Below are 57,671 nucleotides of genomic sequence, written 5' to 3' on the forward strand. Positions count from 1 at the left end.
AACTGCTCGGGTAGCCCTCAGAATCGCTCGGGTCATGCGGAAAACTGCTCGGGTAGCCCTTAGAATCGCTCGGGTCATGCGGAAAACTGCTCGGGTAGCCCTCAGAATCGCTCGGGTCATGCGGAAAACTGCTCGGGTATACCTCAGAATCGCTCAGGTCAGGAGGAAACCTGCTCGTCAAGTAGGACAAAAAACCGCTCAGGTGCTTTTGGCAGGCATCTGAGCGGTAGAAAAAAGGTCGTTTACTCTATATATTTTGCTAAAAAGTTATTAATAGTTTCCCAATAAGAGTCACCAGCAACGCTTTCTGCACCGCCATGTCCAGCACCTTCAACTATTAATTTTTCCTTCGGTACATTAGCAGCCTCATATACTTCATTAAGCATATCAGAAGGAACAAATGTATCTTTACTTCCGTGAATGAACAGCATCGGCGTTTTCGATTTTGCTACTTGCTCGACGGCACTGGCTTCGCCAAGCGTATAGTCAGCTTTTAATTTCGTAACAGCCGAAGAAAAATGCATAATAGGGAAGGTGGGTAATTTAAAGATTGCTTTCAACTGATAGGAGAATTCATCCCAAACTGAGGAATAGCCGCAATCCTCAATAATAGCCTTAACATTGTCAGGTAAATCCTCTCCTGAGGCCATCATCACTGTAGCGCCTCCCATGGAAACACCATACAAAACAATTTCAGCGTTTTTATTAGAGCTGATAACATTATTAATCCATGAAACTACATCTAGTCGATCGTGCCAGCCCATACCAATATAGTCTCCTTCACTTTTACCATGACCTCTTGCATCTGGTATGAGAACATTAAAGCCCATATCATAATAATGCTTAGCATACTTTGACATTTGTGAGCCATCAGATGAATATCCATGGAAAACAATTGCCCATTTATTTGTTTCGTTTGTATTTTTAAGCGTATAGGCATGCAATTTCAAATCATCGAAAGACTGTATAAAAGAGTCCTCAAAATTCTCTTTAAACCACTTTTTACTTTCTTCTTTTTCTTTAGCATCCTCAGGGCTAATAGCAATAGAATTGTGCGGCGCATTAAGCGCGGCTGATTTATCTGTATTAGGATTTAAGGCGAGATTAAAGAAATAATTCCCTGCAAAAAATCCAGCCCCAACAAACAATACTAACAGAAGACTGACAATGGTAATAATCACTTTGTACTTTCTTTTCATATGCATCCCCCTAAAACTTCTATTATGAATTATACACAAGTGGCCTAAGAGGGAAAATAAAAAGGGAACGACTGAAATCGTTCCCTTTGCTTAGTGAATTATTTTAATGGACCGCCAAGTTTAGTGATAGCTTCAGAAACGTTTGAGAATTTCTTGAAGTTTTCGTTGAATAAACCAGCAAGTTCAGCAGCTTTTTTATCATAAGCAACTTTGTCTGCCCATGCATCACGAGGATTAAGTACTTCTGTTGGTACACCTTCAATAGCAGTTGGAATGTTTAAACCAAATACTGAATCTTGAATTGTTTCAACATTAGCTAATTTGCCATCAATTGCAGCACGTACCATTGAACGAGTGTAAGAAAGCTTCATACGGCTACCAGTACCATATTCGCCACCAGTCCAACCAGTGTTTACTAAGTATACTTGTGCACCGTGCTCGTCAATTTTTTGACCTAACATTTCAGCATAAACTGTTGCTGGAAGTGGAAGGAATGGAGAACCGAAGCAAGTTGAGAATACTGGTTCTGGCTCTGTTACACCACGTTCTGTACCAGCAAGTTTAGATGTGAAACCGCTAAGGAAGTGGTACATTGCTTGCTCTTTTGTTAATTTACTGATTGGAGGTAATACACCAAATGCATCAGCTGTTAAGAAGATGATTGTTTTTGGGTGACCTGCAACAGATGGATCTACAATATTTTCAATGTATTGGATTGGATAAGCTACACGTGTATTTTCTGTTAATGAACCATTATCATAGTCACAAACTCGAGTTTCTGGATCAACAGCTACGTTTTCTAGAACAGAACCGAAGCGGATTGCGTTGTAGATTTCTGGTTCTTTTTCAGCTGAAAGATTAATTGTTTTTGCATAGCAACCGCCCTCAATGTTGAACACACCATTATCAGACCAACCGTGTTCATCGTCACCGATAAGCTTACGGTCAGGATCAGCTGATAAAGTAGTTTTACCAGTACCAGATAAACCGAAGAATAATGCAACATCACCAGCTTCACCAACGTTTGCTGAGCAGTGCATTGAAAGGATACCTTGTTGCGGTAATAAGTAGTTCATAATACCGAAAATAGATTTTTTGATTTCTCCAGCATATTCAGTACCACCGATTAGGATGATTTTCTTTTCAAGTGATACAATGATGAATGTTTCAGAAGCTGTGCCATCGATAGCAGGGTCTGCTTTAAAGTTAGGAGCTGAGATCACTGTGAAGTCAGCAACATGAGAAGCTAATTCTTCTTCAGTTGGACGGATGAATAATTGATGAGAGAAAAGATTGTGCCAAGCGTATTCATTGATTACTTGGATGCTTAATTGTGAATCTTTGTCAGCACCAGCAAAGCCCTTGAATACGAATAATTCGTCACGTTCTTTCAAATATTTTACTACTTTTACATATAAGTTATCGAACACTTCAGAAGAAATTGGTTGATTTACTTTTCCCCAGTCAATTTTATCTTTTGTGCTTTCTTCTTCTACTGTATATTTATCTTTAGGTGAACGACCAGTATATTTTCCAGTTTCTGCACGAACAGCACCATCTACTGTTAACATAGCTTCACCACGAGATGTAGCCTTTTCAGCTAATTGAGCTACTGAAAGTTGAACATTAATGTTACCGCCGTTTAATAATTCCTTCAGTTCGTTTGCAATTTCTACTGAATTCATCGATTAAATACCATCCTTTTTTATAGTATTCCCATGAGTCTAAGGGAGATTTTCTTAATTTCAAAAATAGTATAACACAATTGCTTAAATAATCTATACTAATTCAGAAATTATTTTTGAGATTTTATTACTTTTCAAGAAAACGACAAAAAGTTAATTTATTCGTTTTAAGAATGCTTTTTACCCTATTTATAATCAAGTGATTACACAATCACTTCCGTCATAGCTAAATTGCATTTGGAAGATTTTTGCCAACATGAGGTTCGCACAGGATGTGAAGTTCTAAGCTGGTTTTTATCAGACGGAGCTTGTCACCGACTGAAAAGGGGCTACAACTATATTCATCCACCACATGTAGAGATGGCAATATTCCATAGCTAACGATCCACTTTCGCTACAAAAACAACATTGTAGCTGACAATTTGCTTTCGCTACAGAAAACATTTGCTGAATGAAGATTAAAGGGTCACACATATGTTAACACATGATGTGAGGTGGAGAGTAGGGATTATTTTGGACGCATCACCAAAAGATGGAGAATACAACAAAAATATTTGACAACGTTCGACCTTTTACGTATTATGATATATTGAACGGATACTCTTATCCCGAGCTGGTGGAGGGTCAGGCCCTATGAAACCCGGCAACCTGCATGAACTATTTCACGACATGCGTTGGTGCCAACCTGATGCAAGGGAAACCCCTTGAACGATAAGAGTGAAAGGTTACGAAGTCATTATTTCCTTTCCTCATGTTAAGTAAGCGTGAGAAAAGGATTTTTTTATTGTTAAAAACGAATGTAAAGGTAAGTATGTGTAATTCTTTCCTTATTATAATGACGGATCTTTCAAAAATCCTCGTGTTACAATCAGCAAATGTTTTCTGTGCGAAAGCGAAGCGACAGCAACAAAATGTTTTCTGTGCGAAAGCGAAGCGACAGCAACAACGGCTTGAGAGTTCGATCCTTAGGGGCAGACTTGACATGGGTAATGAGTACCGTTATTCGTAAATAATATTGTAAGCGTAATAGGAGGAAAACCAAATGACAAACCGTCGACTGTTTACATCAGAGAGTGTAACAGAAGGACATCCAGACAAAATTTGTGACCAAATTTCGGATGCCATTTTAGATGCTATTTTAGCAGAAGATCCAAATGCACGTGTTGCATGTGAAACAACTGTAACAACAGGCTTAGTATTAGTAGCAGGAGAAATTACTACTTCTACATATGTAGATATTAAAGGTATCGTCCGTGATACTGTAGCAGAAATCGGTTACACTCGTGGAAAATATGGTTTTGATGCTGAAAACTTAGCAGTACTTGTTGCTATTGGCGAACAATCACCTGATATTGCTCAAGGTGTAGACCAAGCTTTAGAGGCGCGTGAAGGTTCTATGACAGACGCTGACATTGAAGCAATTGGCGCAGGTGACCAAGGCTTAATGTTCGGCTATGCATGTAACGAAACACCAGAGCTTATGCCATTACCAATCAGTTTAGCGCATAAATTGGCTCGTCGTTTAACGGAAGCACGTAAATCTGGCGAACTTGCATATTTACGTCCAGACGGAAAAACGCAAGTAACGGTTGAATATGATGAAAACAATGTACCAGTACGCGTAGATACGATTGTCATTTCAACACAGCACGATGAAGAAGCAACGCTTGAACAAATTCAAGCCGACTTAAAAGAATTCGTTATTACTCCAGTTGTTCCAAGTGAATTACTAGATGCCAATACTAAATATTTCATCAACCCAACTGGTCGTTTCGTAATAGGTGGTCCAAAAGGTGATGCTGGTCTAACAGGACGTAAAATCATCGTTGATACATACGGTGGCTATGCACGTCATGGTGGAGGTGCTTTCTCTGGTAAAGACGCAACTAAGGTAGACCGTTCAGCGGCATATGCAGCACGCTATGTGGCAAAAAATATCGTAGCAGCAGGCTTAGCAGAACGTGCTGAAGTACAACTTGCTTATGCAATTGGTGTTGCTCAACCAGTATCTATTGCTGTGGATACATTTGGGACAGGGAAAGTTAAGGAAAATGAAATTGTAGAATGGGTGCGCGAGCTATTCGATTTACGCCCAGCAGGGATTATTAAAATGCTTAACCTTCGTCGCCCTATTTATAAGCAAACTGCAGCATATGGTCACTTCGGTCGTACGGACTTAAATGTACCTTGGGAACAAACAGACAAAGCTGCCGCATTACAAGAAAAAGCAGGGCTATAAATTATTTAGCTAAAATAATGCAATAGCTATAAAATTATTTTACAGTAAGGGGCTTGGTGTTCTAATAGCCCCTTTTACTGTTTTTTTGAAAAAATTAGCTCCTAATGACAACTATGTATAGCTTGGTTGTCCAAGAAAACGTGGAGTTGCTTCAATTTAGCTATTTATTTTTTGTTTGAAGAGATTTATAGTATTGACCTTTTTCTGCATATTCACGTACGATACGTTCCATATCTTCTTTATCTTCAGCATTTAATTCTCGTACAACCTTTGCTGGACGACCTAATGCTAAGCTGTTCGGAGGAATAACTTTGCCTGGAGGTACAAGACTACCCGCCCCAATGAATGCACCCTCTCCAATCTCCGCTCCGTCTAATACTAATGAGCCCATACCTATTAAGGCATTTTTACGAATCGTACAGCTATGTAAAGTTACTTGATGCCCGACTGTTACTTCATCTTCAATAATGAGTGGATATTTAGGGCTTTGATGCAAACAACAAAGGTCTTGAATACTAACTCTTTTTCCGATGATTGTTGGTGATACATCACCTCGAATAACTGTGTTAAACCAAATTGTTGTTTCAGCACCTATTGTAACGTCACCAGTAACGGTTGCATAATCGGCAATAAAAACAGATGGATCGATTTTGGGTGTTTTACCTTTAAATGGATAGATCATGAGAATCGCCTCTTTTCTTTCTATGATGTAATATTATCGTATCAAATACGCAACTTGATGGAAATATAAAATTAAAATGAGTGAGATATTTCGATATAATCATTGTGTAATTATTTTTTTAGGAGGACTATGTAAAATGTGGAAATGGGAAGCTGATGGACAAGCGAAGGCTGTGGTTGCTATTATTCATGGTGCATATGAAAATCACCGCTGGTATGCGTGGCTTATAGAAAAACTTAGATTGGAAGGCTTCCACATAGTCATGGGGGATTTACCAAATCATGGTTTAAATGTAGGGTTTTCGCGTGTTCATGATGAAGATTTTAAAGAGTACAACAAGTATACAAGGAATTTAATAGAGAATGCTTTTTCATATAATTTACCTGTCTTTTTTATAGGACATGGGCTTGGCGCAACATTGTTACTACATACCATGCATAAGCGAAAATATGAATGCGCAGGTATTATTTTAACTTCACCTTGGCTACTTTTAAAGTTATTGCCAGGTAAACTATCTAATGCTTTAACTAGCCTAAGTGCCCTGACAGCAAATGTGAAAATGACTCATGAAATTACATTAAATACATTAACGCGCAGTGTAGAAGGAAGAGATGAGATGAAGGATGAGGTTCCTTTTATGTCAGTCGTTTCCGTGAAATGGTATAGAGAGCTACAGCAAATGATGCGTAATCTAGTGTTATTGCCACAAGCTGAATTCCCTAATAGACCTATGTTAGTTATGACAGCTGAAAAAGATAGTATTACTGAAACGAAACAAACTCGAAATTGGCTTTATCAGCAGGAGTTTACAGAGTTTCAATTCAAAGAATGGGAAAATTGCTATCATAATCTATTTCATGAAGTAGAGCGAGAAGAGATTTTTATTTATTTACGTGATTTTATAAATAATGCTCTTCGAAGAATTGGATATATCATAGAGTAGTGAATTGCCTCTTCAATTAGCTAGAAGTGGCTCATCACCATTTTTCGTTCCAAAAAGGAGCCTTCCAGAGGGCGTCCGATGAGCCGCTTACAGCAACAAATGTTTTTTTCTGTGCGAAAGCGAAGCGACAGCAACAAATGTTTTATGTGCGAAAGCAAAGCGCCAGCAATTATACGATAATAGTAACGAAGGCATTATCACAGGACGTGATAATGCCTTCGTTTTTCTATTTGCTCGCCCAGAATCTCATCTGTGACGCTGATCCCCAAAGGTGTCGTCCAGCCTTCACTCCGATTAACTTCCATACACGATATACGTTTAAAAAATACCATACCCAACTTTTGGGAATTAATCTATCAATATAATATTGTAATTTTCTGAAAAGTGTAATACTATAATGACTTAAAGAAAAATTTTCAAAATGGAGGGGTAAGATGGAAGCAATCGTTGAGAAACTGAATGCCATTTTATGGGGACCGTGGTTTATTTATGGTATTTTATTGATTGGACTCTTTTTTTCAATCATTACACGATTCCTACAAGTAAGACACATTAAAGATATGTTTGTTTTAATGTTTAAAGGTGAAAAATCTGAAAAGGGGATTTCATCCTTTCAGGCGATGTCTATCGCACTATCTGGTCGAGTAGGTACAGGTAATATTGCCGGTACTGCTACAGCAATCGGGATGGGGGGACCTGGTGCTGTTTTTTGGATGTGGGCAATTGCCTTTATCGGTGCGGCGACTGCTTACGTTGAGTCGACGTTGGCTCAAATTTATAAAGAAGAGAAAGATACAGAATATCGTGGCGGACCCGCATATTACATAGAAAAGGGAATGGGGCAAAAGTGGTTTGCAGTTATTTTTGCTATTGCCGCATTAGCTGCAATGTTAATCTTGATGCCGGGTGTTCAATCGAATGCAATTGCGACAGCTGTTGAAAACGCTTTTAACATTGATACTTGGATTACAGGACTTATTATTGCCGTATTACTAGGTGCTATTATTATCGGAGGGGTTAAATGGATTGCCAATGCTGCACAGATTATAGTACCTTTCATGGCACTAGCTTATATTCTTATGGCTCTTATCATTATTGCAATGAATATTAAAGAAGTACCAGCTGTAATTGCATTAATTTTTTCTAGCGCATTTGGAGCGCAAGAAATCTTTGGTGGTATAATTGGATCTGCTATTGCATGGGGCGTTAAACGCGGAATTTATTCAAATGAGGCCGGTCAAGGGACAGGAGCGCATCCGGCTGCGGCAGCAGAAGTATCACACCCTGCTAAACAAGGAATCGTGCAAGCGGCTTCTGTATACATTGATACATTATTAATCTGTTCAGCTACAGCATTTATGATTTTATTTACTGGAATGTATAATGTGCAGGATGAAAAAGCTGCAGAAGGTACTGATTCATTTATTTATACTGGTGAATTCAATAAAGACGGATTAACTGGGGATGAACAAATAACATTTGCGAAAAGTATTAAAGAAGGTGCAGCATACACACAATATGCGGTTGACTCTTCACTACCAGGCTTTGGTGGCCCATTCGTAGCGATTGCATTATTCTTCTTTGCTTTTACGACAATAATGGCATATTACTATATTGCCGAAACAAATGTGGCTTATTTATTCTCAGGAGGTACAGAAAAAGTCGCCATTTGGATTGCGAAATTTGCTATTTTAATTGCTTCGTTCTACGGTACTATACGCACATCTGACCTTGCTTGGGCAATGGGGGATGTTGGACTTGGCCTCATGGTATGGATTAACGTTTTAGCCATTTTAATTATTATGAAACCTGCTATTGTTGCATTAAAAGATTATGAGAAACAGAAAAAAGAAGGAAAAGATCCTGTTTTTGATCCTCGTAAACTAGGAATTAAAGGTGCAGATTTCTGGGTAGATTATAATGAAAAACGTAAAAATAAATAGACAATAATGAGAAAGCTATCTAATAGATTTTAACATCTATTAGATAGCTTTCTATTTTATATCAGGTGTGTTGAGCGTCGAGCCGCTTCCTCCACTGGTGTTGTTGCTGCCGCTACGTTGCACTACGCTTTCGCACAGATAAAACATTATTGTTGCTGCCGCTACGTTGCACTACGCTTTCGCACAGATAAAACATTATTGTTGCTGCCGCTACGTTGCACTACGCTTTCGCACAGAAAAAATTCGCTCCGTGCAGGGTCTCGTCTGTCTCGCTTTCCCGTAGGAAGCTTCGCTCTGTGACAGGAGCACTCGAGTAGCTCTACACTACAATCAGTTAAAATGGAAATTTATTAGCAATGACGAAAAATCCTTTTATCGGGCTCATCACCAAAAGTTGTGGATGACATTTTTTAAAATATATGCGCTGTATTTTAGTTGATTGTAGTGGAGACTGGACGACTCCTTGGGGATTAGCGTCACAGATGAGACCCTGGAGCGAGCAACGCGAGTGAAGCGGCTCATCGGACGCCCCCAGGAAGCTCTGCTCTGTGCGAAAGCGAAGCGTCAGCTACAAAGCGCCCAGTCGGAACGGAAATCAACCACACGTTTTGGTGAAGAGCCTTTTATCGCTCAATAAACCTATTTTTTCCTAATTAACATACATGTGATTCGAAGGACTCATGATATGAATAACAAAGGAATGGGAACAATAATCAAAAAAAGCTTATCACCAAAAGTTGGAGATAACAATTGTTAAAACGTATGCAATATATAGGTTGCGGACGCTTCTGGTGGAAGGAAATCAACGCTACATTATGGTGATGAGCTAAAAAAAGACCCGAAATAGTATCTTATTTCGGGCTAGAAAGATTAGATTAAAGGATCATCTTTCATTTTTTCTAAAGCAATAACAAAGGGTGGATCACTTTGTTGATTTAGAAACTCGTATTTTAATACATGTACATATTTTTGGGGAAGTTGACTGACATACTCTATTACTGCATCTCGTTCTTCCTTGCCACCCGGATGACCGTGATAAATGACAAGGACAATAAGACCACCGATTTTGAGCAATTTTAACAAATCCTGAATTGCTTGTATCGTAGTATTTGGCTTTGTAATAATGTCATGATCACTACCAGGTAAATAACCAAGATTAAAAATTGCAGCAGCAACTTGCTTGTGTACATATTTGGCAATTTCTTCATGCCCTCTATGTAAAACAAGTGCACGATGCTCTAAGCCATTATCTAAAAGACGATGGAGTGTTGCATCGACTGCGCTCTTTTGAACATCAAAGGCGTATACTTGGCCTTCATCTCCGACAAGCTGGGCTAAAAATAAAGTGTCATGACCGTTTCCAGCAGTGGCATCCACCACAGTGTCGCCCTCTTCAACTGTATCTTTTATTAGCTGTTGAGCATATTGTAAAACGCGTTGTAGCTTCATTTGGCAACCTCGGATTTATAAAATTTTCCTTGCCAGCTTCCACGGCGTTCAAGCTCAGCATCAATTCCGTTTAATACTTCCCATTTATTAACACTCCACATCGGGCCAATCATTAAATCAATTGGTCCATCGCCTGTAATACGATGAATAACCATATCTGGTGGTAGAATTTCAAGTTGATCTGCTACTAGCTTTGTATAAACTTCCTGATCTAAAAATTCTAACATACCCTTTTCATATTGCTTCACCATTGGCGTACCTTTTAAAAGGTGCAGTAAATGTATTTTAATGCCTTGTACATCAAGCTTTGCGACTTCGCGAGCAGTTTCCATCATCATGTCATAGTCTTCAAGTGGAAGGCCATTAATAATGTGTGAGCATACACGAATCCCATGCTTTCGTAGCTTTTCAACACCTTCTACATATGTTGCATAATCGTGAGCGCGGTTTATGAGATTTGCTGTTTTTTCATGCACAGTTTGAAGTCCTAGCTCAATCCATAAATAGGTGCGTTCATTTAATTCAGCTAAATATTCGACTACATCATCTGGCAGACAGTCTGGGCGAGTTGCGATGGATAATCCAACAACACCTTCCTGGGCCAAAGCTGCTTCAAATTTTTCCTTTAATACTGGTAGCGGTGCATGTGTATTTGTGTACGCCTGGAAGTAGGCCATGTACTTGCCGTCCTTCCATTTTTGATGCATTTTGTCACGAATTTCAGCAAATTGCACCTCGATCGGATCAACTTTGTTGCCTGCAAAATCACCAGAACCTGCAGCACTACAAAACGTACAGCCTCCAAAGGCAACTGTACCATCACGATTTGGGCAGTCAAAGCCTGCATCCAGTGCTACTTTAAAAACTTTATGACCAAATTGCTCACGTAAATAGCGATTCCATGTATAGTATCTTTTTCCATCTGAAGGAAAAGGAAAGTTTGTTTCTGTCATTTATTTCACTCCTCTAACACTATATTTTATCATGTGTCAATGGTTCCGTCATGAGGTAAGAATTTAATAATTATGTGGGTGACTGGAGCAAACCGTGAGGGAGCCGAGCGAAAAGTACGTCGACCGGAGAAAAATCATGAGGAGGGCCGACCGAAACCTACACAAAAAGTATTCTTAAGCCCATGTAAAAAGGGTAAAATTATTTTTCTTGTACTTTTGTATTTTTCAACATAAACTAACTATTTAGAGTAGCGAAATAATGGAGGTCATTCTATGCCAAAAAGTGTTTGGTTTTTAATTATTGGAATGCTGGTGAACACGACGGGCAACTCTTTTTTATGGCCTTTAAACGCCATTTATTTGCATGATCATTTAGGGAAGTCGCTTGCAATGGCTGGCTTTGTTTTGATGTTGAATTCTGCTGCCGGCGTAATGGGAAATCTATTAGGTGGTTATTTATTTGATAGAATAGGGGGCTATAAATCAATAATGTTTGGCATTTTTTTGACGATTGCCTCATTAATTGGTTTAACGATTTGGCACGGCTGGCCACATTATGTATGGTTCTTAACGATACTCGGCTTTAGTGGAGGTATCGTATTTCCTGGAATGTTTGCTTTAGCTGGAACTGCGTGGCCTGAGGGCGGACGGAAGGCCTTTAACGCAATTTATTTAGCTCAAAATTTAGGAGTGGCAATTGGACCTGCACTTGCTGGGATTGTTGCTGATTATCAGTTTGACTATGTATTTAAGGTCAACTTAGTCATGTATATGTTGTTCTTTTTTATAGCGTTATTTACTTTTAAAAGATTTGAAGAGGGTAGCATTGCACCGAAAAATGTAGTAAGTGAAAGTAAACGAATTATTAATAAAGCACCGTTTTATGCATTATTAATTGTAAGTTCATCCTCTGTATTATGCTGGCTAGCTTATTCACAATGGAGTGCAACTATTTCTTCCTATACGCAAGATCTAGGATTAGGATTGAAACAGTACAGCTTACTTTGGACGATTAATGGCCTGCTTATCGTTTTAGGGCAACCGTTAATTGCACCACTAGTGAAGCGTTGGGAAAATAAATTGAAGCGGCAATTAGTATTTGGTATTGTCCTTATCGCATTATCTTTTGGAATTATTGCTTTTGCGAGTGATTTTAAAATGTTTGCTGCCGCCATGGTTGTGTTAACGTTTGGCGAAATGTTTTATACGCCCGTTTTACCTACCATCGCTAATCAGCTTGCACCAAAAGGACGTCAGGGCTTTTATCAAGGGATTATCAATAGTGCGGCAACAGCAGGTCGTATGATAGGTCCTTTATTTGGTGGTATTATGGTCGATCAATTTGGAATGATTGCACTTGTTTTGATTTTAGTAATCATTGTTTTGTTTGCGATTATTCCGTGTCTTATCTATGATTACCCTTTACGAAAGAATAAAATAGTGACAGACTGATAATGGTTGAATTTAACAAAAAGTGTTGTGAACGAGCTAAAATGTGCGAAAGCCACGTTTTTAGCTCGTTTTTTTATGTTGGATATTGAAAATTTACACGTATTAGCGTACAATCAATCATACATATTCAAATATTTGAATATGTAAAGATGAAGTTTCTTGGAGGGATATATGTGGAAGAGGGCTTACAGCAATTTAAGGCGGATTTTTTTAAAGCTTTAGCACATCCATTACGAATCAGAATATTGGAATTACTAGTAGATGGCAAAAAAAGTGTCAACGAAATTCAAAGCTGCTTAGAAAAAGAAGGATCTGCTGTCTCTCAGCAATTAAGTGTATTACGAGGGAAAAATATCGTGTATGGGACGAAAGAGGGTAAAAAAGTTTACTATTCTTTAAGTGATCCGATGATTGTTGAATTACTTAGTATAGCAAAAGATATTTTCAACAATCACTTAATAAATACTATTACAAGATTAGAAGAGATGACTATTAACGAAAATGAAGGGGATATGTAGCGTTTTTTATGAAACATTTACCTTTTTGAAGGGAAGATTTATAGATGAAGTCACTGTTTACAGGGAGATATGAAGGGTATTCTATTCATCACTTAAAGAAAGATTTAATATCAGGGACTATTGTCGGGATTGTGGCATTACCACTTGCGATGTCTTTTGCCATTGCGTCAGGCGTTAAGCCCGAGTATGGCATATATACAGCTGTTATTGCTGGTATACTTATTTCTATTTTTGGTGGGTCGAAATATCAAATTGGGGGACCTACAGGGGCGTTTGTGCCAATTCTGCTAGGGATTGTCATTTCGTATGGCTATGAAAACTTACTAATTGCTGGATTAATGGCCGGGATTATTTTGTGCTTAATGGGTATTTTTAAACTAGGTTCATTAATAAAATTTATCCCACGTCCCGTGACGATAGGTTTTACAGCTGGAATTGCTGTTACTATTTTCACAGGTCAAATTGCCAATTTCTTAGGTTTGAAAAATATTAAAAGCCATGAGTATTTTATTGACAATATAAAGGAAATTGTTACGCATATTAATACTACAAGTTTTTATAGTGTTTTAACGGCAATTATTAGTCTTGTCATTATATTAATAACACCGAAAGTTTTACCTAAAGTACCTGCGGCGTTAGCGGGCATTGTTGTTTCTACACTTGTAGCAACAATCTTTTTTTCTGGACAAGTTGCCACAATAGCAACAGCCTATGGAGTAATTCCAAATACATTACCGGATTTTGCAATTCCGGATATCACATTCGAGCGAATTCAGCTACTTATTGGCCCAGCATTTGTGATTGCCATGCTTGGTGGAATTGAATCCCTTTTATCAGCGGTAGTAGCGGATGGGATGACAAATACGAAACATAATAGTAACCGAGAACTTATTGGTCAAGGGATTGCTAATATCGTAACCCCTTTATTTGGGGGGATTCCTGCAACGGGTGCTATTGCCCGAACTGCGACGAATATTAAAACAGGTGCAGCATCACCAATGTCAGGTGTTATTCATGGCATATTTGTATTAGTCACTTTATTATTACTAGCACCAGTTGCTTCAAATATCCCATTGGCTAGTATGGCGCCAGTTTTAATGGTTGTAGCTTGGAATATGAGTGAGCAAAAACATTTTGCGCATATCCTTAAATTGAAATCAGGAGATTCCTTGGTTTTAATGATTACGTTTCTACTGACTGTTTTTACAAGCTTAACATTAGCTGTAGAGGTGGGGCTTGTGTTAGCGGTCGTATTATTTGCGAAGCGCATGAGTGAAAAGCTTGTAGTAACAAAGGTATTACCGGATCATACGAAAGAGAATGGGAAGGTGCAATCACATGCTGTTCATCAGAAGCGTGATTGTCCACAAATTAGTATTTATACAATTGAGGGTCCGCTTTTCTTTGGCGCAGCCCAAACTTTTGAGCAGGCTATAATAAGTTCTGTTCATCAACAACAAAAAGTTTTAATACTACGTATGAGTAAAGTGCCATTTTTGGATTCAACGGGTGAGGCAAATTTTGGTAATGTCATCCGGAATTTTAAAGCACAGGGTGGCACCATTTTAGTTACAGGTGTGCAAGATGAATTAAAAATAGCACTGCAGCGCAATGGTCTATACGATGCAATTGGTGAGAATAATTTCTATCCGCATACGGGAGAAGCAATAACTAAATCTTTAAGCTATTTAGATACAAATAAATGTATTGGGTGTAAGCATTTTGCCTTCCGTGAATGTCAGGAATTATCTCGCAATAAAGGGGCAGTAAATAATTTAACTGCTCCTAAGTGCCTGATTGGTGAAGACTAATAATCAGTGGGGATGAAGAATCCCCACTGATTAAAGTTTCACCCTTTATCCCGCAATAACGGGCAATAATTTGTCTGTACCGAGAAAGAAGCGTCAGGTCCAAAACTCCCACCTCGAAATTCAGCGAAGGCGAAGATTTAGGTGGGAGATGAACGGCCTGAGAGGTCATTATCATCAACCCTTAAATGAGGTGGGGGTCTTTAGATAATTCGTTCATTTTATCCATTTGTGAAAACGCTTTCGAAAATAGCGTAATTTAGAAAGGGATGTATCATAGCAGGAATCTTTTATGAATAATTATGGATGTATGGATACGATTAGGCTTCGAAGAATGTATGTGACAAAACTTATAGGGGAGGATTTAAGATGAAAAAAATTATGAATCAACCTGAAACACTCGTTATGGAAATGTGTAATGGGATGGTTATGGCTCATCCGGAACTTGAGTTGTTAAAAAAATATAAAGTAATTAAGAAAAAAGAAATGAATGAAAATAAGGTAACTTTAATTAGCGGTGGCGGTAGTGGACATGAACCGGCACATGCGGGGTTAGTAGGAAAAGGAATGCTAGATGCGGCGGTATGCGGTGACGTCTTTGCTTCTCCTTCGCAAATACAGGTATATCAAGCAATTAAAGCAACAGCCAGCAAAAAAGGTACACTGCTCATTATTAAAAATTACAGCGGAGATATTATGAATTTTAAAAATGGCGCTCACTTAGCTACAGAGGATGGCATTCAAGTAGAGTATGTCCGCGTAGATGATGATATAGCAGTAGAAGATAGCCTTTATACAGTAGGACGCCGCGGCGTAGCGGGAGTTGTGTTGGTACATAAAATTGCTGGTGCGGCAGCAGAAGAAGGTATGGATTTGATGCAAGTCAAAGCTGTAGCGGAAAAAGCAGCGGCAAATGTTCGAACAATTGGTCTAGCACTAACTTCCTGTACGGTTCCGGCTAGTGGATCACCAACTTTCAAATTGGGTGAAGATGAGATGGAATATGGTGTCGGTATTCACGGGGAGCCAGGTAGAAAACGGGAAAAAATGATGACTGCAGATGAATTAGCTTTACGTATGACAAATGACCTTATGAAAGATGTAGGGCTAGATGAAGATGTTGAAATTGCTGTTCTAGTAAATGGATTTGGCGGTACACCACTTCAAGAACTTTATCTGTTTAATAATGCAGTTGCTAGAGAGTTGAGTAAAAGAAATATACGAATCAATAGAACGTTTGTCGGCAATTACATGACAAGTATTGAAATGGCTGGGATTTCTCTAACAGTAATGAAACTAGATGATGAGCTGAAAACATTACTATCGAAAGAATGTAATACACCTGCATTTAAGGTAGATGGACCAGTTGAGAGTGTAGAATACGTAGATATTAATGATTACGTAGAAGAGAAACAAGTTTTCTTTGAGACGGAAACAGAGGAAGAACACGCGATCATCAAGAATGAGGTAATCACTTTAAATAATATGATTTATCTTGTAGATAAAATGAGCGAAATTATTATTAAGAACGAAGTACCTTTCTGCAAATTGGATACTCATGCAGGTGATGGCGATTTCGGAATGAGCGTCGCTAAAGGATTTAAGCAATTAAAACGAGGATGGAGCTCGATTTTAAATCAAGAACATTTAACTATGGGGACTTTCCTTGATGCGTGTTCCATGATCATTATGGAACATTGCGGAGGAGCTTCTGGTCCAATTTGGGGCGGAGCTTTCCGAGCTGCTAGTAAAGCAGTAGAGGGGAAAATGGAATTAACGGTCGGAGAATTTGCTGGAATGTTGCAAGCTACGCTGAAAGGTATTCAGTCTGTTGGTGAGCGCTCTTTCGGAAGAGGGGCAGAGGTAGGCGATAAAACGCTTGTAGATGCGCTTGTGCCTTGTGTAAATTCCTGGTCAGAAAGCGCTGCAACTGGTACGGACTTTAAAACAGCTTTTGAGAAAGGGGCAGAGGCTGCTGTTAAAGGAGCGGAATATACAAAGGAAATCGTTGCTCGAATGGGTCGCGCTGGAACAGTTGGTGAAAGAAGCCTAGGTTATCCGGATGCTGGTGCTTATGCGCTAGGAGTGATCTTTACGGAGCTTTCTTGTAGTTTAAAATAAAGCGAGCACTATGGATACAACTTATTTCGAATATTGTTACCTTCATAGGGATTTAATTTGTTCAAAAATGGTTAGTATGTAAACAAAGTCTTGTGCTTTTCAGTACTTTCCATTAGAATAAATGCAATACATGTAAGACAATGATGAGGAATAGTAAATTTGTGTTTCTTTTTAGAGAGCTAGCGGTTGGTGGGAGCTAGTAGGAAAGCAAATTGAACTCGCCTTCTGAGTCTGCCCGAGTGAAACAGCTCGTGCCGTTCCTTCCGCGTTAAGGAAGCTAAAGCCGAGTGTGATCACTAATGTGGGTGGTACCGCGGGAGATACGAATTCTCTCGTCCCTTTCTAACAAAGAAAGGGACGAGTTTTTTTATTTTTTAAATATTTTGTCAATTCTTAAGTTGAAGAGCATGACACATACAAAGGAGGAAAAATAATGAGTTTTAATCATCAACAAATCGAAAAAAAGTGGCAGCAATATTGGGCTGATAATAAAACGTTTAAAACTGAAAACGAAACAGAAAAACCAAAATTTTATGCGTTAGACATGTTCCCATACCCATCTGGTGCTGGTCTTCATGTAGGACATCCAGAGGGCTACACAGCGACAGACATCCTTTCACGCTTCAAGCGTATGCAAGGCTATAACGTCCTACATCCTATGGGCTGGGATGCATTCGGTTTACCTGCAGAGCAATATGCACTTGATACAGGAAATGACCCAGCAGAATTTACAGCGAAAAATATTGCGACATTTAAGCGTCAAATTCAAGAGCTAGGCTTTAGCTATGACTGGGATCGTGAAATTAACACGACAGACCCAGAATATTATAAATGGACACAATGGATCTTTATCCAACTTTATAAAAAAGGCTTAGCCTATGTAGATGAAGTAGCTGTAAACTGGTGTCCAGCACTTGGAACAGTACTTGCAAACGAAGAAGTTATTGATGGAAAGTCAGAGCGTGGTGGTCACCCTGTAGAACGTCGTCCAATGAAGCAATGGATGCTTAAAATTACTGCCTATGCTGATCGTTTAATCGATGACTTAGAGGAAGTTGATTGGCCAGAGTCTATTAAGGATATGCAACGTAACTGGATTGGTCGTTCGGAAGGTGCAGAAGTAACATTTAATATAGATGGCACAGATGAAAACTTCACAGTGTTTACAACTCGTCCTGATACATTATTTGGTGCTACATACTGTGTTATTGCACCTGAGCATAAATTAGTGGATCAAATTACAACTGCTGAACAACGACAAGTTGTTGAAGCTTATTTAGATAAAGTAAAATTGAAATCTGATTTAGAACGTACAGATTTAGCGAAAGAAAAAACAGGCGTATTCACAGGTGCCTATGCAATTAATCCGATTAATGGCAAAAAAATGCCGATTTGGGTTGCGGACTACGTTTTAGTATCATACGGTACTGGTGCTATTATGGCAGTTCCAGCACATGATGAGCGCGACTATGAATTCGCGACAGAATTTGGTTTAGAAATTATTCCTGTCCTTGAAGGTGGAGACATTAGCAAAGAAGCCTTCACAGGTGATGGTAAACATATTAACTCTGACTTCCTTGATGGCTTAAACAAAGAAGATGGTATTGCTAAGGCAATTCAATGGCTTGAGGAAAAAGGCGTTGGTGAGAAGAAAATTTCTTATCGTCTTCGCGATTGGTTATTCTCTCGTCAACGTTACTGGGGTGAGCCAATTCCTATGATTCATTGGGAAGATGGTATAACGACGCCAGTACCAGAATCCGAATTACCATTAGTGCTACCAAAAACAGATAATATTCGTCCTTCAGGTACGGGTGAATCTCCGTTAGCGAACATTGCTGAATGGGTAAATGTTGTTGATCCTGAAACAGGCAAAAAAGGTCGTCGTGAAACGAATACGATGCCGCAGTGGGCAGGTTCTAGCTGGTACTTCATTCGTTATATTGACCCAACAAATAAAGAAGCAATCGCAGACCCTGAATTATTGAAACGCTGGTTACCAGTTGATATTTATATCGGTGGGGCAGAGCATGCGGTATTACACTTACTATACGCTCGCTTCTGGCATAAAGTACTATACGATTTAGGTGTTGTACACACGAAAGAGCCATTCCATAAATTATTTAACCAAGGGATGATTCTAGGTGAAGGTAATGAAAAAATGTCTAAATCAAAAGGCAATGTCGTTAATCCTGATGAAATCATTTCTTCACACGGTGCTGATACTTTACGTCTATATGAAATGTTCATGGGTCCACTTGAAGCATCTGTTGCATGGTCAACAAATGGCTTGGATGGAGCACGTCGCTTCTTAGATCGTATTTGGCGTCTATTTATCAATGAAGAAGATGGAACAATCGCTGCGAAAATTCAAGCTTCTGATGACAAAACACTTGAAAAATCATACCATCAAACTGTGAAAAAAGTGACAGAGGATTATGAAGGTATTCGCTTTAATACAGCTATTTCACAAATGATGGTATTCATTAACGATTGCTACAAAGCGGATGTTATTCCAACAGCTTACGCAGAAGGCTTTGTGAAAATGTTAGCGCCAATGGTTCCACACGTTGCAGAAGAGTTATGGCAGGTATTAGGTCATGATGCAACACTTTCATATGAGCAATGGCCAACATATGACGAGTCTAAACTTGTTGATGATGAAGTGGAAATCGCAGTTCAGGTTGCCGGCAAAGTACGTGCCAAAATCGTCGTAGCAAAAGATGCTTCAAAAGAGGAAATCGAAAAAGTAGCACTTGCAGATGACAAAGTACAAGAGTACATGGCGGGTAAAGACTTAGTGAAAATAATTGTTATCCCAGGTAAGCTTGTTAACATCGTAGTTAAATAATAATAATGAAAAAAGTGTCCGAAATTTGGGCACTTTTTTCTTTTATACTGAAACCAACTGAGATTTCGATACGACTATAGTGTGAATGGGAAACGGGAGGTGTTTGTTTGAGTGAGCATTTAGCAAAAATTATGGATGAACATGGTGAATATTGTCTTCGAGTAGCTTATTTATATGTTAAAGACTGGGCTATTGCAGAGGAAATCGTCCAGGATGTATTTTTTGCCTATTATCGTCAGCAGGAGCGCTTTGAACAACGATCCTCACTAAAAACATATTTAGTAAAAATAACAGTACATAAAAGTCATGACTATTTACGAAGCTGGAAAAATAAGCGCCATATTTTATTTGAAAAACTGCATATTGGAGTTAGCAAAAGGACGCCTGAAAAAGATGTACTTGAAAAGGATGAGCGAAGAATTTTGACAACGGCATTGTTTGAGCTTCCGATTATCTATAGAGAAGTAATCATTCTTTATTATTATCAAGAATTAAAGGTTCGAGAGATAGCAGATGTTCTTACGTGTACAGAAAATACTGTGAAAACAAGACTGCGTAGAGCTAGACAAATATTGCTGGAAAAACTGGATAAGAATCATTGGGAGGTGCTAGAAGATGACGTCTTTTAAGGATAAACTGGATAAAGAGCTTGGAGAAGCCCCGCGTTTCTCACGACAATTGCAGGAGCGTATTTTACAAAATGTAAATCAGCAAAATAAGCAATCTAGTAGGTGGCAATATCCAACGATTATTATTGGGACAGTCGTGACTTTACTCTTTTTGATTTTAATTGGCCCATGGAAGCAAGTAGATACTGCTAAGCATGCTACCATTGTGGAACTTGTGCAACATGAAGATATTAAACAATTTAACATTGCACAAAATTGGAAGGAAGATACCTTTAGGGCTGGAAGAACTGGCTGGAATTTAGGACAAAAAGGTTATAAAGAAGGTATGGAAACAAAGCTCCTTGCCAATGCACTTCAAAAGTCAGTCGTATCGCAGAAGGATAATAATTATTTTTCATATAGCGATGTATGGGTGGAGTTTGATAATGGGCAGGTTGTACAGCTAAAAATGTACTTATATGATGGGCAATTAGGTTTTATCGATCAACACACAAATATCTTTTATAAAGTGAAAGATGACAACGCTGCGTCAGCTTTTATTGCTCTTATGCAAAAAAGAGAAAAAGACATTAGTTTTGGTGAGATGTTTACTTTTTTAGTAACTGCTCTCTTCTTAGGGTGGCTATTAGAAAAAGCTATTCGAAAAAAGTATAGCATTCCAAAGGAGCCGAAATATATAAATAGAAGCCATCAACGTACAACGTTTATTTTTAAATGTTTACAAACAGCAGCTTTAATTTTATTTAATATAAATGATTGGTTTTTATATACAGTGGCAATATGCGGATTTTTAGCTATTTCCACGTTAAGTTCTATTATGATTGAATATTATTATGGGCGGGAAGAAAAAAGGCATTATGTATCGATAGGTTCATTTATTCTACTAGTGCCACTAATAATTGTATTGATCATTTATTTTTCATAAAAAGAAGAGATGCTATTCCTGAGCATCTCTTTTTGATACATTACTAAATTAACTTGGAGCTTTCTTGCGTAATGTAAAAAAAAATATATATTATAGGAAGAGAAACTGTAATCATGACAATTCCCCGCCATTTGAAAATCGACCGTACCGTACCGGACTGAGCAATGTATTCCTAAAAGCACCGCCAAGATAATAGGACACAAGCTATAAACTTGAAGCACTTCCCTTTTGATAGACAGCTGTTTGACTTTCTGTGGCAGAAGTTAAGGTATGTGTGGTAAAAAAGCCTGGATGCATGCTAGAACAAGCCTGATAACATTGAACGTACTTTATGTTAATAAGCCACTAACTAATAAAAACCCCTAAATTTTCGGATAGTATTGATCCCTACTTTACCTGCAAGTGAATTAGCGGTCGACGAACCAACAACCCCTGAATAGCTTTTAAAGATTTACGACCACGCTCGTTCACTCCAACTAGCTAGCTCATCTCCTGTAAAGCCATTTCGTTAATAAAATTCCTTATTATTTGAAGTTTAATTCTTTAATAAAATTATTAATTTGCGGTAATGCAGTATTAGTTGAAAAGTATAGTTTTTACTTGCATGCTATAACAAAGGTTTTTTTATGAAAACTAATCGGAATAGTTGCTTTTACGTTTAAATAACATCACTAGCCATAGTTAAATAAGAATGTACACAATTCCTTTTGAAGGAAAAATGTATATTTGAATAATAAAAATGAATAGGTAATGATCATTCAATTTGAAATATGCACAACATGTATTTTGTTTATTAAAGTGGAAATTTATTAAAAGTTAAAAATATCATTTAATATTATTTTTTGGTTTCTTTTTATGTAAAAAATTTCTTTTGTTTAAGTTTTAAAATTCTCTTTTATTCTAAATATTTCTATGTGTTGAATATTCGAAAATGATTTATGGAGAAGAGTGAAGAAAATAAGTGAATCAGAAAAACATGAACTATACATAGATTGAATGTGAAAATATGCACAAATTTAATTATATTAGAATAACTTTTATGAACAAAGGTAATAGTGTGGAAAAGTAATATTAGCTAAAATGTGTTGTGGTTTTCCTTTAATAAACAGCTATTTACTTAGAGGTTGTAGGGTTTTCGATGTAATACAACAAGGGTAAAAAATAAAAAACTTTTTGGGGAAATAATATTTTTTTGAAAAACTTCTTGCATTTGAATAATTCTAAGTGGTAAATTGTTTTACAAGGACGTTCATAAAGTTTTCACAAGTAGCAAAAGAGGGGAGAAAAGAGAATTTATGAATAAAAATAGATGGTTAATTGCATTATCCGCAATCGCTATTCATCTTTCGATCGGTGGAGCCTATGCATACAGTGTATATAAGCTACCGATTGTCACAGAGATGGGTTGGAGTGAAACAAACGTAACGATTGCCTTTACAATAATGATGGGGCTTGCTGGTTCTTCTGCAGCATTATTTGGTAACTTAGTAGAGAAAATGGGGCCACGTAAGTCTGCGATGATAGCAGCTGTTCTATTTGGAGCAGGACAAGCTGGTGCTGGTGTGGCGATTTCAATGGATTCCGTAACAATGTACTGGTTAACATATGGTTTACTAAGTGGATTGGGTATGGGGATTGGTTATATTTCACCTGTATCGACATTAGTAAAATGGTTCCCAGACCGCCGAGGTTTAGCAACAGGTATGGCTGTACTTGGATTTGGATCAGGGGCACTAATTACAGCACCGGTTGCAGCTAACTTAATGGAGGCTGTGGGTATTTCTACAACTTACTATATTTTAGGGGCAAGTTATTTCACGTTAATGATTTTAGGGGCTTTATATATAGTACCGCCTGCACCTGATTATATGCCAGCGAATATGAAGGCTGCTGCAAAAAATGGTAAAGATGTTGTGAAAAAAGATTTAGCTGTAATGTCAGCACGTGAAGCTGTAAAAACTAAGCATTTCTGGATGTTATGGGCGATGCATTTAGTAAACGTAACAGCAGGTATTATGATGATTTCTGTTGCATCTCCAATGGCTCAGGAAATTGTAGGGTTATCAGTTGCGGGAGCCGCAGCGATGGTAGGAGTAATGGGATTATTTAATGGTGGTGGTCGTTTAGTATGGGCAGCTGTGTCTGACTATATTGGTCGTTCGAACGTCTTTGTAATTTTCTTTATCGCACAGCTAGTTACATTTATCGTCTTACCATATACAACAAACGTAATTATTTTCCAAGCACTTATTTTCTTAGTTGTTAGTTGCTATGGTGGAGGCTTCTCGAATTTACCTGCATTTGCAAGTGATTTATTCGGTACGAAGCAACTTGGTGTTATTCATGGTTATTTATTAACGACATGGTCATTAGGTGGTGTTTTTGGTCCGCTTTTAGTAAGCGCAATTAAAAATGCTTATGGAAGCTATATTCCAGTATTCTATGTGTTTACAGGATTAATTGCAGCTTCATTAATAATTGCATTAACGTTACGTGCAGATATACGTAAACAAACAGCATTAAAAGAAGCTTCTCAAAAGGTTGGAGACGTCTCCGCTACAAGATAAATTTTACTTTCAATTCGCACTTGAAGGTATTAGCCATATGAGTGTCATTTCGCACATGACGCTTGTATGGTCTTTTTTTGCAGCTATTGTTATATAACACTCGATTAATCTTTTTTTAATGTATAACAGCTGTTGTCTGATGTCAATATCATTACAGGAAATAAAGTGATTTCGCTACCAAAAGAGAATTTTTGCAACGAAAAGCAAATGCAAGTTTCAAGAATTAATTTTCAAATGGTTACCTAAAACTAGGTTTTTTTGTCATCCTCTGTTATCTTCATTCAGCGTGAAATTAAAACAGTACTGCCTTGTATATTGCTTTATTGCTATTTAAAATCGTATTTGAGTAAGTCTAGTTAGAGTGCTGAATTATAACTTTTATTGATTGAATCTTTTTAAAAGTTAATGCGTATATAAAGTAAATAAGGAGGCGGCAAATTGATATGGGGAAATTTTCTTTGAATGAATTTATCAATAAAACACAACAGGATGAAAACGAAAACGAATATTTCGAGTTAGAAACTGAGCGTGTACTAGAGGTCAACCTAAATGGTGAAGTTTGGTCGAAAATGGGTGCGATGATTTCTTATACAGGCGATATAAAGTTTGAGCGTGAGCGTGTGTTGGAGCATGGTCTAGGTAAAATGTTTAAAAAGGCCATAACAGGCGAAGGTACTCAACTTATGAAAGCGAAAGGGAGCGGGCGACTGTATTTAGCCGATCAAGGAAAAAAAGTAACGATCTTCGATTTAAATGATGAAATTATTTGTGTCAACGGTAATGACTTACTTGCATTTGAGCCAAGTGTAGAGTGGGATATTCATTTAATGCGTAAAGTGGCAGGAGTCATGTCAGGTGGGTTGTTTAATGTAACATTACAAGGAACAGGAAAAGTAGCGATAACGACACATTTCGAACCGTTAACCTTGTTAGTGAAGCCAGGTGAGACGGTTTATACGGACCCACATGCTACAGTTGCATGGTCAGGCAATTTGACACCAGAGTTTAAAACAGATATTAGCTTCCGTACTTTTATCGGTCGTGGGAGCGGTGAGTCCATTCAAATGTCGTTTTCAGGTGAAGGATTTGTCATTATTCAGCCGTTTGAGGAAGTGTATATGTCTAAAGAAGGCTAAAAAAAGCGTGTCCGTATTTTAGGACACGCTATTTATGTGATAAGAAATCGCTGATAGAAATCAGAGATACAGTAATATTACAGTGCTGCGTTCATCCCTGCGATACGTCCTGTAACAAGTGCAGACGTTATATTATAGCCACCTGTGTAGCCGTGAATATCAAGGATTTCACCGCAGAAGAATAATCCAACCTTTTTCTTTGAGGCCATCGTCTTTGGTTCAATCTCTTTAACAGACACTCCGCCCCCAGTGACAAATGCTTTTTCAAGAGACTGCGTACTACTAACCGTCATTGTGAAATTAACGAGTAGTCTAGCTAAGTTACGAATTTTTTCCTGTGATAATTCAATGCCTGTCATTTGTACATCGATATCTGCACGTTCACACAAAAATAACAACCAGCGTTCAGGCGCAATTCCTTTCCAAATATTTTTCACTGCTTTTTTTGGATCTTCTTTAATAAGTCTGTTTAAATATTGCAGGCACGTTTCTTCATTATAATCAACAAGGGTTTGAATACGCATTGTCACAGGCTCGTAACCTGTTTTCATTAATTCTTTAACGACAAATTGACTACAGCGTAAAATAGCAGGACCACTTAATCCGAAATGGGTAAAGAGCATATCCATTTGATGGGTTACAAGTACTTTGCCCTTTTTGTTTAAAACGGAGACAGCGACATCTCGTAACGCTAGCCCTTGTAGCTCACGAGCTTGAATAAAGTCCTCTTTTGAGATAATAGGAACCTCGGTAGGGAAAAGTGTTGTGATTGTATGACCAGCACGTTCTGCCCATGGATAACCATCTCCTGTTGAGCCTGTTTGTGGAACAGCTTTCCCACCAACCGCAACGACGACGGCCTTACTGCGAATTTCAGTGCCATCTGTAAGGCGTACCCCGAGAATTTTTTCCTCATCCATTAGAAGCTTATTAACGGGTGTGTTTAAGCGTACTTCAACATGAAGCCGCTGAAGTTGACGAATAAGAGCATCGACTACATCTTGAGCACGATTAGATACGGGGAACATACGTCCGTGATCTTCCTCCTTTAATCCCACACCAAGTCCTTCAAAAAATGCGATAATATCTTCGTTATTGTAAACCGTAAAAGGACTGTAAAGAAAACGGCCATTTCCAGGAATGTGCTTAACTATTTCTTCAACAGACAAACGATTGGTAACATTACAACGACCACCGCCAGAAATGGCCAATTTTTTACCGAGTTTCGTCCCTTTTTCTAGTAATAAAACTTTCTTTTTACGCTCTCCAGCAGCGATAGCGGCCATTAAACCAGATGGGCCACCGCCGATAACGATAACATCGTACATATATTTAAAAACTCACTTTCTTTTCAAATTAGGAATCTTTCCTATTATACATGAAGTCTATATAGAGAGGCTTCTTTCACATTGAAAATACGGCAAAAGTATTTTATAATTTCTTATCTTCTACTTTCATGTGGCTCTTCGTCATAACGTGTGGTTGATTTCCGTTCCGACTGGGCGCTTTGCCGCTGCCGCTTCGCTTTCGCGCAGATAAAACATTTGTAGCTGACGCTTTGCTTTCGCTACAGAAAACATTTGTTGTTGCTGTCGCTTCGCTTTCGCACAGACAAAACATTTGTTGTTGCTGTCGCTTCGCTTTCGCACAGACAAAACATTTGTTGCTGACGCTACGCTTTCGCACAGAGCAAAGCTTCTTGGGGGCGTCCGATGAGCCGCTTCACTCGCGTTGCTCGCTGCAGGGTCTCATCTGTGACGCTAATCCCCAAGGAGTCGCCCAGTCTCCACTACAATCAACTTATACACATGACATAAGTTTTAATACAATGTATCCAAAACTTTCGGTGAAGGGCAGAAGATGGGAAATTGAAGTGTTTTTAAGTGAGATAAAGTGCTCGTTGATTGAACGAATAATCGGTGTAGGATAACCTCACTGATGAAAGTTTTACTTTATCTGTATTGTCTGCATGAAATGAATGTCTTTTCATGCTATTATGGTAAAGGTTATGCACTAAATTATGAGGTGAAAAATAGAATGTGCGGATTTATAGGCTATATTAATGGAACAAATGTGATTGATCATCATCAAACGATTGAAAATATGATGAATACAATTATTCACCGTGGACCAGACAGCGGTGGGATTCACAGTGATGATAAAGTAACTTTAGGATTCCGTCGATTAAGTATTATCGACTTATCAGACGTGGCAAATCAACCGTTATACAGTGCGGATGGTAACATCGTTCTCGTATTTAATGGAGAAATTTTTAATTTCCAAGAGTTACGTGCTGATTTGATTGCAAAAGGTCACAACTTTAAAACACACTCTGATAGTGAAGTTATTATTTATGGTTATGTTGAATACGGAGTAGAGTTTGTCAAAAAGCTTCGCGGAATGTTCGCATTCTGTATTTGGGATAAGAAGAATGACTTACAATTCATCGCTCGTGATGGGTTTGGTATTAAGCCACTGTATTACACAGAAAATACAACGGATGGTACTTTTATTTTCGGTTCAGAAATTAAATCATTTTTACCGCACCCATCATTTATTAAAGAATTAAATAAAAATGCACTGCGTCCTTATTTAACGTTCCAATATTCTTCAATGGACGAAACGTTCTTTAAAGGTGTGTACAAATTACAACCAGCACACTATATGCTTATTCAAAATGGTAAAAAGAAAATTGTGCAGTATTGGGATAAAAAATTCCATGCGAAAGAAGCTCCTATTGAAAAATATGTAGAAGACATTCGTACGACAGTAAGTGAATCAGTTGATGCGCATCAAATAAGTGATGTAAAGGTTGGTTCTTTCTTATCAGGTGGTATTGATTCAAGTTATATTACATCGTTATTACGCCCTGATAAATCCTTCTCTGTCGGCTTCTCTGACTACGAAGATATGTTTAATGAAACAAACTTAGCAAAAGATTTATCAGATACATTAAATATTCAAAATGAGCGTAAATATATTTCTGCAGATGAGTGTTTTGAAGCATTACCAAAAATTCAGTGGCATATGGACGAGCCGCAATCGAATCCATCTTCTGTACCACTTTACTTCCTTTCTGAGTTAGCATCGAAGGATGTAACAGTTGTACTTTCAGGTGAAGGTGCGGATGAAATCTTTGGTGGCTACTCATGGTATCAAAACTCTGGCAAAATGCAAAAATATGAGAAAGTTCCATTTGGGATCCGTAAGGCATTACGTGGTATTGCAGAGGCATTACCTAAAAATCAGTACACGCACTTCCTTGTTAAAGGTGGTCAAACGGTAGAAGAACGCTTTATTGGGGAAGCGGTTGTATGGGATGAAGAAGATGCATTAAATGTCTTAAAGCCAGACTATAAAAATGGTCCATCTGTAAAATCGATTACAAAACGTATTTACGATGAAGTACCAGGTGATGATGATGTTACTAAAATGCAGTATCTTGATTTAAATCTTTGGATGCCAGGCGATATTTTATTAAAAGCAGATAAAATGAGTATGGCTCATTCTATTGAATTACGTGTACCGTTTTTAGATAAAGAAGTGATGGAATTAGCGAAAAACATTCCATCAAGATATCGCGTAAATGATATTGATACGAAATATGTTCTTCGTCAAGCTGCACATAAGGAATTACCTGAAGAATGGGCAAAACGTCCAAAGCTTGGTTTCCCAGTGCCAATTCGTCACTGGCTACGTGAAGAAAAGTATTACAAGATGGTAAAAGAAATGTTTACAACTGATTTTGCCAATGAATTCTTTGATACTAAGCAATTAGTAGGCTATCTAGATGAGCACTATGAAGGAAATGCGAATCGTGGACGTTATATTTGGACAGCTTATGTGTTCTTAGTATGGTATAAACAATTTTTTGTAGACATGTAATAGAGAAGTAACTTTAATCGGTGGAGGTTTTCTAAATCTCCACCGATTATTTTAAGCCTTCTACTTTCCATAAGGAGAACACAGCCGATATTTTTTTTGATTGAACTGTATTTTTCTAGAACTTTTAATGTATTTATGCGTCTGTTTTCTTATAAATATGTTAAGATAACAGTTGGTTTACTTATTTAATATTTTGCTATGCTATGCTTTCATGTTATTTTACTGAATATTGTTGGTCAGTAAAATTTTGTTAATAAGAGACAGCTATTGTCTGTGTGACAGCGTTTGCAAATGAAACCGCTCAGGTATCCAGTAAAAGTGCTTCGGGTAGCAGGTGAAACCGTTCAGGTATCCGCAAAGTTGCTCAGAAAGCAAATTTAAACCTCGAATACTTTGTAAAACGTCCCACTCTGCTTTATCCGAAGAACATATAGATAGGGTGCTACCGAAGCAAGTGTCTTTACAGCAATTATTTTATAAGTCTTTTTCTAAGTGTTATGATAATGAAAATCTTGATTTTACGATGAATGGATGGGTACGATGTCCAATTTAATGAAAGGTACTGCGATATTAACAATGGGGATGTTTTTATCGAAGGTGCTCGGATTAATTTATATTTTTCCGTTTTATGCAATTGTGGGTGAGGAAAATGTCGCGCTCTATCAATATGCATACATCCCTTATTCGATTATGCTGGCAATAGCCATCTCAGGTGCGCCAATTGCTGTATCCAAGTTTGTTTCTAAATACAATGCAATCGGTGATTACCAATCAGGCCGCAAACTTATGAAGTCAGGCATACTTATTATGTTGATAACGGGTTTTGCTGCATTTCTTATTCTCTTTTTATTAGCGACGCCAATCGCGGGTCTTGTTATTAAAAGTGATGACCAGGCATTTACGGTAGAGCAAATTGCCTCAGTTATGCGCTGGGTCAGCTTTGCATTAATTGTCGTGCCATTTATGAGTCTTTGGCGTGGGTTTTTCCAAGGCTATGATAAAATGGAGCCTACAGCAATTTCGCAGTTAGTAGAGCAAATTGTTCGTATTGTTGTGTTATTGGGTGGTTCATTCCTAGTTGTAGTAGTTTTCAATGGGAAACCATCAACAGCTATTTCCTTTGCAGTATTTGCTGCCTTTATCGGGGCAATTGGTGGATTGTTGGTACTCTATTACTATTGGAAAAAATATCAGCCTGAATTTGATTTACTGCGCAGTCAAAGCGTTACGTCTACGCAGCTACCAATGTCCAACATATATAAAGAAGTAATTACGTATTCAATTCCAATGGTATTTGTAGGCGTTGCTAATCCATTATTCCAATTAGTCGATATGCTCACATTTAATGGAGCTATGACATCAATAGGATTAGCGGAAGTAACGGATAAGTATTTATCAATGATTAACTTTACAACACATAAGGTTGTCATTATTCCAGTAATGCTAGCTACAGGTTTTTCAATGGCGCTAGTACCGACGATTACAAAATACTATACGCAAGGTGAATATTTATCGTTACGACATGCAATGGATAAGACATATCAAATGTTGATTTTTATTACATTGCCAGCAGTAGTTGGAATTTCGTTGTTATCAAATGAAATATACTATATGCTCTATTCTGAAAGTGAGATGGGGGCTACGATTTTAGCCCATTACGCACCTGTTGCTATTTTATTTGCATTGTTCCAAGTGACAGCAGCTCTTTTACAGGGCATTGATTTCCAAAAGTGGATTGTTCTCAGCTTATTATCTGGAATTTTAGTAAAGCTAGCCATTAACATTCCTTTAATTCGTTGGATGGAGGCGGATGGTGCGCTTCTTGCTACAGCTATTGGCTATAGTGTGTCAATTATCATTAATGTTCTTGTGCTCCGTCATACACTAAACTACAGATCAGAAATGGTTATACGACGTGTATTGCTTATTTCTTGTTTGACGATGGCAATGGCGGTAAGCGTACTAATCGTTCATAAACTTTTAGAGTTAATGATGGGACCAGTAGATGGTAAATTCTCTGCATTAGTTTATTCTGTTATTTGTGCTGGAGTAGGTGTAGCAGTATATGGCTATTTATCTTTACGCTTAGGCTTAGCACAAAAACTTCTTGGTGAACGATTGACAAGAATTACGAACAAACTGGGAATTAAATAGGAGGTATTATGCGATTAGATAAATTACTGGCGAATATGGGCTACGGTTCACGCAAGGAAGTTAAGCAGCTTCTAAAGCAAAAAGCAGTGACAGTAGATGGCGCATATGTGAAGGATTCTGCATTGCATGTTGACCCTGAAAAGCAGGATGTCTCCGTTTTTGGTGAACGTGTTATTTATACAGAATTTGTATACTTTATGATGAATAAGCCTCCTGGAGTTATTTCTGCAACAGAAGATTTGCGAGATGAGACCGTCATCGATTTGTTAGAGCCTTTACATCAACATTTCCAACCTTTCCCGGTAGGTCGCTTAGATAAAGATACAGAAGGATTATTGCTGTTAACAAATGACGGCACGTTAGCGCATAATTTATTGTCTCCTAAAAAACATGTGCCAAAGGTCTATTATGCTCAAATAGAAGGAATTGTCACGGAGGAAGACTGTGAGAAATTTGCTCAAGGTGTTGAGCTAGACGATGGTTATGTAACAAAACCAGGAGAACTCATCATATTAAAATCTGCTCAGCAATCCGAAATTGAGTTAACGATCCAAGAAGGTAAGTTTCATCAGGTGAAGCGTATGTTTGAGGCAGTAGGTAAACGTGTAACATATTTAAAAAGGCTGTCGATGGGTAACTTAAAGCTAGATGACAAGCTAGCATTAGGTAAATATCGAGAGTTAACGGCTGAAGAACTAGCATGCTTACAAAATAGAGATTAAAGAATACCTCGATGCTAACGACGATTAGTATCGAGGTATTTTTTATATACATACTTATACTAGTAAATGTATAATATGATATATCTTTTAAGAATCGTTATTTAGTCTATGGTACTAATAAATCTCTAAATGTTTCAGAAAAAATGATGGTGAAAATGAGTAGAGGACATATTAATGAAAAACCTGAGAATTAAATTATTCATATCTTTAATTGCCTTTGCATTAGTTCTGGTTGCTGTAATTTCTTATGTCAACAGGCAAATACTAGTAGCAGATATAGAAGAACAAGAAGCCGTGAATAGAACGTTAATTGAAAATCATATTCTGACAGATATGCAAGCTGTAGATAATGCACATTATTATTTTGATAAAAATATCTCTATAAAAATGGAAGAAGTATTAAGGGAACTTACTACATATTATGAAGAAAATCCAGATGTAGCGACGTGGGATTTGCAAAAGATTAAAAACGAGCATGGTATGGATGTGTACATACTCGATCAATCAAATACCGTAATTTATACAACTTTTAAAAAAGATAAAGGGTTAAATTTTTCCAATTGTTGCAAACGTTTTTCTTCTTTACTTGATGAACGTCGAGCAAGCGGGGAATTCTACAGTGATGGCATAGATATTTCGACGACCACCGGGGGATATCGAAAATTTGGCTATTTAGGAACACCGGACAACAAATATTTGTTTGAGCTAGGTATAGACTTACTTGATGATCCTGTATTCCAAACCTTTAACTTTGACAAAACTTCTGAATATTTAATTGATAAATATGCTGATTTGATAGAAGTACAAACGATAAATGCGGGAGGCGTTTTCTTTGATGATTCTAAATCCAGTAAAATAACTGTGAAAGATCAATCGAAAAAATTTCAAGAGCATTTTGAACTAGCAAAAAACACGATGAAGCCAACGGAATTTCAAAAAGAGTTTAAAGATGGCTATATCGAAAAGTATCGTTTTTTACCATATGAAGCCGAAGCGATTCGAGGGGAATCTTCAAAAAGGGTTGTATATGTGAAATATGGGAACTTTACAGAACTAAAGGCACTAGATAAAAATACAAAGCAGTTTCGGATATTGCTTTGTATTGCCTTAGTAACTTCTTTTATTATGCTATTAGTCATCAATAAACTCCTTTCTAAAACGATTCATCTTGCAACATACGATCCATTAACAAATGTTTATAATCGTGCTACTTATATTAGAAAAATGGACAACTTATTAAGGAAAAGGAAGTTGAATCAACCTGGTTTATTGTTGTTAGATTTAGATAATTTTAAACAAGTAAATGATCGATTTGGACATAGTGAAGGGGATAAAATCCTCATTGAAACAGCAAAAATTTTAAAACAAGAAGTGAGAGGTCAAGGCTTTGTTGTAAGGTTTGGTGGGGATGAATTTGCAATTGTTTTATATGACACGAAGCATGAAGCTATGCAGCAATTAGCGAATTCTATTTTGGAGAAAATACACCACTTGAAGGATGAAGATAAAGTCACTATTGATAGATGGTCTGTACTTTCGGTTAGTATGGGTGGTACCATTTGCATTCATTCAGATGAGACGGAAAGAAGCTTATTTGAGCGTGCAGATAAGGCATTATATCAATCGAAAAATGCTGGTAAAGATCAATATTCTAGTTATGAAGAAGTTGCTGCTGATAAATAAAGATAACGCCTCTGGACGTAATTACGCCAAGACGAAATTAATAATCATTCGCTCCATTACTATAAGTGAGTCCAAGTAAGTATTTCATATACTTAAGGTTCGCTAAAAGAAATGGAGCGATTTTTTGTCTGAAGTCTAATTACTGTTGAAGCTTGAGTTTTGATCTATAAAAAATACAGCTGCATAAAACAATAACAGCAATGACTGCAAACAGTGCATTCATATAATGTGATAATAGCCACCCACCGATAATTGGCCCAATAAAGCCCCCGAAATTTTTAAATTGGGCTGCCCCTAAATAAGTTGCCTTTTGTGTATCAGGTGCAATTTCATCAATCATGATACTCATAGTTGGAAAGGCGAAAATTTCACCAATCGTAAAAATAATCATAGCGATAATATACAGCGGATAATTATTTGAGAAGCCGAATAATAAAAGACCAAACGCCAAAAACAAGATTCCTACTAATAGAGTAACTGAAGATGAAAAACGTTCTGAAAGAATACTAATCGGTAATTGTAGTAATAATACAACTGCTGCATTTAGTGAGATTAAGAGAGAATAAAGCTTAGTACCATCTTCAATTTTAAGCTCAATGATTTGTGGCAGTGTTGAATCAAATTGAGAGTAGCCAATATTTATTAAAATGGCACCAAAAATAAAACTTAGTAGTACACGATTTGTTAATAGTATTGTGAAGGTTTGCATTATTTTTGTTTGTGTTGAAGCTTTTTGTTGTTGCATTTCATAGTGATTCAAAACGAAAAATAAAAATACAGCATAAATAATATACATAGTTCCTGTCAGTATAAAAGGAATACTTGGGCTGGATAATTGAGAAATATAAACACCAATAACGGGGCCGATAACCGCTGCTATATTAATGGCTGTATAGCGCAATGAAAACAATCTTTTTCGTTTGTCAGCGGGAGTAAAATCAATCATTAATGCTTGGGTTGAAGGTTCGAAGAAGGAACGACATAAGCCATTCAAGGCGTTTAGTGCAACGAAGAACCAAACAGTTTGTGCTGTTGCAAAGCCAAAGAACACAATGCTCCAAACAATAATAGTAAGCAAAATGACGCTTTTCCTACCAAATCGGTCTGTTAAATAACCACCTATGAACCCTCCTACAGTAGAGATTAGCGGTGCAATACCAATTGTCAATCCTATTTGTAAAGGGGAGGCTTCAATTTCATTATGTAGATAAATTGCTAGAAAGGGCATCGCCATAAAACTTGCAATGCGTGTGAAAATAGTTCCGCCTAAAATAATCCAAACGAGTGGATGAAACATTTTGGCTAGTTGCATAGAAAATCCTCCTTCCAAAATGTAGAATGTTTAGATTTTAAAGGATTGTTATGCAATTGTAAATAGTCAAAAAATAATTGGGGATATACTGAAAAACGAGATATTAATAAAAATGCAAGTAATTCTTATAAATATAGGGGAGAAATGCTTTACATAATAGGGTTCATTACCATAATGAGTGGTTGATTTCCGTTCCGACTGGGCGCTTTAGTGTTGCTGTCGCTTCGCTTTCGCATAGACGAAAACCACGTTGCTGCCGCTTCGCTTCCGCTACAGAAAACATTTGTTGTTGCTGCCGCTTCGCTTTCGCACAGATAAAACATTTATTGCTGTCGCTACGCTTTCGCACAGAAAACAATTGTTGCTGCCGCTTCGCTTTCGCACAGATAAAACATTTGTTGCTGCCGCTTCGCTTTCGCACAGATAAAACAATTGTTGTTGCCGCTACACATTCGCACAGAGCAAAGCTTCCTGAGGGCGTCCGATGTGCCGCTTGGGCCAAAAGAATGTTGGTGCGAAGGCGTTATCACAGGATGTGATGCTTTTAGCCTTCGTTCCTCTATCGCTGATCCCCAAGGAGTTGCCTAGCCGGAACGAAGATCAACTTAAAGTAATGAACAGTTTTTTAGAGGTATATACTTAGCGTTTTAATAAATGGTGGGGGGATCAACAAATAATAGTAAACAAAAAAAGAATGACCACGACGAAAGGTCATTCTTTTCCCATACAAAATGCTTTACGTATTAAACGTAAAAACTAAGACGTCAATTTTACTTTTTTCTTCGTCGTTGTCCATTTGCCTCGACTTGGACTCATCACCAAATCGTTAAAGGCTAACACGTTCAAATCTCTTTGAACAGTGCGAGGAGTGATACTAAACTCTTCGACTAAATCCTGTGTAGACACGGTTCCTTTGTCTAAAATAAACATGTACACGTCTTTAATACGATTAAGCATTCGATCAGTAGTTGGTTTCATAAATGAACCACTCCTTCATCTTATTTCTCTTGGCAAAGACTAGCGGACGACAATATGTGCGGAGTGCACTTAGGCTGATAAGTAGCTGCCTTAGACATCCCCTTTTCTAATTTTATATTCAGAACAATAATTCTGATAACTTCATTATATAGAAAAACTAGTTGATTTTCTAGTGAATGCAAGTGAAATTTACAATTTACACAAAAAATTAAACTGTATTTTGTGAGGGAAAATGAAGAATATTCTATATATGGTAGTGTTTGAGTTAATTGCGAAAATAGTTGTCATAAAGATGATTGTAATTTATGGTGTAAAGAGTAGAATAATGTTAATACTTTAGAGGAGGTACATCGTATGGATTGGTTACAAGCTGCAAAAGAAAGGCAAGATGAATTGATACAAGATTTACAGGAGCTTGTGCAAATTAATAGTGTTCTCGATGAGAATACAATCACTACTGAAGTACCTTTTGGTAACGGTCCATTAAAGGCTCTTGAATGGTTATTAGCAAAAGGCCATGCTGAAGGACTGCAAACAAAAAATGTTGATAATTATGCAGGTCACATACAAATGGGTGAGGGTGAAGAGTTATTAGGTATTTTATGTCATGTTGACGTAGTACCAGCTGGTGATGAAAAAAATTGGACATACCCACCCTTTAGCGGCACTATAGCAGATGGTAAGCTATTTGCTCGTGGCGCAATAGATGATAAAGGACCAACAATTGCAGCATGGATGGCCATGAAACTTGTCAAAGATGCTGGTATTGAGTTCAATAAAAGAGTGCGTATGATCATCGGTACGGATGAAGAAACAGGCTTCCGCTGTGTCGACCACTATTTTAAACATGAGGAAATGCCGGCTATTGGATTTGCACCGGATGCGGATTTCCCGCTCATTAATGCTGAAAAAGGCATTGCAGAGCTAGTGTTCTCTCAACATAAAACAGGTGATTCTTCGAAAGAACAGCTATTACTATTTAATGCTGGAAAGCGACCAAATATGGTACCTGATTTTGCGAAAGCGACAGTGCAGTTTGTTTCTCCACAATTCGAACAGAATTTTCACACATTTTTAAGCGAAAATCAGCTAGAAGGCTCTTTATTAATCGAGGGTTCTCGCTATATAATAACTATCAAAGGTAAGTCAGCTCATGCAATGGAGCCTGAAAAAGGTGTCAATGCAGCTGTTTATCTTGCAGCATTTTTACAACAAGAGATGACGACAGAGGCAAGTAAACAATTTGTCGACTTTATCGCAGATGTTTTTTATCAAGATCATTATGGCAACAAGCTTAATTTACAATTTGAGGACGAAATGTCAGGTAAGACTACATTAAATCCAGGTATTGTTAGCTATGATGTGGCTAATGGCGGTAGCATGGTCATTAGTATGCGTTATTCTGTCACATATCCTTTTGATGAAAAAATCACGGAAGCACAACGTTTAGCTGTGGCAAAAGGATTTTCATTGGATATTCAAGATGACTCAAAGCCTCATTATGTAAGTGAGGATGATGCATTCATTCAGACTTTAGCAGATATTTATAGACGTCAAACAGGGGACTATGAAACGCCTTTACTTTCTACCGGTGGTGGTACGTATGCACGTGTGATGAAAAAAGGTGTGGCATTTGGTATGTTGTTCCCAGGTGAACCTGACGTTGCGCATCGTGCAGATGAGTTTGTCGTTATTGAAAATCTCATAAAAGCAGCAGCTATTTACGCTGAAGCAATTGTTGAACTTGCAGGAAAGAAATAATTTAAATATGAAAAGGATGAACGTAACATGGCATATTCATTATGGAATGATCAAATCGTTGAAGAAGGATCTATTGCAGTATCTCCAGAAGACAGAGGTTACCAATTTGGTGACGGCATTTATGAAGTAATTAAAGTTTATAATGGAAATATGTTCACAGCACAAGAACACATTGATCGTTTCTATGCGAGTGCTGATAAAATTCGTCTTGTCATTCCGTATACTAAAGACGTATTACACAAATTATTACATGAACTTATTGAAAAAAATAACTTGGAAACAGGCCATGTTTACTTCCAAATCACACGTGGTACAACTTCTCGCAATCATATTTTTCCAGACGCAAGTGTACCAGCTGTATTAACAGGGAATGTTAAAGTTGGCGAGCGTTCATATGAAAATTATGAAAAAGGTGTTAAAGCTACTTTTGTAGAGGATATCCGCTGGTTACGTTGTGATATTAAATCTTTAAATTTACTAGGTGCTGTACTGGCAAAGCAAGAAGCGTCTGAAAAAGGTTGCTATGAAGCTATTTTACATCGTGGAGATATCGTAACAGAATGTTCATCAGCGAATGTTTATGGCATTAAAGATGGTAAGCTTTATACACATCCTGCTAATAACTTCATTTTAAACGGTATTACACGTCAAGTTATTTTAAAATGTGCTGAGGAAATTAATCTATCTGTTATTGAAGAACCGATGACAAAGGCTGATTTATTAACGATGGATGAAGTAATTGTGTCATCTGTATCTTCTGAAGTAACACCTGTGATCGATGTTGATGATAACAAAATTGGTACTGGAGTTCCAGGTGAATGGACTCGTAAATTACAGCAAGCATTCGAGGCGAAATTACCGCTTTCCATTAATGCTAATTAAGTTACTCTTTCAAGAGAGCTACCCTAACTTGGTTTTATCCAAGGCTACTAGGGTAGTTCTCTTTTTCTATAGAACAAATTATGGATGTTTTCTCCTGGAACGTCATGTAAAATAAAAGGATGACTACAGTTATAGATATTACTATAGAAATTTAAAAATAAAGAGTAAGTGTCGATGTAATGAATGCAAATAGATACTACGAATAATTTGCTCTTAGTAGTAAAATTAGCAAATTAGAGATAGGGCAAGTAAGATTGGAGTGACCTTAAAATGGCACAATTGGTGAAATTACAGGATTATATCTCACGCTATCAAATTGATTTAGCAAGATATCCAACACAATTTGTACGCTTAAAGCAAAGTCAATGGGAGCGTGTTAAGCGACAGTGGGAATTAGGGGAAGAAATTACTGAGTGGCAACATGCCGACAATGATTCAGAAAATCATTCTTTCGAAGAGAAGGAGCGATTTTCTTTATTCAAAAAATTATTTGCGGGTCGTCAGAAGGAAGATAATGAGGACGTTGAACAGATAGAAATAACGAATGAACTTGTGAGTGATGAAGATAGCATTCCAGAAGAAGAAACGACCTTAACATTTGAACCGAAAATTGTCTATGCACCGCAATCTATTCATGAATTAAAGCGAATGTTTATCGATCAATTTTTCCAGTTTCAAATGAAATGGGCAAGTTCAACACTACGTGAAAAGTCGTATGTAGATCCTCGTTTTATGCGTGATCCTTTGTTACGAAATTTATTGCAAAAACTACCGGATAATTATTTACTTTTTTATTACCCTATTTTACAAATCAGAAAAGCACCTATAGAGCTTGATGTTGTACTAATGTCACCAACAGAATGTATTTGTATAACAGTGCTAGAAGCGGAAAATCAAGCGGTTTATGTGGGCGGTAGTGATCGTTTCTGGATAAAAAAGGTAGGGACGAAGGATTCAAAAGTCCTTAATCCAATGATCAATTTAAATCGTATGGAATCTGTATTAACTCAATTATTTAAGCAGGATGAGATAAGTATGCCAATTCGAAAAATTGTTTTAACACGAAATGGCTATTTCGATTATCCGGGGTCACCTTATGGAATTCAATTTGTTGATCGTCGAAATTACTTAGAATGGATGGAGCAATTAAAGAAAGTATCCTCTCCAATGAAGCATATGCAAATTCGTGCTGCCCAAACGATTTTAAACACTGTACAAACAACATCCTTTAATAGGGATATTTGGCGGAAACCTTCTCAACTGGCTGAGGAATAATGAATGCAAGTATTATTTATTGTAAATGAAGCAGCGGGGCATGGAAAAGGTAAGAAAGTTTGGCATCACCTTCAACAGCATCTAACAATCAACTATCAGGTTGCCTTTACAGAATATGAAGGACATGGACAGGAACTTGCGAAAAAATGGGCGGAAGATACACAAACAAAAAAATTAATTGTTATAGTTGGCGGTGACGGCACAATACATGAGGTCGTTAGTGGTGTGTTACATAATGAATTTATCGTTATTGGTGTAGTGCGTGCTGGCTCTGGGAATGATTTCGCACGGTATTTTACTACATTTCAAAATGTAGGACAAATCGAAACCTATTTGCAGACGGAAATGGCCAATAAAACGATGGATGTCGGAGCTCTTCATCTCGGGGCATGCCAACACGAAATATTTGTTAATAATGCAGGTGTAGGCTTTGATGCATTTGCTACAAAGCACATTAATAAATCCCGTTTAAAGTTTTACCTCAATAAAATAGGGCTCGGCAAGTTATCCTATGCTGTGGCTGTTATAAGAGGACTATTTAGCTTTGAACGTTTTGATGTAACCATTCGTACAAACGATCAAGAGTGGCAATTTCATCAGGCATGGTTTGTTGCGATGAGCAATCATCCTTATTTCGGAGGAGGTATGAAAATTTCGCCTTCCTCGAAACCTGATGATGGACAAATCGAACTAACAATCGTTCACGGTATTTCACGTCTCAAATTACTCCTTGTATTTGTCACAGTGTTTTTTGAAAAACATACAAAGTTTAAAGAGATCACTTTTTTGCAAGGTAATCAATTCGACATTATTATGCACACAAATGACGTTGACTGTCATACAGATGGAAACTATATTGGAGAAATTAGACAGGGGACGAGAATTCACTGTACAGTCCAACGTGATGTGTGGCAGGTCATATCAGAGGACCATTAAAAACCAAAAGTTGGGATGACATTTGTTCAATCGTATATCCTGTATATGGAAGTTGATTGGAGCGAAGGTTAGACGCGGAACGGCAATCTTATAGTGATGAGTCAAAAAATATCATTTCGCAATAATTTCATGCGAATTTTATAGTAATAAGTTATACTATAAAAAATCAATAATTTTACAAGAAAGAAATGAGGAAAAAAATTGAGATTAAGAAATAAGCCTTGGGCGGAGGAAATGATTACGAATCATCCAGAGGTGATTGTTCCAAACCCTGAAGACTTTAAAGGAAATTGGCAGGCTGTTTTCGGAAATGAAAACCCAATACATATTGAAGTAGGTACTGGGAAAGGTCAATTTGTCACAGGTATGGCTTTACAAAATCCGGATATAAATTATATTGGCATTGAACTTTATGATAGTGTAATTGTTTGTGCATTGGAAAAAATTTTAGAGGCTAAATCTCCAGCGAATTTACGATTATTAAAAGTAAATGGCGCAGATTTATATAAATATTTTGGGAAAAATGATGTTAATCGTGTGTATCTGAATTTCTCAGATCCTTGGCCGAAAACGCGTCATGCTAAGCGACGTTTAACGCACGGGGATTTTTTGAAATTATATGAGTCGATTTTGGTGGATAAGGGGGAAATCCATTTTAAAACGGACAACCGTGGTTTGTTTGAGTATTCGTTAACTAGTATGTCTGAATACGGTATGTTACTTAAGTATGTATCACTCGACTTACATGCAAATATGCCTGAGGATAATGTTATGACTGAATATGAGCAGAAATTCTCTGCTAAAGGACAGCCAATTTATCGTCTCGAATCGCAATTCATTACTAAATAGGGGGAGAATGGATGGATAAGTTACAGTTTCACAAAATGTCATTATCATGGCTAAACGGGGGTGTCACTTGCCTTGATGGCGGTGCTATGTTTGGCGTTGTACCTAGACCACTTTGGTCACGTAAATATCCGGTAAACGAAAAAAATCAAATCGAGTTACCGACTGAGCCAATTTTAATTCAATATGAAGGTAAAAACTATTTGATTGATACGGGTGTTGGCTTTAACAAATTAAATGAAAAACAGTTACGTAACTTTGGTGTTACTGAAGAATCTACATTAGCGGCTAGCTTACAGGAGTTAGGATTAACTGCAGCTGATATTGATGTAGTATTAATGACGCATTTACATTTTGACCATGCTGGAGGTTTAACGCAATGGGAGGGTGATAAACTTATACCAACATTCCCAAATGCAAAAATCTTTGTGACGAAAATCGAATGGGACGAAATGCGTGAGCCAAATATTCGCTCCAAAAATACGTATTGGAAAGAAAACTGGGAACCCGTTCAACATTTAATAGAAACGTATGAAGGTACGTTAGAGGTAGCACCTGGTATTGAAATGATTCATACTGGTGGTCATAGTGATGGACATGCCATTATAAAATTAACTCAAAATGGCGAGGTATTATTGCATATGGCAGATATTATGCCAACACATGCCCATCAAAATCCATTATGGGTTTTAGCGTATGACGACTATCCAATGACAAGTGTCTTTGCCAAGGAACGTATAATGAAAGAAGCACTTGCGAATGGCTACGGTTTTATCTTCTACCATGACGCGTATTACCGCATGATTAAATGGGATGAAACAGGTAAAGAAATTGAAGATAAATTAGAACGTAGCAGACAAGCTGTTATTACATTCTAAACAAAAAACGTGTGAACCTATTGTGTTCGCACGTTTTTTACTATGTTTTCATATATTAAAGCAATTGTTTTATCTGTGCGAAAGCGTAGCGACAGCAACAAATGTTTTATCTGCGAGAAAGCAAAGCGACAGCGACAATTGTTTTATCTGTGCGAAAGCGAAGCGGCAGCGGCAAATGTTTTCTGTAGCGAAAGCGTAGCGACAGCAACAAATGTTTTATCTGCGAGAAAGCAAAGCGACAGCGACAATTGTTTTATCTGTGCGAAAGCGAAGCGTCAGCGGCAAATGTTTTCTGTAGCGAAAGCGAAGCGTCAGCAACAAATGTTTTCTGTGCGAAAGCGAAGCGTCAGCGGCAATTGTTTTATCTGTAGCGAAAGCGAAGCGGCAGCTACAAAGCGCTCAGCCGGAACGGAAATCAACTTCACGTTATGATGATGAGCCTAATTGTCTATACTCCATTTTTTTGACACTTTTTTCGTGAACATCTTGGAAAGTATGATACACTAAAATCTATACTAAAACACAAAAGAGAGTTGAAATATACATGGCAACTGAGCAACCATTTTTACCAGTATTACTAGGATCAGATATGAATGCATATGGTATGGCACGTGCTTTTTACGAGGCATATGGTATTAAACCACTTGTATTAGGGCGTTCACATTTAACGGCAACGCAAGACAGCCATATCATAAATTTCCAAGAGATTGATCGCTTAAATGAACAGGATGTATTTGCACCTGCACTTGCAGAAATAGCAAAAAAATATTCTAATAAAAAACTACTGTTGTTAGCTTGTGGCGATGATTATGCAAAGCTTATTATCAAAAATAAGCCAGCATTGCAGGAGCATTTTACAGTACCGTATATTGATGAATCATTAATGGATGAAATCTTATTAAAAGAAAATTTCTATAAAATGTGTGATAAGTACGATTTTAAATATCCGGGTACGACGACTGTGAAAGCAGACAATTACGAAAACTTTACCCCACCTTTTGAATATCCAATTATTTTAAAGGCATCGAACTCGGTGGAATACTGGGCATGTTCATTCCCAGGTAAGAAAAAAGTATTCGTTGCACATGATGAAGCGGAAAAAACAGCTATTTTAAAAGCAATCTATAGCTCAACTTATCAGGACACAATGATTATTCAAGAATTCATCCCAGGTGACGATTCATATATGCGTGTATTAAATGCCTATGTAGGGAAAGACGGCAAAGTGAAGCTAATGTGTCTAGGAAACCCAATCTTAGAAGAGCATTCACCTGAAGGAATCGGTAGTTATGCAGCAATTGTTACAACATACGATAAAGAATTAATGGATCAAGTACGCTTCTTTTTAGAGGATATCGGTTATACAGGCTTTGCTAACTTTGATATGAAATACGATATGCGTGATAAAAAGTATAAGTTGTTTGAAATTAACTTACGTAATGGTCGTTCAAGCTATTATGTAACAGCGAGTGGTCATAATTTAATGAAGTATGTAGCTGATGACCATATGTTAAATATTGAACAGGATGTAACTTATGTTCAGGATAAGCATTTATGGATGATCATTCCTAAGGGTGTATTATTCAAATATGCCTCAAATGAAAAGCTTAAACTTGAAGCGAAAAAGTTAATTCGTGAAGGGCGCTATACAAACTCTCTTTACTTTAATCAAGATATGAATGCAAAACGTTGGGTGAAGCTAACGTTAAATAATTTAAATTATTATCGAAAATATAAAAAATACTTTAATAATAAAGGTTTGTCTGAGTAAACAAAGAAGCTTGGACATTACTAGCTGATAGTAAAGAAAAAAGAGAAATCGATGCTGTTCGATTTCTCTTTTTTATGTTTGACCAAGTTATTCTATTTTCTTTGCCCTATTTCTCTGTTAATGTTCCATGAGAGCAAATAGTGTGATTTTCTTTAAAGAGCGTCAGTTTTGAGGTTTATCGACCAACTTTTTTAATTTATCACCCAACTTTATCGATTTATCGACCAACTTTTGAAAAATATCGACATCTACCTTCATGAAACACTATCTGACCGCACTGATAATTTGCGGAAAAATTTAACATCAAAAAAGCGCGAGAAATCAACGTTTCTAAATTGATTTCTCACGCTTTTTAAGGTTTTGACCAGTTTTGACCCAGCCACTTTGTAGGGTTCAATTATTTTAATCGCGTATCGCTGAGTAAGGTTATACTTCTGTTAGCTCGACTACTACACCTGAACGAGCGTCAGCAGCAAATTCAAATGTTTGCATTTCGCCCTCATGTATACGTGAGATACCTCCACGGTATACTGGGATTGTCATAATGCCATTTGTGAAATTATCTGTTTTCATAAAAATCCAAGAACCGTCAATCGGTGAATCCTTTTTAAATTCCTTTTTTATGTTTTCTAGTACTTGTCCTGCAGGTACATATGGAGAAACCTTTTCACTTGCTTCTTTAACAATGACTGCGGCAGCTAGACCAGTTGCAACACCTATTAAAAAATCGCGTAATTTCATACTTTTTTCCTCCTTTATCTATTGCTTTATTTTAACATAGCATGCGGAGTGAATGCACGTTCATACATTAGTGCTTTTAAGAAATGTATCAATATTTCGAATTCAAAAATCAATTTTGCCTTGGCGTAATTGAGTCCGGATTTTGAATTGTGCCGCACAATTCATTCCTTTCAAAATCCGTGACATTTGCCAGAGGCTTTACCTTCATTCAGTAGGTGTTTGGATTTTATCGCACCACCTTCAGAGAAAGGAGTCTTCTACTGAATGAAGATAAATGTGATACAATAACAAGGAAGAATATTCTACTTCGTGGGGAGAGAGTCATCATGAATGAGGAAACATTACAATTATTTAAAACATTAACGGAATTACCAGGTGCGCCGGGTAATGAACATGCGGTACGTGCGTTCATGCGTTCTGAGTTAGAAAAGTACTCGGATGAAATCGTTCAGGATAATTTAGGGGGGATTTTTGGTGTAAAGCATAGCGATGTTGCTGATGCGCCAAAAATATTAGTTGCTGGTCATATGGATGAAGTGGCATTTATGGTTACTTCTATTACTGACAACGGGATGATCCGCTTTCAAACATTAGGTGGCTGGTGGAATCAGGTTATGCTAGCGCAACGCGTTGAAGTATTTACTAAAAATGGTGCGATTCCTGGTGTCATTTCATCAATACCGCCACATTTATTAACTGATACAGAACGTTCTAAACCGATGGATATTAAAAATATGCTAATAGATGTTGGTGCAGACAATAAAGAAGATGCTATTGCACTCGGCGTTCGTCCAGGTCAATCGATTATCCCTGTCTGTCCATTTACACCAATGGCTAATCCAAAAAAAATTATGGCAAAAGCTTGGGATAACCGTTATGGCTGTGGATTGGCAATTGAATTGATGAAAGAAGTAAAGGATGAAAAGCTAGCCTCGCATTTATATTCAGGTGCGAATGTGATGGAAGAAGTTGGTCTCCGTGGTGCTCAAGTGTCCGCAAATATGATTAAACCAGATTTATTTTTTGCTCTAGATGCTTCACCTGCAAATGATATGTCTGGAGAAAAAAATCAATTTGGTCAGCTTGGCAAAGGAACATTATTACGTATTCTTGACCGTACGATGGTTACACATAAAGGCATTCGTGAGTTCATCTTAGATACTGCCGAATCGAATCATATACCGTATCAATATTTTGTATCACAAGGTGGTACGGATGCAGGACGTGTGCACACAGCAAATGACGGTGTTCCTAGTGCAGTAATTGGTATTTGTTCACGCTATATTCATACGTCAGCGTCAATTATTCATATTGATGACTATGCAGCTGCAAAGGCTTTAATTGTGGAACTAGTGAAAAAAGCAGATCGTTCGACATTAGCAACGATTCGCGCTAATGTGTAAATTAAAACATCCGCTGAAACAAGTTAAAAGATGCCTTTAGGGGCGTCTTTTTCTATGCAAGAAAAGAGGGATTAGAAAATGAACATAGCTATTGGTACAACAAACAAAGCAAAAACAGAGGCAGTTGAAGTTATAGCTAAAAAGTATTTCGATAAACCAAATTTCACCTGTGTTAAGGCTGTATCCAAAGTATCTGATCAACCGATGACTCATGAAGAAACACGATTAGGAGCAATAAACCGTTCGAAACATGCGATGGATGAGACGGGTGCACAATTATCGTTCGGTCTAGAAGGTGGAGTAACTGAAATTGATGGTGTTATGTACGTATGTAACTGGGGAGCTCTTACAGTAGCAAATGGCACAACCTATACAGCTGCTGGTGCACAAATTATATTACCAGAAGAAATTGCCCGGGAAATAAGAGCTGGGAAGGAACTTGGGCCTGTGATGGAGCAATATACACAACGTCGAGATATTCGACAAGGTGCGGGGACTGTAGGTATTTTTACGCAAGGGTTAGTGAGTCGTCAGATGATGTTTGAGCATATTGTCTCGCTTCTGATTGGTCAATATTTATTCACATTAGCACATGAGTAATGTCTTTTAATTAGTGATAATGGAACAGTGAAGTTGCAACTTTACAAGAATTTTTTTACAATAGAACAAAGTTAGCAATGAAAGGAAGAGAAATATGTCTCATACATGGCTACGAGCGGTAGGCTTAATGCTTTTACTGTTGGGACTTTCTGGTTGTAATCAATCTGTTGATGAACAAATTAAAAATGGACTTAAAACAACAGAAACTGTTTTTGCAGAAGAGCCAGAGAAGCATACAGATAGTATCGGGGATGTAGAATTATACTTACCTTCCAACTTTAAAGTTGACGACAGTTCAGATGCATATAATATATTGGTAACTAAAGGAAAAGAGAGTTATGTTCTTTTCATCAATGATCGCGAAGCGGCAGATAGTAAACTCTATTACAATTTATTAAAAGAGGATAGTTCGAAAAAGATAATTGAAGAAAATACGTATGAAAAGGATGGTATTTTCGGTTTTTCAGCTGTTTCAAAAACTGACAATGACGACGAATATGAGCTTATTGTAAGTAGCGGTGGCGTAAAAATGACGACCATTTCTCCAGCAAAACATATTGAAGATAATTTACATGAGATGACGAAAATCGTTCATTCGGTTAAGATTAAGTAATTGGATAGTTTTGAACAGAACGGTTCACAAACATGTGAGCCGTTTTCTCTTCATTCAGCATTTTACAAAAGACGCTTACCTCTATAGTTGATGAGTTAAATGCTTTTTTTGTGAATGACCAAATATTTACTGAAATAGAAGAGCTCAGTCTAAGTACGCACATCCAATTTATTTGCGCGAAAGTGTAGTGCTAACGAAGCGACTGCTGCAATTACGCAGAGGCAAAATTGATTTTAAAGAAAGGATGTGAGCTAGGTGAAACAAATTAAATCCGAACAACTTGTGTCCCTATTAAAACAACAATTAAATGAGGAAAAGTTTGATTTTGAATTTGATAAAAAGCATGATAAATTACGCCTTAACCATAAAAAAATTGGTAAAGGGATGGAGCTATCTCTACCAGGCATTTTAGCAAAATATAATGACAAGCAAGGGGCTGCAATCGATGAAGTTGTTTATACAATCGAGCAAACCTTTAATGCAATGGAACAAGAGATGGAACAAGGATTCCAAGCTACTACACAAATTTATCCAGTTATTCGCGCTACATCCTACCCTCTAGCCTCAAAGGAGGGGCATGCATTCATCACTACTGAACATACAGCTGAAACACGTATTTTTTATGCGCTTGATTTAGGAAAAACTTATCGTTTTATTGATGAATCCATGTTAGAGGTACTACAATTAACAGTAGAGCAAATTCGTGAAATGGCACGATTTTCTGTCAAGCAACTACCAACAGTTTATAAGAAAGATGAAGTTGCGGAGAATATTTTCTATTTTGTTAATGCTAATGATGGTTATGATGCAAGTCGCATTTTAAATGAGAGCTTTTTAAAAGACATGCAGACTAAAATTGAAGGCGATATGACGTTATCTGTGCCACATCAGGATGTATTAATAGTAGGTGATATTCGGAATGAAACAGGGTATGATGTATTAGCGCAGATGACGATGCATTTCTTCACTGTCGGTACCGTACCGATTACGTCATTATCTTTTATTTATGAAGATGGGGAGCTAGAACCAATCTTTATATTAGCAAAAAACAGAGTTAAAAAGGAGCAAGAGAAACAATGAATGTATTTTACAACAAAGAGCATGTAGGAGATGTATTGCTAGTACAATTAGCAACAGAATCAATCGTGAAAACAGAGGTAGAACGTGCAGGCGATCTCGCTATTTTAAAGGAAGCACAGACAGGAGAAATTAAAGCATTTAATTTATTTAATGCCAGTAGCTATATACAAACTGATGCAAAAGGTCTAGTTGAAGTTACTCCAGAATTAGTTGCACAGCTAGAGGCAGCTATTGAAAAAAATGGCGCTGAAATTAGTCTTGATGTAGATTTTTCCCCAAAATTTGTTGTAGGTTATGTAGAAACTAAGGACAAGCATCCAAATGCTGATAAACTAAGCATTTGCTCTGTAAACGTTGGTGAAGAGACATTACAAATTGTATGTGGTGCACCTAATGTTGAAGCTGGTCAAAAAGTTGTCGTGGCAAAAATCGGTGCAGTGATGCCTTCAGGTATGCTTATTAAAGAAGGTAATTTACGAGGTGTTGATTCATACGGCATGTTATGTTCAGCACGAGAATTAGCAATACCAAATGCACCTTCTGAAAAAGGAATTTTAGTATTACCAGAAGATGCGGTAATTGGTAATGCGTTTGAAACGCCAACTAGATAAAATATACTTAAAATCGTTATGCTACTAATATGCTAGTAACATAACGATTTTTTTGTCTAGAATGAGCCTCTAAATGCAAGTTTCTATCACATTTTTATGGTATGCTTTTTGTTATAGACATTGAATTAGTTTTTGAAATGAATTAGACAATGCTATAAATGAAGTGTCAGAGAAATGAGTGAACAATGTGAATTGGATTAAAAAACAAATGAATAAATTTTTAAATAAAGATGACAATGAATACGAATATGAAGAATTTTATGAAGACTATGAAGAAGAACAATCTGAGCAGCTACATTCATTTAAAGAAGCTCCTGGATCACAGCAAAAAACTTTTCGTTTTCCGTTAATTGAGGATGAGGAGTTTTCAGCTTCACCATCAACATCACAAACACAAACTCAAACACCATCAAAAGAAGCATTCAATCAAATGGAGGATGCTTATTACGGGCAAATTGAAGATTTATCTCTGCCTAAGCATTTAAATAATCATATTGTCGATTCAAGTGTTTATGATATTGAGATTTCAGGAATTCGAGAATTATTAGCCAATCGTACGAAGCGAACTGGTAGAACGACGGTTACACGAAGTCAGCATGAACAGAATAATCGTACAAAAGCGAGTCGCGTTTTTCGAGATGCACAAAATGAGCAACCTATTACCCCTAAAGAAACTAATTATTCACTAGAAAAGACAGTTGAACAAAGCATACCTACAAATCACAAGCGTTTTGTACCAAGCGATGTTCCGTCACCGGTCTATGGTTTTTCTAAGCCGAGCCCAATTGAGCAATTATTAGAGAAGCGGAAGGAAGAGCACGACAAGAAAGAGTCTGAAATACTTACAGCATCTACGTCTTTAAAAGAAGCGACAACAAATGAGGCTATTGAAAATATACTAGAAGAAAAAGAGCCTATTAGCTCAGTTCAGAAAGATGAACCTGAACAGCTTGAAATCAAGGAAACCATTGAAGAAACAACAAAGCAACCGATTACTTTTGATGAAAAATTTATAGATGAAACGAACCAGCCTAGTAATGAAACGAACACGGAATTACCTGTATTGCAAACGACCTCCTTTGCCGTAGAATTCGAAGACCAAGTGAAAGAGGCAGTTCAACAAGAGTTGAATGTTGAACAACTTTCAGCGAATCAATCAAAAATTCATGTAAAAGAAGTAGTTGTGGAACAAGTGCAAATTGAGAATTCTACCATCCACATTGGAGAAGTTACAGTAGTCCAGCCGACAAAGAATGTAGATGATGAGCAAAAGGTGTTAGAAGAGAACTCTGTGGAGGAAGCGAAGCAGGAAAAAAGCGGAATTCCTTTTAATGTATTAATGTTAAAAACAGATAAAGAGAAATGGAGAATCCAACAGCAATTAAAAAATACGAAGCCAACTCTAACAATTGTTGAAGAAGCCCAGGAAACTCAAGAAGCTCAGGAAGTTCAAAAAGCCCAGGAAACTCAAAAAGCCCAGGAAACTCAAAAAGCCCAGGAAGTTCAAGAAGCCCAAGAAGTTCAAGAAGCCCAGGAAACTCAAAAAGCCCAGGAAGTTCAAGAAGCCCTGGAAGCTAAAGAAGCCCAGGAAACTCAAGAAGCTCAAGAGGAGCAAGAGTCTTCTTCTGAACTTATTAATTTGGATGCAGAACATCGATTAATACCATCCAATAAAGAAGAAAATCAACAATCTTTAACTTCAGAGATTGCTGAGTTAGAGATGAACAATATAACAGCACCACAAACGACGAAGGAAAATGAAGTTTCTATTCAAAATAGTGCACCAGCCAATGCTACAACAGAGGGTGTATCAGTCATTACTATGTCACCAGTAGCAACGATGTCTAGCGTTTCGACATTAGAAAAGACAGTAATCGACATTGAGAGTTCCAACGAAATTTCAGCGACTACCGAGATGGAAGCTGACTCAACTATTGAACAGGAGCTTACTACAAAAAATGTAGAGATTCCTAAGGAGAATATGAATGACACAGGAGAATTCCCAGAGCAACCTTCCCTATCAGATGAAACATTAGTGGAAAATCAAGTAATGGAAAGTCCTCCAAAACCTGTTCATGTGTATCAAAAGCCAAATGATGAGTTTCTAGAGCCACCTGAGGAAAAAACACAGGATACTGAATGGATGGAGCAACAGGGCGATACGTTGGTTGAAGCTTTGTCTTATTTCCAAGTATCAGCTCAAATAGAATCCATTATGCAAGGACCTGCCGTGACACAATTTGAAATAACAGTGAGTCATGGTACGAAGGTTAGCAAAATCCGCAATCTAGCAGATGATTTGAAGCTGGCATTGGCAGCAAAAGACATCCGCATCCAAGCTCCGATTCCTGGAAAGAGCTCAATTGGCATTGAGATACCGAACCGTGTATCTCGCGCAGTTCGATTATCGGAAGTGACAAATAGTGCTTCTTTCCTCGAGTCAGATTCACCGTTAGAAGCAGCATTGGGTCTGGATTTAACAGGGAAGCCTGTAACTATTGATTTACGAAAAATGCCACATGGCTTAATTGCTGGAGCTACAGGTTCTGGTAAATCAGTTTGTATTAATTCAATTTTGGTTAGTTTACTATATAAGGCTGCACCTCATGAATTAAAGCTGATGCTCATTGATCCTAAAATGGTAGAGTTAGCACCGTTTAATCATATTCCACATTTAGTTAGCCCGGTCATCACAGATGTTAAGGCTGCTACTGCTGCACTGAAATGGGCAGTAGAGGAAATGGAGCGTCGTTATCAGTTATTTGCTCATGCGGGTGCACGTGATATTACACGTTATAATGCAATTGCGGATAAAAATAATGAACATAGCTTAAAATTACCGTATATTCTAATTGTCATTGATGAGCTAGCCGATTTAATGATGATGTCTCCTGCAGATGTAGAAGAGGCAATCTGTCGTATTGCGCAAAAAGCACGTGCTTGTGGTATCCATTTAATTGTTGCGACTCAAAGACCGTCTGTTGACGTTATTACAGGGCTTATTAAATCAAATATTCCTACACGTATTGCCTTTGCGGTATCATCCCAAATCGATTCACGTACTATTTTAGATGGGCAAGGAGCAGAAAGATTACTTGGACGAGGTGATATGTTATATTTAGGTAATGGTATGTCTGCCCCTGTGCGTTTGCAGGGAACCTTTGTGACAGATGATGAAATTGAAGCGATTATTGAGCATGTTCGTGAGCAAGGAGAGCCGGATTATATATTCGATCAAGAGGAGCTTTTAAAGAAAACGGAAGTTTCTGCTGAGCAAGATGATCTGTTTGAGGATGTCTGTCGATTTGTGTATGAACAGGGAGGAGCTTCTACTTCCTTGATTCAGCGAAAATACCATATTGGCTATAATCGTGCTGCTCGTTTAATCGATATGTTAGAATCTCATGGCTTTGTGTCTGAGGCAAGAGGCAGTAAACCGCGAGAAAGTTACATGACGGAAGAAGACTTAATAGCTATGTTTGAATAATAATTGCATTGTTTTCGTCTAGATTATCTTATTTACGTCGAATTTAGTTTTTTTAGAAAAGTTACACATTTATCCTTGTGCATAAATAGTGCTATAATAGACAAGATGTGTTGAATAGTACGTATTTTTTAGTACTTGTAAAGGTATTAATACCTAAGAAAAAGTTAAAAATACGATACACCTAATAGATGATAGAAGGGATATTGAATTCCCGGGGGGTTTAATTAATGACAGTTTTTCATTTCACAGGCATTAAAGGTTCTGGCATGAGTTCCCTTGCACAAATCTTATTTGATGCTGGTGAACAAGTACAGGGCTCAGATGTTGATAAATATTTCTTCACGGAACAACCGTTACGTGAACGTAATATTCCAATTTTTACATTTAATGCAGATAATATTAAAGAAGGTATGACAATTATTGCAGGAAACGCATTTCCTGATGACCATCCTGAATTAGAACGTGCTCGCCAAATCGGTGCAGAAGTTATTCGCTACCATAAATTTTTAGGTGAATATATCGGTAATTATACGTCGATTGCTATTACTGGTGCACATGGTAAAACATCTACGACAGGCTTAATGTCTCATGTTGTAGGTGGTTATAAACCAACTTCATATTTAATCGGTGATGGAACAGGAGCTGGGCATGCAAATGCTGACTTCTTTGTAATGGAGGCATGTGAATACCGTCGACACTTTTTAGCTTACAATCCAGATTACGCTGTAATGACTAATATTGATTTTGACCATCCAGACTATTTTGCCAACATAGAGGATGTTTATTCAGCGTTTCAATCATTAGCTTTACAGGTTAAAAAAGCAATTATTGCTTGTGGTGATGATGAACAGTTACAACGTATTCAAGCGAAGGTACCTGTTGTGTATTATGGCTTTGGAGCTGAAAATGATTTTGAAGCTCGTAATGTTGAAAAAACAACAGAGGGTACAAAATTTGATGTATTTGTTCGCAATGAATTTTATAGTACATTCTTTATCCCATTGTTTGGAGATCATGCGGTATTAAACACATTAGCAGTCATTACACTTTGCGAGTATGAAGGAATATCACCAGATATTATCCAAGCACGTTTAATCACTTATAAAGGTGTAAAAAGACGTTTTACAGAAACGGATATTGGAAATAATGTTTTAATAGACGACTATGCACATCATCCAACTGAAATACGTGCAACGGTTCAATCAGCGCGACAAAAATTTCCAGAACGTGAACTGGTAGCTATTTTCCAACCACATACATTTACACGTACGCAAGCTTTTTTACAGGATTTTGCAGATAGTCTAAATCTTGCAGATACAGCCTACTTATGTGATATATTTGGTTCTGCAAGGGAAACACAAGGCGCACTTTCAATCCAAGATTTAGCCTCTTTAATTGAAGGTAGTGCAGTGATTACCACTGAAGGAATTGAAGTGCTAACAAAACATGAGGGCGCAGTATTTTTATTTATGGGCGCTGGCGATGTTCACAAATTCCAAGATGCATTTGAAGACGTGCTAAAAAACAACGAAACAGCTTAGTCCGTAAGGAATAAGCTGTTTTTTCTCAAAAATGAGGAGGAAATCAGTTTTTTTTGTCGAAAATAAGGAAATGAATAGTAAAGAGAATATTTACTGCGGGAGGTCTAGTTATGGAAGTTATTTTGTATATTGCAGCAATCATTGCAGCAATCGGTTTTTTAATTTTATGTGTGAGCGTCGGAATGACATTATTTTCGCTCAAAGCAATTCTTAACAGCTTAGCTGGAACATTATCAGGGATTGAGGGACAAATGGAAGGTATTACGCGCGAAACGACTTCCTTACTATCCAAAACAAATAGCTTGGCAGAGGATATTCAAGAAAAATCTGAACAGTTAAATTCCGTTGTTCATGCAGTCAAAGGAATTGGTGACTCTGTGAACGGTTTAAATAATTCTGTACAGCAAATTACTTCTTCGGTTTCAAAAAGTGTGGAACAAAATGAAGAAAAAATTGCACAGGTTGTTCAGTGGAGCAATGTCGCAATGGGCATTGCCGAAAAGTGGAGAAAGCGCAAAATTATCGATCAGGCACATGAGACGGTTCAAGAAGATATTTACTCTTCTGAATCAGAACAGATGGAAAAACCGAAAAGAAAATGGGGCCGTAAAAAGTGATTATTATTCGGTATACATTGAATGTTAACTGAATAAAAATAAAGTCTTAGGCATAAATTGAAGATGCATCCGCGAAAGCAGATGGACAACCAGTCTAGGCAAATTAGATTATTTTATGGGGAGGAATTGTTGCATGACAACTCAAAAACCAAATTTTAATGAAGTGAAGGAACAACAGCTTGAAAGTTCATTACCACAGCTTTATCATCCGCAAGAATCGATTTATGAAGAGGAGCGTGTGAACATGAAAGATTTTGTTATTGGTGCATTAGTTGGGGGGATAGTAGGCGCAGCTGCTGGCTTACTATTAGCTCCAAAATCAGGAAAAGATTTACGAAGCGAGGTAGCAGTACAAGCTGTTAACTTAAAAGATAAGAGTGCAGATTTCTCGACAACTGCAAAAGATAAAACGGTTCAATTATCTAAACAAATTCAAGAGCAATCTACACAATTAGTAGAGAAAGTTAAAACATTAAAATCAGCAAAAGCACCAACTGTTTTTGATGATGGTACAGTTTCTTTCGAGGGTGAAGAGCCACTAGAAGATTTTATTCCTAGTGAAGAACCTAAAGCAGAGGACGCTAGTGAAAAAAAGGGACAAGCTGAAGAAAAAAACGAAGAAGTACGCGCTTAATGCATGAGATAAAGAAGGGATACGATACGTCTTTCTAATGACGTATCGTATCCCTTTTAATTTATTAAGATATAGGCGCTTCTTCTAGTAAAATTTCTAATTTATCTCCGCCGAAGATTTCCATATCAAAGCTTGCCAGTTGACCATTGCGTAAAATTGTAAAATTACCTTTAAATGTAGTCGGTAGTTGCCAATTGGAGTAGCGGAACACATCTTGGTAAATCCAACGACTTCGGTCTTTTTCTTTAAATGAGATGGTTGCTCCATTTGGTACTGTTGAAAGTGGTGATACGACTACTTGATTAACGAGTACTTCGTTCGCCATCTTCTTCAGCTCCAACACCTCATTTTGGAAATGTATAATGATGTTATCCTCAAGTAAAACATTCATTTGGTCGGCTATACGTTGAACAGTAGGGAATGTTTGTTGCTGAAATGTTATAACATCACCATCTTGTACAGCATAGGTCATTTTAGATGGTTTACCATTAATCATTAATTGCGCTGAAAACTCTGGTAAATAAAGTGGCTTCCCGTCTACCTGAATAAAAAATGACTCAAATTGTTTTAACAACGCCCAATTATTTGTGAGCTTAAATACATCCTCTATTGTTTCAGCAATTTCAAACTTAATAACATCTCGATCATTTAATGCACTATCTAAAGATGCAGGGGAACCATTAACAGTAATTTGTGGTTCAATTACATACTTTGTATGCTGAATTGTGACTGTTTTGATGGCAGCATCATCGACAATATCTCTCACTGTAGCAGTAGCTTGCTGACCGTCTTGGCCTTCAATTAACTGGATGGCATCGCCTGTTTTAATCATTGTTTTAGTGGATGCTTGATGCCCATTTACTAAAATTTCCGCCGGTTGACCGTGACCACCAGGGATGAAAATATCTTGTCCATTTACACTCACTGATAATCCATGTCCTGGCTTTCCATATAATTGCTTTGCTCGAATATTGGCTGCTAAAAATGCATCGGCAACGGTCATTTCCTTTAATTCGAAAAGGCGAACTACTTGTTCATTGACAGTTAGACTCATATATTGAATGGGCATTTTTTTGGCTGCAATAGCAATACCGATTGGGGTCACCAATTCAGGAGATGCTTTAATATGATCTTCCTTCGTAATGTTTTGAATGGCGTCAATCCCTCGAACGGCAATACGATTTGCAGGTAAATCTAGTACTAGCCCAAGTTCAGATGTAAGGTTTGGTGTTAAGCTACCGCCACCAACAAGCATGACCGCCTTAGGAGCTGTACGATTATTAAGACGTAAAATTTCTTCCCCAATGGCTTTTGCAAGTTGCTTGACAGCAGTATCAATGGCTTGAAGAACTTCTTCTTTCGGATAATATTGATCAAAGCCTAAAATATCTTGAATTAAAATTTCTTCTTCTGTTTGCAGTTGACGCTTCACTTTTTCGGCAACAGGGAAGTCGAGCAAGTAGTGATCACTTAAAGCCTCTGTTATTTCATCACCAGCTGTTGGTACCATGCCATAAGCGACAACAGTACTTTTATCGGTAATAGCAATATCAGAGGTACCCGCACCAATATCAACAAGAGCGACATTTAAACGACGCATTGTTGGAGGGATAAGCACATTAATAGCGGCAATAGGTTCTAATGTTAGTGCATCCATTTCTAAATCTGCGCGTTTAAGAGCCGCAATAAGTGACTCTACGACAACTCGTGGCAGGAACGTTGCAATAACTTCAATTTGTGCCTCATTACCTTGCTGATCGAGTAGGCTACCAATTTCTTCTCCATCTAAACGATAATATAAAACTGAATATCCAACACAATAATAGTGGCTTATTTTGGTATCCTCTTTATGTTGAAGGAGCTGTTGCTGTGCCTGTTGAACAGCTTGTAGTTCTAAACGGCTTATATCTTCTTCCGTAAAGATTGGTCGATTACGAATATTGATTGTCACGCTAGCTTGTTCTGTTTTCAATGAGCGACCAGCCGCAGCGACACTTACTTTTGTTAAAGGACCATGTTTTTCTTCAAGTTCATGTTTAATTTCATTGATTAAATCTGCCACATACATGACATTATGTATTTGACCATCAACCATGGCGCGTTCTTTATGTTCTTTTACTAAGATATCCTTCACGTGAAAGTGGTCATTATCTTCTGCTAA

At 37.5% G+C, this 57,671-nt stretch carries 49 protein-coding genes, 1 riboswitch and 1 other annotated feature (1 of these 51 running past the window's edge); of the genes, 36 read left to right on the plus strand and 13 right to left on the minus strand.

The features are described from left to right. Positions 1-242: 242 nt before the first annotated feature. Positions 243-1,199, minus strand: coding sequence for an alpha/beta hydrolase (locus QRN68_RS19275; protein WP_285398518.1), 957 nt, complete (start codon positions 1,197-1,199; stop codon positions 243-245). 98 nt (positions 1,200-1,297) lie between these two features. Further along, the gene (gene pckA / locus QRN68_RS19280) at positions 1,298-2,884 is read right to left on the minus strand and encodes a phosphoenolpyruvate carboxykinase (ATP) (protein WP_285398519.1); all 1,587 of its coding nucleotides are present in this window, start codon (positions 2,882-2,884) and stop codon (positions 1,298-1,300) included. A 600-nt stretch (positions 2,885-3,484) separates the two neighbouring features. Continuing rightward, positions 3,485-3,602, plus strand: a riboswitch (SAM riboswitch). A gap of 66 nt (positions 3,603-3,668) precedes the next feature. On the opposite strand from pckA, the gene QRN68_RS19285 reads away from it, so the two are divergent. After that, positions 3,669-3,893 (plus strand): hypothetical protein, encoded by a 225-nt coding sequence (locus QRN68_RS19285; RefSeq protein WP_285398520.1) that lies wholly within the window; start codon positions 3,669-3,671, stop codon positions 3,891-3,893. A 33-nt stretch (positions 3,894-3,926) separates the two neighbouring features. Then, positions 3,927-5,123, plus strand: coding sequence for a methionine adenosyltransferase (gene metK, locus QRN68_RS19290; RefSeq protein WP_285398521.1), 1,197 nt, complete (start codon positions 3,927-3,929; stop codon positions 5,121-5,123). 160 nt (positions 5,124-5,283) lie between these two features. On the opposite strand, the gene QRN68_RS19295 is transcribed toward metK, so the two are convergent. Continuing rightward, positions 5,284-5,805, minus strand: a complete 522-nt coding sequence (locus QRN68_RS19295) for a gamma carbonic anhydrase (RefSeq protein ID WP_285398522.1) — start codon at positions 5,803-5,805, stop codon at positions 5,284-5,286. A gap of 136 nt (positions 5,806-5,941) precedes the next feature. Here QRN68_RS19295 and QRN68_RS19300 point away from each other — a divergent pair, with 136 nt between their 5' ends. From QRN68_RS19300 to QRN68_RS19310, 3 genes are all read left to right on the plus strand, one after another. Further along, on the plus strand, positions 5,942-6,748 hold the full coding sequence (locus tag QRN68_RS19300) for an alpha/beta hydrolase (protein WP_285398523.1): 807 nt from the start codon (positions 5,942-5,944) through the stop codon (positions 6,746-6,748). Positions 6,749-7,182: 434 nt separating this feature from the next. Then, positions 7,183-8,691, plus strand: a complete 1,509-nt coding sequence (locus QRN68_RS19305; RefSeq protein ID WP_285398524.1) for an alanine/glycine:cation symporter family protein — start codon at positions 7,183-7,185, stop codon at positions 8,689-8,691. Positions 8,692-9,154: 463 nt separating this feature from the next. Beyond that, complete coding sequence (locus QRN68_RS19310) at positions 9,155-9,328, plus strand: hypothetical protein (RefSeq protein WP_285398525.1); 174 nt, start codon at positions 9,155-9,157, stop codon at positions 9,326-9,328. Positions 9,329-9,561: 233 nt separating this feature from the next. Here the strand turns inward: QRN68_RS19310 and mnmM are convergent, their stop codons facing one another. Beyond that, a complete protein-coding gene (gene mnmM / locus QRN68_RS19315) occupies positions 9,562-10,140 on the minus strand; it encodes a tRNA 5-(aminomethyl)-2-thiouridylate-methyltransferase MnmM (protein ID WP_285398526.1) in 579 nt (192 codons plus the stop codon). Further along, a complete protein-coding gene (gene mnmL, locus QRN68_RS19320; protein WP_285398527.1) occupies positions 10,137-11,093 on the minus strand; it encodes a tRNA modification radical SAM protein MnmL/YtqA in 957 nt (318 codons plus the stop codon). The genes mnmM and mnmL overlap by 4 nt, the downstream gene beginning before the upstream one ends. 273 nt (positions 11,094-11,366) lie before the next feature. On the opposite strand from mnmL, the gene QRN68_RS19325 reads away from it, so the two are divergent. The 9 genes from QRN68_RS19325 to QRN68_RS19365 all read left to right on the plus strand — a co-directional run bounded on the left by QRN68_RS19325 (position 11,367) and on the right by QRN68_RS19365 (position 25,100). Continuing rightward, on the plus strand, positions 11,367-12,545 hold the full coding sequence (locus QRN68_RS19325) for an MDR family MFS transporter (protein ID WP_285398528.1): 1,179 nt from the start codon (positions 11,367-11,369) through the stop codon (positions 12,543-12,545). Between the two features lie 149 nt (positions 12,546-12,694). Next, positions 12,695-13,063 carry an ArsR/SmtB family transcription factor gene (locus QRN68_RS19330; RefSeq protein ID WP_481817471.1) on the plus strand — a complete coding sequence of 123 codons (369 nt, stop codon included), beginning with the start codon at positions 12,695-12,697 and terminating at the stop codon, positions 13,061-13,063. 44 nt (positions 13,064-13,107) lie between these two features. Further along, positions 13,108-14,874, plus strand: a complete 1,767-nt coding sequence (locus QRN68_RS19335; RefSeq protein WP_285398530.1) for a SulP family inorganic anion transporter — start codon at positions 13,108-13,110, stop codon at positions 14,872-14,874. A 366-nt stretch (positions 14,875-15,240) separates the two neighbouring features. Beyond that, a complete protein-coding gene (dhaK, locus tag QRN68_RS19340; RefSeq protein WP_285398531.1) occupies positions 15,241-16,992 on the plus strand; it encodes a dihydroxyacetone kinase subunit DhaK in 1,752 nt (583 codons plus the stop codon). A gap of 131 nt (positions 16,993-17,123) precedes the next feature. Next, positions 17,124-17,335 (plus strand) — a binding site (T-box leader). A 90-nt stretch (positions 17,336-17,425) separates the two neighbouring features. Continuing rightward, positions 17,426-19,843: a leucine--tRNA ligase gene (gene leuS / locus QRN68_RS19345; protein WP_285398532.1), complete on the plus strand. Its 2,418-nt coding sequence runs from the start codon at positions 17,426-17,428 to the stop codon at positions 19,841-19,843. A gap of 107 nt (positions 19,844-19,950) precedes the next feature. Then, complete coding sequence (locus QRN68_RS19350) at positions 19,951-20,472, plus strand: sigma-70 family RNA polymerase sigma factor (protein ID WP_285398533.1); 522 nt, start codon at positions 19,951-19,953, stop codon at positions 20,470-20,472. Further along, positions 20,459-21,397 carry a DUF4181 domain-containing protein gene (locus QRN68_RS19355; protein WP_285398535.1) on the plus strand — a complete coding sequence of 313 codons (939 nt, stop codon included), beginning with the start codon at positions 20,459-20,461 and terminating at the stop codon, positions 21,395-21,397. Before QRN68_RS19350 ends, QRN68_RS19355 begins: the two co-directional genes overlap by 14 nt. A gap of 1,295 nt (positions 21,398-22,692) precedes the next feature. Continuing rightward, entirely contained in the window at positions 22,693-23,964 is a 1,272-nt protein-coding gene (locus QRN68_RS19360) for an L-lactate MFS transporter (protein WP_285398536.1), read from the plus strand. Between the two features lie 443 nt (positions 23,965-24,407). After that, a complete protein-coding gene (locus QRN68_RS19365) occupies positions 24,408-25,100 on the plus strand; it encodes an AIM24 family protein (RefSeq protein WP_285398537.1) in 693 nt (230 codons plus the stop codon). A 77-nt stretch (positions 25,101-25,177) separates the two neighbouring features. On the opposite strand, the gene QRN68_RS19370 is transcribed toward QRN68_RS19365, so the two are convergent. Then, positions 25,178-26,428 (minus strand): BaiN/RdsA family NAD(P)/FAD-dependent oxidoreductase, encoded by a 1,251-nt coding sequence (locus QRN68_RS19370; protein WP_285398538.1) that lies wholly within the window; start codon positions 26,426-26,428, stop codon positions 25,178-25,180. A gap of 141 nt (positions 26,429-26,569) precedes the next feature. Continuing rightward, positions 26,570-26,749: a hypothetical protein gene (locus QRN68_RS19375; RefSeq protein ID WP_285398539.1), complete on the minus strand. Its 180-nt coding sequence runs from the start codon at positions 26,747-26,749 to the stop codon at positions 26,570-26,572. Between the two features lie 388 nt (positions 26,750-27,137). Between QRN68_RS19375 and asnB the strand changes: the two genes are divergently transcribed. The 4 genes from asnB (at position 27,138) to QRN68_RS19395 (ending at position 33,544) form a co-directional block, all read left to right on the plus strand. After that, the gene (gene asnB / locus QRN68_RS19380) at positions 27,138-28,985 is read left to right on the plus strand and encodes an asparagine synthase (glutamine-hydrolyzing) (protein ID WP_285398571.1); all 1,848 of its coding nucleotides are present in this window, start codon (positions 27,138-27,140) and stop codon (positions 28,983-28,985) included. A gap of 540 nt (positions 28,986-29,525) precedes the next feature. Then, positions 29,526-31,139, plus strand: a complete 1,614-nt coding sequence (locus QRN68_RS19385) for a putative polysaccharide biosynthesis protein (RefSeq protein WP_285398540.1) — start codon at positions 29,526-29,528, stop codon at positions 31,137-31,139. Positions 31,140-31,147: 8 nt separating this feature from the next. Beyond that, positions 31,148-31,861: a pseudouridine synthase gene (locus tag QRN68_RS19390; RefSeq protein ID WP_285398541.1), complete on the plus strand. Its 714-nt coding sequence runs from the start codon at positions 31,148-31,150 to the stop codon at positions 31,859-31,861. Between the two features lie 174 nt (positions 31,862-32,035). Then, positions 32,036-33,544 (plus strand): diguanylate cyclase, encoded by a 1,509-nt coding sequence (locus tag QRN68_RS19395; RefSeq protein WP_285398542.1) that lies wholly within the window; start codon positions 32,036-32,038, stop codon positions 33,542-33,544. A gap of 139 nt (positions 33,545-33,683) precedes the next feature. Here QRN68_RS19395 and QRN68_RS19400 read toward each other — a convergent pair whose 3' ends face one another. The 4 genes from QRN68_RS19400 to QRN68_RS19415 form a co-directional block, all read right to left on the minus strand. Next, positions 33,684-34,856, minus strand: coding sequence for an MDR family MFS transporter (locus tag QRN68_RS19400; RefSeq protein WP_285398543.1), 1,173 nt, complete (start codon positions 34,854-34,856; stop codon positions 33,684-33,686). A 166-nt stretch (positions 34,857-35,022) separates the two neighbouring features. Next, positions 35,023-35,205, minus strand: a complete 183-nt coding sequence (locus tag QRN68_RS19405) for a hypothetical protein (RefSeq protein WP_285398544.1) — start codon at positions 35,203-35,205, stop codon at positions 35,023-35,025. Continuing rightward, complete coding sequence (locus QRN68_RS19410; protein ID WP_285398545.1) at positions 35,192-35,314, minus strand: hypothetical protein; 123 nt, start codon at positions 35,312-35,314, stop codon at positions 35,192-35,194. The genes QRN68_RS19405 and QRN68_RS19410 overlap by 14 nt, the downstream gene beginning before the upstream one ends. A 298-nt stretch (positions 35,315-35,612) precedes the next feature. Further along, the gene (locus tag QRN68_RS19415) at positions 35,613-35,834 is read right to left on the minus strand and encodes a DeoR family transcriptional regulator (protein WP_049667439.1); all 222 of its coding nucleotides are present in this window, start codon (positions 35,832-35,834) and stop codon (positions 35,613-35,615) included. A 354-nt stretch (positions 35,835-36,188) separates the two neighbouring features. Between QRN68_RS19415 and pepV the strand changes: the two genes are divergently transcribed. The 9 genes from pepV (at position 36,189) to QRN68_RS19460 (ending at position 44,183) form a co-directional block, all read left to right on the plus strand. Next, the gene (gene pepV / locus QRN68_RS19420) at positions 36,189-37,595 is read left to right on the plus strand and encodes a dipeptidase PepV (RefSeq protein ID WP_285398546.1); all 1,407 of its coding nucleotides are present in this window, start codon (positions 36,189-36,191) and stop codon (positions 37,593-37,595) included. A gap of 27 nt (positions 37,596-37,622) precedes the next feature. Further along, entirely contained in the window at positions 37,623-38,477 is an 855-nt protein-coding gene (gene dat, locus QRN68_RS19425; protein WP_285398547.1) for a D-amino-acid transaminase, read from the plus strand. Between the two features lie 270 nt (positions 38,478-38,747). After that, a complete protein-coding gene (locus QRN68_RS19430) occupies positions 38,748-39,752 on the plus strand; it encodes a nuclease-related domain-containing protein (RefSeq protein ID WP_285398548.1) in 1,005 nt (334 codons plus the stop codon). A gap of 3 nt (positions 39,753-39,755) precedes the next feature. Further along, positions 39,756-40,688, plus strand: a complete 933-nt coding sequence (locus QRN68_RS19435) for a diacylglycerol/lipid kinase family protein (RefSeq protein WP_285398549.1) — start codon at positions 39,756-39,758, stop codon at positions 40,686-40,688. Positions 40,689-40,889: 201 nt separating this feature from the next. Continuing rightward, complete coding sequence (gene trmB / locus QRN68_RS19440; RefSeq protein ID WP_285398550.1) at positions 40,890-41,537, plus strand: tRNA (guanosine(46)-N7)-methyltransferase TrmB; 648 nt, start codon at positions 40,890-40,892, stop codon at positions 41,535-41,537. A gap of 11 nt (positions 41,538-41,548) precedes the next feature. After that, on the plus strand, positions 41,549-42,412 hold the full coding sequence (locus tag QRN68_RS19445; RefSeq protein WP_285398551.1) for a YtnP family quorum-quenching lactonase: 864 nt from the start codon (positions 41,549-41,551) through the stop codon (positions 42,410-42,412). A 22-nt stretch (positions 42,413-42,434) separates the two neighbouring features. Further along, the gene (locus QRN68_RS19450; RefSeq protein ID WP_285398552.1) at positions 42,435-42,611 is read left to right on the plus strand and encodes a hypothetical protein; all 177 of its coding nucleotides are present in this window, start codon (positions 42,435-42,437) and stop codon (positions 42,609-42,611) included. Further along, positions 42,551-42,844: a hypothetical protein gene (locus tag QRN68_RS19455; protein WP_285398553.1), complete on the plus strand. Its 294-nt coding sequence runs from the start codon at positions 42,551-42,553 to the stop codon at positions 42,842-42,844. The genes QRN68_RS19450 and QRN68_RS19455 overlap by 61 nt, the downstream gene beginning before the upstream one ends. 112 nt (positions 42,845-42,956) lie before the next feature. Then, positions 42,957-44,183 carry a carboxylate--amine ligase gene (locus tag QRN68_RS19460; RefSeq protein WP_285398554.1) on the plus strand — a complete coding sequence of 409 codons (1,227 nt, stop codon included), beginning with the start codon at positions 42,957-42,959 and terminating at the stop codon, positions 44,181-44,183. A gap of 426 nt (positions 44,184-44,609) precedes the next feature. On the opposite strand, the gene QRN68_RS19465 is transcribed toward QRN68_RS19460, so the two are convergent. Continuing rightward, positions 44,610-44,924 (minus strand): hypothetical protein, encoded by a 315-nt coding sequence (locus QRN68_RS19465; RefSeq protein ID WP_285398555.1) that lies wholly within the window; start codon positions 44,922-44,924, stop codon positions 44,610-44,612. Positions 44,925-45,250: 326 nt separating this feature from the next. Between QRN68_RS19465 and QRN68_RS19470 the strand changes: the two genes are divergently transcribed. From QRN68_RS19470 to QRN68_RS19510, 9 genes are all read left to right on the plus strand, one after another. Continuing rightward, positions 45,251-46,327 carry a M42 family metallopeptidase gene (locus QRN68_RS19470; protein ID WP_285398556.1) on the plus strand — a complete coding sequence of 359 codons (1,077 nt, stop codon included), beginning with the start codon at positions 45,251-45,253 and terminating at the stop codon, positions 46,325-46,327. Between the two features lie 78 nt (positions 46,328-46,405). Then, positions 46,406-46,927 (plus strand): DUF84 family protein, encoded by a 522-nt coding sequence (locus QRN68_RS19475; RefSeq protein ID WP_285398557.1) that lies wholly within the window; start codon positions 46,406-46,408, stop codon positions 46,925-46,927. A gap of 94 nt (positions 46,928-47,021) precedes the next feature. Beyond that, positions 47,022-47,540, plus strand: coding sequence for a hypothetical protein (locus QRN68_RS19480; protein WP_285398558.1), 519 nt, complete (start codon positions 47,022-47,024; stop codon positions 47,538-47,540). A gap of 255 nt (positions 47,541-47,795) precedes the next feature. Further along, on the plus strand, positions 47,796-48,620 hold the full coding sequence (locus QRN68_RS19485) for a DUF1444 domain-containing protein (protein ID WP_285398559.1): 825 nt from the start codon (positions 47,796-47,798) through the stop codon (positions 48,618-48,620). Further along, the gene (ytpR, locus tag QRN68_RS19490; protein ID WP_285398560.1) at positions 48,617-49,231 is read left to right on the plus strand and encodes a YtpR family tRNA-binding protein; all 615 of its coding nucleotides are present in this window, start codon (positions 48,617-48,619) and stop codon (positions 49,229-49,231) included. Before QRN68_RS19485 ends, ytpR begins: the two co-directional genes overlap by 4 nt. 187 nt (positions 49,232-49,418) lie before the next feature. Beyond that, the gene (locus QRN68_RS19495) at positions 49,419-52,718 is read left to right on the plus strand and encodes a DNA translocase FtsK (RefSeq protein ID WP_285398561.1); all 3,300 of its coding nucleotides are present in this window, start codon (positions 49,419-49,421) and stop codon (positions 52,716-52,718) included. A 227-nt stretch (positions 52,719-52,945) separates the two neighbouring features. Next, the gene (gene murC / locus QRN68_RS19500; protein ID WP_285398562.1) at positions 52,946-54,259 is read left to right on the plus strand and encodes a UDP-N-acetylmuramate--L-alanine ligase; all 1,314 of its coding nucleotides are present in this window, start codon (positions 52,946-52,948) and stop codon (positions 54,257-54,259) included. A gap of 110 nt (positions 54,260-54,369) precedes the next feature. Continuing rightward, positions 54,370-54,876, plus strand: a complete 507-nt coding sequence (locus QRN68_RS19505) for a DUF948 domain-containing protein (protein ID WP_285398563.1) — start codon at positions 54,370-54,372, stop codon at positions 54,874-54,876. Between the two features lie 133 nt (positions 54,877-55,009). Continuing rightward, on the plus strand, positions 55,010-55,510 hold the full coding sequence (locus QRN68_RS19510; RefSeq protein WP_285398564.1) for a YtxH domain-containing protein: 501 nt from the start codon (positions 55,010-55,012) through the stop codon (positions 55,508-55,510). Between the two features lie 64 nt (positions 55,511-55,574). On the opposite strand, the gene QRN68_RS19515 is transcribed toward QRN68_RS19510, so the two are convergent. Further along, positions 55,575-57,671, minus strand: partial view of a cell division FtsA domain-containing protein gene (locus QRN68_RS19515; protein WP_285398565.1) — the 3' portion only. Its footprint extends 57 nt past the window's final position; 2,097 of the gene's 2,154 nt are visible here — the last part of the coding sequence; its start codon lies beyond the right edge, outside the window; the stop codon is at positions 55,575-55,577.

The sequence above is a fragment of the Lysinibacillus sp. fls2-241-R2A-57 genome (genome assembly GCF_030209535.1).
In the GTDB taxonomy this organism is placed as follows: Bacteria; Bacillota; Bacilli; order Bacillales_A; family Planococcaceae; genus Lysinibacillus.

Coding starts and splice junctions, on each gene's coding strand:
- QRN68_RS19505 (WP_285398563.1), top strand. CDS start 54,370: ATGGAAGTTATTTTGTATATTGCAGCAATCATTGCAGCAATCGGTTTT.
- QRN68_RS19385 (WP_285398540.1), top strand. CDS start 29,526: ATGTCCAATTTAATGAAAGGTACTGCGATATTAACAATGGGGATGTTT.
- QRN68_RS19355 (WP_285398535.1), top strand. CDS start 20,459: ATGACGTCTTTTAAGGATAAACTGGATAAAGAGCTTGGAGAAGCCCCG.
- QRN68_RS19395 (WP_285398542.1), top strand. CDS start 32,036: ATGAAAAACCTGAGAATTAAATTATTCATATCTTTAATTGCCTTTGCA.
- QRN68_RS19330 (WP_481817471.1), top strand. CDS start 12,695: ATGAAGTTTCTTGGAGGGATATATGTGGAAGAGGGCTTACAGCAATTT.
- QRN68_RS19335 (WP_285398530.1), top strand. CDS start 13,108: ATGAAGTCACTGTTTACAGGGAGATATGAAGGGTATTCTATTCATCAC.
- QRN68_RS19325 (WP_285398528.1), top strand. CDS start 11,367: ATGCCAAAAAGTGTTTGGTTTTTAATTATTGGAATGCTGGTGAACACG.
- QRN68_RS19480 (WP_285398558.1), top strand. CDS start 47,022: ATGTCTCATACATGGCTACGAGCGGTAGGCTTAATGCTTTTACTGTTG.
- QRN68_RS19430 (WP_285398548.1), top strand. CDS start 38,748: ATGGCACAATTGGTGAAATTACAGGATTATATCTCACGCTATCAAATT.
- leuS (WP_285398532.1), top strand. CDS start 17,426: ATGAGTTTTAATCATCAACAAATCGAAAAAAAGTGGCAGCAATATTGG.
- QRN68_RS19435 (WP_285398549.1), top strand. CDS start 39,756: ATGCAAGTATTATTTATTGTAAATGAAGCAGCGGGGCATGGAAAAGGT.
- mnmL (WP_285398527.1), bottom strand. CDS start 11,093: ATGACAGAAACAAACTTTCCTTTTCCTTCAGATGGAAAAAGATACTAT.
- metK (WP_285398521.1), top strand. CDS start 3,927: ATGACAAACCGTCGACTGTTTACATCAGAGAGTGTAACAGAAGGACAT.
- QRN68_RS19465 (WP_285398555.1), bottom strand. CDS start 44,924: ATGAAATTACGCGATTTTTTAATAGGTGTTGCAACTGGTCTAGCTGCC.
- QRN68_RS19275 (WP_285398518.1), bottom strand. CDS start 1,199: ATGAAAAGAAAGTACAAAGTGATTATTACCATTGTCAGTCTTCTGTTA.
- QRN68_RS19300 (WP_285398523.1), top strand. CDS start 5,942: ATGTGGAAATGGGAAGCTGATGGACAAGCGAAGGCTGTGGTTGCTATT.
- QRN68_RS19415 (WP_049667439.1), bottom strand. CDS start 35,834: ATGAAACCAACTACTGATCGAATGCTTAATCGTATTAAAGACGTGTAC.
- QRN68_RS19390 (WP_285398541.1), top strand. CDS start 31,148: ATGCGATTAGATAAATTACTGGCGAATATGGGCTACGGTTCACGCAAG.
- ytpR (WP_285398560.1), top strand. CDS start 48,617: ATGAATGTATTTTACAACAAAGAGCATGTAGGAGATGTATTGCTAGTA.
- pckA (WP_285398519.1), bottom strand. CDS start 2,884: ATGAATTCAGTAGAAATTGCAAACGAACTGAAGGAATTATTAAACGGC.
- QRN68_RS19295 (WP_285398522.1), bottom strand. CDS start 5,805: ATGATCTATCCATTTAAAGGTAAAACACCCAAAATCGATCCATCTGTT.
- QRN68_RS19510 (WP_285398564.1), top strand. CDS start 55,010: ATGACAACTCAAAAACCAAATTTTAATGAAGTGAAGGAACAACAGCTT.
- pepV (WP_285398546.1), top strand. CDS start 36,189: ATGGATTGGTTACAAGCTGCAAAAGAAAGGCAAGATGAATTGATACAA.
- QRN68_RS19360 (WP_285398536.1), top strand. CDS start 22,693: ATGAATAAAAATAGATGGTTAATTGCATTATCCGCAATCGCTATTCAT.
- QRN68_RS19400 (WP_285398543.1), bottom strand. CDS start 34,856: ATGCAACTAGCCAAAATGTTTCATCCACTCGTTTGGATTATTTTAGGC.
- mnmM (WP_285398526.1), bottom strand. CDS start 10,140: ATGAAGCTACAACGCGTTTTACAATATGCTCAACAGCTAATAAAAGAT.
- QRN68_RS19460 (WP_285398554.1), top strand. CDS start 42,957: ATGGCAACTGAGCAACCATTTTTACCAGTATTACTAGGATCAGATATG.
- QRN68_RS19445 (WP_285398551.1), top strand. CDS start 41,549: ATGGATAAGTTACAGTTTCACAAAATGTCATTATCATGGCTAAACGGG.
- QRN68_RS19305 (WP_285398524.1), top strand. CDS start 7,183: ATGGAAGCAATCGTTGAGAAACTGAATGCCATTTTATGGGGACCGTGG.
- murC (WP_285398562.1), top strand. CDS start 52,946: ATGACAGTTTTTCATTTCACAGGCATTAAAGGTTCTGGCATGAGTTCC.
- asnB (WP_285398571.1), top strand. CDS start 27,138: ATGTGCGGATTTATAGGCTATATTAATGGAACAAATGTGATTGATCAT.
- dhaK (WP_285398531.1), top strand. CDS start 15,241: ATGAAAAAAATTATGAATCAACCTGAAACACTCGTTATGGAAATGTGT.
- dat (WP_285398547.1), top strand. CDS start 37,623: ATGGCATATTCATTATGGAATGATCAAATCGTTGAAGAAGGATCTATT.
- QRN68_RS19370 (WP_285398538.1), bottom strand. CDS start 26,428: ATGTACGATGTTATCGTTATCGGCGGTGGCCCATCTGGTTTAATGGCC.
- QRN68_RS19475 (WP_285398557.1), top strand. CDS start 46,406: ATGAACATAGCTATTGGTACAACAAACAAAGCAAAAACAGAGGCAGTT.
- QRN68_RS19365 (WP_285398537.1), top strand. CDS start 24,408: ATGGGGAAATTTTCTTTGAATGAATTTATCAATAAAACACAACAGGAT.
- QRN68_RS19470 (WP_285398556.1), top strand. CDS start 45,251: ATGAATGAGGAAACATTACAATTATTTAAAACATTAACGGAATTACCA.